General features: G+C 36.3%; 51 protein-coding genes, 1 tRNA gene and 1 pseudogene (2 of these 53 cut by a window edge). 31 read left to right on the plus strand and 22 right to left on the minus strand.

Translation table 11 applies throughout. The features are described 5' to 3' along the window. From APB85_RS04495 to APB85_RS04515, 5 genes are all read left to right on the plus strand, one after another. A protein-coding gene (locus APB85_RS04495; protein ID WP_057482739.1) for a HEPN domain-containing protein crosses the window boundary here: on the plus strand, window positions 1–170 show its final stretch. 868 nt of this gene lie to the left of the window's left edge; only the last 170 of its 1038 coding nucleotides appear in the window; the start codon falls outside the window, past its left edge; the stop codon is at window positions 168–170. A 153-nt stretch (window positions 171–323) separates the two neighbouring features. Further along, window positions 324–1259, plus strand: coding sequence for an endonuclease/exonuclease/phosphatase family protein (locus tag APB85_RS04500; RefSeq protein WP_057482738.1), 936 nt, complete (start codon window positions 324–326; stop codon window positions 1257–1259). A 163-nt stretch (window positions 1260–1422) separates the two neighbouring features. After that, the gene (locus APB85_RS04505) at window positions 1423–2814 is read left to right on the plus strand and encodes an SMEK domain-containing protein (RefSeq protein ID WP_057482737.1); all 1392 of its coding nucleotides are present in this window, start codon (window positions 1423–1425) and stop codon (window positions 2812–2814) included. Beyond that, the gene (locus tag APB85_RS04510) at window positions 2804–4210 is read left to right on the plus strand and encodes an argonaute/piwi family protein (protein ID WP_057482736.1); all 1407 of its coding nucleotides are present in this window, start codon (window positions 2804–2806) and stop codon (window positions 4208–4210) included. Before APB85_RS04505 ends, APB85_RS04510 begins: the two co-directional genes overlap by 11 nt. 327 nt (window positions 4211–4537) lie before the next feature. Next, complete coding sequence (locus tag APB85_RS04515) at window positions 4538–4972, plus strand: hypothetical protein (protein WP_057482735.1); 435 nt, start codon at window positions 4538–4540, stop codon at window positions 4970–4972. Between the two features lie 242 nt (window positions 4973–5214). On the opposite strand, the gene APB85_RS04520 is transcribed toward APB85_RS04515, so the two are convergent. Continuing rightward, complete coding sequence (locus APB85_RS04520) at window positions 5215–6291, minus strand: IS110 family RNA-guided transposase (RefSeq protein WP_057482356.1); 1077 nt, start codon at window positions 6289–6291, stop codon at window positions 5215–5217. Window positions 6292–6567: 276 nt separating this feature from the next. Between APB85_RS04520 and APB85_RS04525 the strand changes: the two genes are divergently transcribed. Next, window positions 6568–7224: a hypothetical protein gene (locus tag APB85_RS04525; RefSeq protein WP_103294416.1), complete on the plus strand. Its 657-nt coding sequence runs from the start codon at window positions 6568–6570 to the stop codon at window positions 7222–7224. 169 nt (window positions 7225–7393) lie between these two features. On the opposite strand, the pseudogene APB85_RS04530 reads toward APB85_RS04525, so the two are convergent. Continuing rightward, window positions 7394–8224 (minus strand): annotated as a pseudogene (locus tag APB85_RS04530) (IS110 family transposase); the annotation flags it as partial. A gap of 27 nt (window positions 8225–8251) precedes the next feature. After that, window positions 8252–8380, minus strand: coding sequence for a hypothetical protein (locus APB85_RS17575; protein WP_262506233.1), 129 nt, complete (start codon window positions 8378–8380; stop codon window positions 8252–8254). 239 nt (window positions 8381–8619) lie between these two features. Between APB85_RS17575 and APB85_RS04535 the strand changes: the two genes are divergently transcribed. The 5 genes from APB85_RS04535 (at window position 8620) to APB85_RS04555 (ending at window position 14785) form a co-directional block, all read left to right on the plus strand. Further along, window positions 8620–9264, plus strand: coding sequence for a class I SAM-dependent DNA methyltransferase (locus tag APB85_RS04535; protein ID WP_057481060.1), 645 nt, complete (start codon window positions 8620–8622; stop codon window positions 9262–9264). Between the two features lie 146 nt (window positions 9265–9410). Further along, window positions 9411–11468, plus strand: a complete 2058-nt coding sequence (locus APB85_RS04540; RefSeq protein ID WP_057481059.1) for an ATP-binding protein — start codon at window positions 9411–9413, stop codon at window positions 11466–11468. Window positions 11469–11679: 211 nt separating this feature from the next. After that, window positions 11680–12315, plus strand: coding sequence for a DUF2306 domain-containing protein (locus tag APB85_RS04545; protein WP_057481058.1), 636 nt, complete (start codon window positions 11680–11682; stop codon window positions 12313–12315). Window positions 12316–12577: 262 nt separating this feature from the next. Beyond that, window positions 12578–13018: a UPF0158 family protein gene (locus APB85_RS04550; RefSeq protein WP_057481057.1), complete on the plus strand. Its 441-nt coding sequence runs from the start codon at window positions 12578–12580 to the stop codon at window positions 13016–13018. A gap of 465 nt (window positions 13019–13483) precedes the next feature. Continuing rightward, complete coding sequence (locus APB85_RS04555; RefSeq protein ID WP_057481056.1) at window positions 13484–14785, plus strand: hypothetical protein; 1302 nt, start codon at window positions 13484–13486, stop codon at window positions 14783–14785. A gap of 129 nt (window positions 14786–14914) precedes the next feature. Here APB85_RS04555 and APB85_RS04560 read toward each other — a convergent pair whose 3' ends face one another. Continuing rightward, window positions 14915–15481 carry a PAS domain-containing protein gene (locus APB85_RS04560; protein WP_057481074.1) on the minus strand — a complete coding sequence of 189 codons (567 nt, stop codon included), beginning with the start codon at window positions 15479–15481 and terminating at the stop codon, window positions 14915–14917. Window positions 15482–15874: 393 nt separating this feature from the next. Here APB85_RS04560 and APB85_RS04565 point away from each other — a divergent pair, with 393 nt between their 5' ends. The 3 genes from APB85_RS04565 to APB85_RS04575 all read left to right on the plus strand — a co-directional run bounded on the left by APB85_RS04565 (window position 15875) and on the right by APB85_RS04575 (window position 18645). Then, window positions 15875–16465, plus strand: coding sequence for a HupE/UreJ family protein (locus tag APB85_RS04565; RefSeq protein ID WP_057481055.1), 591 nt, complete (start codon window positions 15875–15877; stop codon window positions 16463–16465). A 162-nt stretch (window positions 16466–16627) separates the two neighbouring features. Beyond that, complete coding sequence (locus tag APB85_RS04570) at window positions 16628–17059, plus strand: deoxycytidylate deaminase (RefSeq protein ID WP_057481054.1); 432 nt, start codon at window positions 16628–16630, stop codon at window positions 17057–17059. Then, window positions 17056–18645 carry a S41 family peptidase gene (locus APB85_RS04575; RefSeq protein ID WP_057481053.1) on the plus strand — a complete coding sequence of 530 codons (1590 nt, stop codon included), beginning with the start codon at window positions 17056–17058 and terminating at the stop codon, window positions 18643–18645. The genes APB85_RS04570 and APB85_RS04575 overlap by 4 nt, the downstream gene beginning before the upstream one ends. A 306-nt stretch (window positions 18646–18951) precedes the next feature. Here APB85_RS04575 and APB85_RS04585 read toward each other — a convergent pair whose 3' ends face one another. The 3 genes from APB85_RS04585 to APB85_RS04595 are packed head-to-tail and all read right to left on the minus strand — an operon-like array spanning window position 18952 to window position 20334. Continuing rightward, window positions 18952–19557, minus strand: coding sequence for an FAD-dependent oxidoreductase (locus APB85_RS04585; protein WP_057481051.1), 606 nt, complete (start codon window positions 19555–19557; stop codon window positions 18952–18954). Between the two features lies 1 nt (window position 19558). After that, complete coding sequence (locus APB85_RS04590) at window positions 19559–19756, minus strand: hypothetical protein (protein WP_057481050.1); 198 nt, start codon at window positions 19754–19756, stop codon at window positions 19559–19561. After that, a complete protein-coding gene (locus APB85_RS04595; protein ID WP_057481049.1) occupies window positions 19753–20334 on the minus strand; it encodes a MarC family protein in 582 nt (193 codons plus the stop codon). Before APB85_RS04595 ends, APB85_RS04590 begins: the two co-directional genes overlap by 4 nt. Before the next feature lie 134 nt (window positions 20335–20468). Here APB85_RS04595 and APB85_RS04600 point away from each other — a divergent pair, with 134 nt between their 5' ends. The 6 genes from APB85_RS04600 to APB85_RS04625 all read left to right on the plus strand — a co-directional run bounded on the left by APB85_RS04600 (window position 20469) and on the right by APB85_RS04625 (window position 25987). After that, window positions 20469–21032 (plus strand): DUF3109 family protein, encoded by a 564-nt coding sequence (locus APB85_RS04600; protein ID WP_057481048.1) that lies wholly within the window; start codon window positions 20469–20471, stop codon window positions 21030–21032. A gap of 211 nt (window positions 21033–21243) precedes the next feature. Next, complete coding sequence (locus tag APB85_RS04605; protein ID WP_057481047.1) at window positions 21244–22068, plus strand: DUF4412 domain-containing protein; 825 nt, start codon at window positions 21244–21246, stop codon at window positions 22066–22068. Between the two features lie 12 nt (window positions 22069–22080). Beyond that, the gene (locus APB85_RS04610) at window positions 22081–22434 is read left to right on the plus strand and encodes a DUF4870 domain-containing protein (RefSeq protein WP_057481046.1); all 354 of its coding nucleotides are present in this window, start codon (window positions 22081–22083) and stop codon (window positions 22432–22434) included. A 4-nt stretch (window positions 22435–22438) separates the two neighbouring features. Then, entirely contained in the window at window positions 22439–23176 is a 738-nt protein-coding gene (locus APB85_RS04615) for a hypothetical protein (RefSeq protein WP_057481045.1), read from the plus strand. 234 nt (window positions 23177–23410) lie between these two features. After that, complete coding sequence (locus tag APB85_RS04620) at window positions 23411–24337, plus strand: ribonucleotide-diphosphate reductase subunit beta (RefSeq protein WP_057481044.1); 927 nt, start codon at window positions 23411–23413, stop codon at window positions 24335–24337. A gap of 303 nt (window positions 24338–24640) precedes the next feature. Further along, window positions 24641–25987: a deoxyguanosinetriphosphate triphosphohydrolase gene (locus tag APB85_RS04625; RefSeq protein WP_057481073.1), complete on the plus strand. Its 1347-nt coding sequence runs from the start codon at window positions 24641–24643 to the stop codon at window positions 25985–25987. 91 nt (window positions 25988–26078) lie between these two features. Here the strand turns inward: APB85_RS04625 and APB85_RS04630 are convergent, their stop codons facing one another. Together APB85_RS04630 and dxs are read right to left on the minus strand one after the other, a co-directional pair. Further along, a complete protein-coding gene (locus APB85_RS04630) occupies window positions 26079–27101 on the minus strand; it encodes a DUF3078 domain-containing protein (protein ID WP_057481043.1) in 1023 nt (340 codons plus the stop codon). Between the two features lie 31 nt (window positions 27102–27132). After that, window positions 27133–28911 (minus strand): 1-deoxy-D-xylulose-5-phosphate synthase, encoded by a 1779-nt coding sequence (gene dxs / locus APB85_RS04635; RefSeq protein ID WP_057481042.1) that lies wholly within the window; start codon window positions 28909–28911, stop codon window positions 27133–27135. 98 nt (window positions 28912–29009) lie between these two features. Here dxs and APB85_RS04640 point away from each other — a divergent pair, with 98 nt between their 5' ends. From APB85_RS04640 to APB85_RS04650, 3 genes are all read left to right on the plus strand, one after another. Continuing rightward, window positions 29010–29459, plus strand: coding sequence for a nucleoside deaminase (locus APB85_RS04640; protein WP_057481041.1), 450 nt, complete (start codon window positions 29010–29012; stop codon window positions 29457–29459). A gap of 128 nt (window positions 29460–29587) precedes the next feature. Beyond that, window positions 29588–33178 carry a hypothetical protein gene (locus APB85_RS04645; protein ID WP_057481040.1) on the plus strand — a complete coding sequence of 1197 codons (3591 nt, stop codon included), beginning with the start codon at window positions 29588–29590 and terminating at the stop codon, window positions 33176–33178. Between the two features lie 202 nt (window positions 33179–33380). After that, a complete protein-coding gene (locus APB85_RS04650) occupies window positions 33381–34610 on the plus strand; it encodes a hypothetical protein (protein ID WP_229792227.1) in 1230 nt (409 codons plus the stop codon). 37 nt (window positions 34611–34647) lie between these two features. On the opposite strand, the gene APB85_RS04655 is transcribed toward APB85_RS04650, so the two are convergent. From APB85_RS04655 to APB85_RS04670, 4 genes are all read right to left on the minus strand, one after another. After that, on the minus strand, window positions 34648–35118 hold the full coding sequence (locus tag APB85_RS04655; RefSeq protein ID WP_057481039.1) for a hemerythrin domain-containing protein: 471 nt from the start codon (window positions 35116–35118) through the stop codon (window positions 34648–34650). A gap of 27 nt (window positions 35119–35145) precedes the next feature. Beyond that, window positions 35146–35517, minus strand: a complete 372-nt coding sequence (locus APB85_RS04660) for a VOC family protein (protein WP_057481038.1) — start codon at window positions 35515–35517, stop codon at window positions 35146–35148. Between the two features lie 170 nt (window positions 35518–35687). Then, entirely contained in the window at window positions 35688–37829 is a 2142-nt protein-coding gene (locus APB85_RS04665; RefSeq protein ID WP_057481037.1) for a glycoside hydrolase family 97 protein, read from the minus strand. Between the two features lie 82 nt (window positions 37830–37911). Continuing rightward, window positions 37912–38172 (minus strand): hypothetical protein, encoded by a 261-nt coding sequence (locus tag APB85_RS04670; protein WP_057481036.1) that lies wholly within the window; start codon window positions 38170–38172, stop codon window positions 37912–37914. A gap of 521 nt (window positions 38173–38693) precedes the next feature. Here APB85_RS04670 and APB85_RS04675 point away from each other — a divergent pair. Continuing rightward, on the plus strand, window positions 38694–39299 hold the full coding sequence (locus APB85_RS04675) for a DUF998 domain-containing protein (protein WP_057481035.1): 606 nt from the start codon (window positions 38694–38696) through the stop codon (window positions 39297–39299). Window positions 39300–39366: 67 nt separating this feature from the next. On the opposite strand, the gene lpdA is transcribed toward APB85_RS04675, so the two are convergent. The 7 genes from lpdA to APB85_RS04710 form a co-directional block, all read right to left on the minus strand. Next, on the minus strand, window positions 39367–40776 hold the full coding sequence (gene lpdA / locus APB85_RS04680; RefSeq protein WP_057481034.1) for a dihydrolipoyl dehydrogenase: 1410 nt from the start codon (window positions 40774–40776) through the stop codon (window positions 39367–39369). A 17-nt stretch (window positions 40777–40793) separates the two neighbouring features. Continuing rightward, window positions 40794–42179 (minus strand): 2-oxo acid dehydrogenase subunit E2, encoded by a 1386-nt coding sequence (locus APB85_RS04685; protein ID WP_057481033.1) that lies wholly within the window; start codon window positions 42177–42179, stop codon window positions 40794–40796. 11 nt (window positions 42180–42190) lie between these two features. Further along, window positions 42191–44854, minus strand: coding sequence for a pyruvate dehydrogenase (acetyl-transferring), homodimeric type (aceE, locus tag APB85_RS04690; protein ID WP_057481032.1), 2664 nt, complete (start codon window positions 44852–44854; stop codon window positions 42191–42193). Window positions 44855–45111: 257 nt separating this feature from the next. After that, window positions 45112–45786 (minus strand): hypothetical protein, encoded by a 675-nt coding sequence (locus APB85_RS04695; RefSeq protein ID WP_057481031.1) that lies wholly within the window; start codon window positions 45784–45786, stop codon window positions 45112–45114. Between the two features lie 100 nt (window positions 45787–45886). Next, window positions 45887–46900 (minus strand): acyl-CoA dehydrogenase family protein, encoded by a 1014-nt coding sequence (locus tag APB85_RS04700; RefSeq protein WP_057481030.1) that lies wholly within the window; start codon window positions 46898–46900, stop codon window positions 45887–45889. A gap of 51 nt (window positions 46901–46951) precedes the next feature. Further along, complete coding sequence (gene pnuC, locus APB85_RS04705) at window positions 46952–47557, minus strand: nicotinamide riboside transporter PnuC (RefSeq protein WP_057481029.1); 606 nt, start codon at window positions 47555–47557, stop codon at window positions 46952–46954. A gap of 284 nt (window positions 47558–47841) precedes the next feature. Further along, window positions 47842–47913: transfer RNA gene (locus APB85_RS04710), tRNA-Arg, on the minus strand. A gap of 292 nt (window positions 47914–48205) precedes the next feature. Here APB85_RS04710 and APB85_RS04715 point away from each other — a divergent pair. From APB85_RS04715 to APB85_RS04725, 3 genes are all read left to right on the plus strand, one after another. After that, window positions 48206–48508 carry a hypothetical protein gene (locus tag APB85_RS04715; RefSeq protein WP_057481028.1) on the plus strand — a complete coding sequence of 101 codons (303 nt, stop codon included), beginning with the start codon at window positions 48206–48208 and terminating at the stop codon, window positions 48506–48508. Window positions 48509–48600: 92 nt separating this feature from the next. After that, complete coding sequence (locus APB85_RS04720) at window positions 48601–49605, plus strand: DUF1028 domain-containing protein (protein ID WP_057481027.1); 1005 nt, start codon at window positions 48601–48603, stop codon at window positions 49603–49605. A gap of 28 nt (window positions 49606–49633) precedes the next feature. Then, window positions 49634–49987: a hypothetical protein gene (locus APB85_RS04725; RefSeq protein WP_057481026.1), complete on the plus strand. Its 354-nt coding sequence runs from the start codon at window positions 49634–49636 to the stop codon at window positions 49985–49987. 116 nt (window positions 49988–50103) lie between these two features. Here the strand turns inward: APB85_RS04725 and APB85_RS04730 are convergent, their stop codons facing one another. Continuing rightward, window positions 50104–51654, minus strand: a complete 1551-nt coding sequence (locus APB85_RS04730; protein ID WP_057481025.1) for a M20/M25/M40 family metallo-hydrolase — start codon at window positions 51652–51654, stop codon at window positions 50104–50106. A gap of 142 nt (window positions 51655–51796) precedes the next feature. Here APB85_RS04730 and APB85_RS04735 point away from each other — a divergent pair, with 142 nt between their 5' ends. Beyond that, window positions 51797–54190: a S9 family peptidase gene (locus tag APB85_RS04735; protein WP_057481024.1), complete on the plus strand. Its 2394-nt coding sequence runs from the start codon at window positions 51797–51799 to the stop codon at window positions 54188–54190. Beyond that, window positions 54190–55416, plus strand: a complete 1227-nt coding sequence (locus tag APB85_RS04740; RefSeq protein ID WP_057481023.1) for a cysteine desulfurase-like protein — start codon at window positions 54190–54192, stop codon at window positions 55414–55416. The genes APB85_RS04735 and APB85_RS04740 overlap by 1 nt, the downstream gene beginning before the upstream one ends. 100 nt (window positions 55417–55516) lie before the next feature. Here APB85_RS04740 and APB85_RS04745 read toward each other — a convergent pair whose 3' ends face one another. Next, entirely contained in the window at window positions 55517–56659 is a 1143-nt protein-coding gene (locus APB85_RS04745; protein ID WP_057481071.1) for a trans-sulfuration enzyme family protein, read from the minus strand. Between the two features lie 88 nt (window positions 56660–56747). Between APB85_RS04745 and APB85_RS04750 the strand changes: the two genes are divergently transcribed. Both APB85_RS04750 and APB85_RS04755 read left to right on the plus strand, forming a co-directional pair. Continuing rightward, the gene (locus tag APB85_RS04750) at window positions 56748–57539 is read left to right on the plus strand and encodes a DUF3298 and DUF4163 domain-containing protein (protein ID WP_057481022.1); all 792 of its coding nucleotides are present in this window, start codon (window positions 56748–56750) and stop codon (window positions 57537–57539) included. Between the two features lie 11 nt (window positions 57540–57550). Next, window positions 57551–57671, plus strand: the start of a protein-coding gene (locus tag APB85_RS04755) for an arsenate reductase family protein (protein WP_057481021.1). 233 nt of this gene lie beyond the right edge of the window; 121 of the gene's 354 nt are visible here — the first part of the coding sequence; its start codon is at window positions 57551–57553; its stop codon lies beyond the right edge, outside the window.

Here is a 57671-nt window from a genome sequence, read left to right on the forward strand (position 1 = left end):
ATAAGCTAGAGGATTTAATTAACTCACGACATAATATTATTCACAACTTGGAATTTAACTATGAATTGACAAAAAATGACTATCTAACTTATGTGAAAACCGTTGAAAAAATGGTTGAAATGATTGTTGATGAGCTAGAAAACCAAAGAAAATTAAATATCGAAAGGTAACAGTGGCTAACAACGCATAACGCAAATGGCGGGTTTACCAGAAAAGAACTAATTTAGTTTACATAACAAACCAAATCGTTACGCCGACAAATCCGCATCTAAAAATCCGCGCCACTTGTCGTTATACGAGACCGTTGTGCGTAATTTAATTTTATGAAAATATTGTTTTTAAAGAAACTGACATGGATATTAATAGTAGGAGTTTTATTCGCATCTATTCTTCCAAATATTATTTCTAATTATTGGTTTATTGACATATTTTCCAATTTCAAATTGCAATATTTAATAATATCAATCTTCCTATTTCTCATATCTTTATTATTTTTTAATAAGAAAGTTTTAGCCTTAATATTACTAATTTCAACCATATTATGGAACGGCTATTTTATTGCTCCTTACTATTTTAGTGATAATACTGCTCTTAAATCTAAAAAACAGGTCAAAATTTCAAGTATTAATTTGCTCTCAAGTAATTCAGAAATTGATTTAGTTCAAAATTATATATTTGAAGAAGATCCAGATATTTTGATCCTAATGGAATTCACTCCAAATTGGCAATTCAAACTAAATCCAATAATTGACAATTATAAATATAAAAAATTAGTTCCGAGAAATGACAATTTTGGAATTGCTCTATTGAGCAAATATGAAATGAACAGTTCTATTGATTATTTCGAGCTTAATGACAAGCCTTCAATAGTTGCAGATCTAAATATTGGGAGTGATCAATTTTCATTGGTAGCTACACACCCAATTCCTCCTATAAATCAACATACGTTTGAAAATAGAAATAAACAACTTTCTAATATTTTGAACAAAAGATCTAAGTTTTCAGAAAGGTTGATTATTGCAGGAGATTTTAATACTTCATCATTCTCCAATCATTTTAGTAAACTTACAAATGGAGATCTAAAAGATAGTAGAATTGGTTTTGGACTTTTACCAACTTGGCCGGCAAACTATCTAATGTTACAAACAACATTAGACCATTTCCTTATTTCGAAAAATTTAGAGGTGATAGAAAGATCAACCGGTAAGAATATAGGTTCTGACCATTTACCAATTAATATCATAATTGGAGTTAATTAAACTACGCACAACAACGTATAACGCAAATGGCGGGTTTCATAGAAAAGAAGTAAATTAGTTTCCATAAAAAACAAAATCATTAAGCCGACAAATTCGCATGCAAAACTCCGCGCCAATTGTCGTTATACGAGACCGTTGGCGATAATTTTAACAAAGAAAACCTGTGAATAAAAAGAAGACAATAGATAGAATAGCAGAACTAATTGCAAGATTTAGAGCTGAAGTTGAAACTCTGAATAGTCAAAGCTTATATGATATAAATATTCACGCCGAAAATGTAATTATTCCAATTTTAAATTTTGTTTATGGCCTTAATTTAAAAAATGCCAATCTAGAAGAGAAAAATTACTCTGCGGTAGATTTAATTGATAAAGAAAATCGGGTTGCTATACAAGTAACATCTACAGCAAATTCAGAGAAAATAAAACATACTCTAGAACAATATAAAAAACATAAACAAAGAGATGAATTTGATTCATTATTGGTCTACATAATAACAAAAAAACAAAAATCATATAATGATAAGAAGTTTGATGAAATTATCGATAGTGAATTTGAATTCAATTCATCGGAAAACATTCTAGACTTTGAAAATTTACTGTCTGAAATAAATTCTTGGATTTCACTTCACAAGATTCAGGGCGTACTGGAATTATTTGAACAGGAATTTACCGATCAGAAACTTGAATATAGAAAACATATTTTAAAAAATAAGGATAAATTAACTAATGAAACCTTATATCCAAACCTTTTAGAAATTGAATTACCTGACAAAGTATTCGTTGGTAAAATTGGAATTAATAGAGATGAAATAATTACTAAATCTTGGGAGACTAAATATAAATTGAAGAAAAGCGCTCCTGATAGAAGTGTACTTAATAGAGCTTTTGAACATTATAATATTCCATATTCTACAGATTGGCACGTATTTGAAAAAAATATTATTTCATTTAAACAATTAGATAATAATTCTGAGCCCCTAAATAAATTAATAGAAATAGGTACGGTCGAAGAATTTTCAATAGATGAGTTTGCGGAAACAGGATATAAATATGAGCTTGCACTATCTAGATTAATTGATAATACAATTCAGGAGTTAGTCCATAAAAAAGATATTCAATGGGTTCGTAAAGAAAGAATGTTCAGATTTCGACCACCAAAATTAATTAGATCAAGAAAGGTCCAATGGAAAAACAAAAAAACTGCAACTCGAACAGTTGTGAAGGAGGTATGGAATAAGGATAGAACTCAAATTACTCATTTTCAACAATTATCTTTTAAAATTCAATCGTTTTTATCAGAAACAAGGTGGTTCTTAGCTATTACACCCACTTGGAGTTATACTTATAATGGTTACCAAGCTCATAAATTTGAGAGTGACTTAATTACACAAAAAAAGAAACTTGAATCAAATAACGCGGTGTATCAGCACTTTATGTTCATATCTTATTGTTTAAACAATAAACTAAGTGAAGACGAAGAAGACTATAATCTAATAAACTTCAAAGAACCTTTCAAACTTGATCTAACATATAAAAGTCATTATGGAAATTAAATTACTTGAAGAACCATTACTACAATTTCAGAATGGTGAACACGTATGTCCAAGAACAGGAATATTTCAATATGGTGTTGCAGATTTTGAAAAAGTGAGACCTGATAAAATAGTTTTGGGGTTTGTTGGAAACAGCGATAGTATTGGAAGTTTAATCAGTTGGATTAAATCTTGTAAAAGTCATATAGATCCCAAAAAAAGTAAGCAGCCCAATTTGTTTATGAATTTTCCAGGCTTCAATGAGAAAGTTGGCTTTAAAAGTGAGATTTCCTACGACGAAACATATGTTCGAAAAATCAACAATTCGATTTTTGAAAAAGTAAAAAAATCTTCTGAAGATATTAATGATTTAATTATTAAAGGAGTTGATTTGTTTCTTACAGAGATTAAATTTTTGGCAAAAAATAAGAATCCAGACGTAATATTATGCGTTTTAGACGAGAAATTCACTAATATGGTTTATGGTACCAAAACGGTGGAAATCGAAGAAGAAGATGATGATAATAGTCTTTCAATAGAAGTTAATTTTAGACGCTTACTAAAAGCAAAAGCCATGGAATATAATATTCCAATTCAAATTGTTAGAGATAGAATTGTAGAGCCGTCTAAAGACATGCAAGATGAAGCCACAATAGCCTGGAATTTTTTTACGGCACTATATTATAAAGCTTCAGGAACACCATGGGCTCTAAAAAAAGATTCGACAAGTAATACTTGTTTTGCAGGAATAAGCTTTTATAAGAGCAGAGATAAGCAAACTACTCAAACTAGTGTTACTCAAATTTTCAACGAACAAGGTAATGGTGTAATTCTTAGAGGTACACCTGTTAAGGAAAGTAAAAAAGATAAACAACCGCATTTATCGGAAAAGCAGGCATTTGATCTACTCTATAATTCTCTTAAAGAATACTATGAAGCTGTAAAAATTTATCCGCAACGGTTAGTTATACATAAAAGTTCAAATTATTCGGAAGATGAAATTGAAGGTTTTCAACAAGTTGCTGAAAAAATGAATATCAATTCATTAGATCTAGTTACGATAATGCCAACAAATTTTCGTTTATATAGAGAAGGTAATTATCCTCCATTTCGAGGTACGATGCTGAGTCTCGACAAACAAAGACACTTTTTATATACAAGAGGTTTTGTAGATTATTACGGTACTTATCCAGGTAGATATATTCCAAGCCCAATAGAAATAAGACTTTTCTCCTATGATGAATCACCTGAACAAATTTGTAATGAAATTTTATCATTAACAAAGATGAATTGGAACAATACACAGTTTGATAGAAAATTTCCTATTACAATAGATTGCAGTCGGAATGTTGGAGAAGTTTTAAAATATTTGAGTGATGACCAAAAACCTCAGATTAAATATAGTTTCTATATGTAAAACTATCGCCAACATCGGTTCACCGCAAATAACGGGTAATTGTAGAAAAAGTGTAATTTTAGAAACCAGGAAAGAAAATGGTTAAGCCGACAAGTCCGCGTCCCTACTCCCGTAACTTGCGGTAACCGTAACCGTTGGCAACAAGAACGATGATAATTCATTTTAAAAAGAATGTTTTGATTAACAAGAAAATCATTAAGACCTATTTTTTAATAAATTCACAAGCAACCAAACCAATTTTGATGCATCTTATATAAGAGGTGAAAAAAATCTAAAATTAATGAATAGAGAAAATTAGAAATTTATCAAATTTAAAATGGATGAATTATGAGAAATATAGTTTTAATATTTAGCATTCTAATAACCTTAGTTTCATGTAGCAAAAACGAAAAAGATAATCCAACTGACAATTCTATTAATGGGACTTGGCAACTAATTGGAAGAACTGCAAATAACGTTGATGGATCACCAAACGATTGGGAGCAAGTTGAGAATGGCTATAAGATCACTTTTAACGAAGATTTCACTTATGAATCTGAAATAAGTCCAGCAAATTGTAATGAAATTGATAGTAGCATCTATTTAATTGAAAATGAATCTGAATTAAATATCATAGAAACTACTATTACATGCATCAATCCTGAAGTATTCTTTCAAAGTACCCATTCATACAGTTTTGATAAAAATGGTCACTTAAATTTAAAACCTATAGAGCCAGGTTGTCCAGAAGGCTGTACTTTTAAGTTTAGGAAGATTGAATAATTACATTTTTTATAAACCAAACTCAAAAACAAATCTTGTTTGCCTGAAATTCGGTTTAATAAACAAGATTGGGAAAATCGTTCCGGTTGCCAACAACGGTTCACCGCAAATAAGCGGCAGCGTTAAAAATAAATTATTTAACTTAACCAACAAACCAAACCTAAGCCGACAAATCCGCGTCCCTTACTCCGCCAACTGGCGATAGGTACTGTGTTATAAAACAAATATTTTTGATTAAAGTTTTAGGAAGAAGTCAATGCTAAATTGCTTCTATCCTGTGCAGCAAGGACTTCGGTTCTTGCTGTCTTTTTTTGTTCATATTCCGGATCATAATTGATCTCATTCTTCCATAAGCTGTACATCAGTACTAATAACTTGCGCTCTACCGCCACCAAAGCAATCATAGGTTTAGCCTTAGTAGGTTTCACGCGTTCATAGAACTTCTTCAATGTGGGATTACATCGAACAGCGGTCATCGCCGGCATATAAAGTGCCCGACGGATATTTTTATTCCCTTTCTTACTAATTCTGGTCTTGCCTTTATAAGCTCCAGATTCTTTCAGCACTACATCAAACCCTGCGTAACTCGTAAGTTGCTTGGCGTTGGTAAAACCAGTGAAACCTAAGGTTTCACCTACTACCGTAGCTGCAGACACAAAAGAGATTCCCGGAATACTTTCCAAATGCTTTATTCTACCCTTTAAATAAGAGCTGGCATTGATCAATTCCATCATCTCTTTCTCTATTTCCTCCAATTGCCTAGCAATCAATTTTAAGCGTTGTTTATAACGTCTTAATTCTCGTTTGTTGCTGTATACAGAATGTTCACTAGCATGAAGCCTATTCTTTTCTATTTGCTTCTCCTTTAACAAAAATGAACGTTCCCTACTAAGACCTTTTAATTCTCTTAAAATTGGATCAGGTGGTGTCCATAAAGGTAATGCTCGTTCACAGCCAAGCATAGCTAGCATACGGCTATCCAATGCATCAGTTTTGGATCTTTGGTCCAGACTTTGGGCATAACGCTTAACACGACCAGATTGCATCACGCTCACATTAAAACCAGCTTCATAGAGGTAGTACACAAAGGCTTCATGATAGATACCTGTAGATTCCATTACAATCCACAGATTCTCACGAGAGGCTACTTGCTTATCAAGCCATCGTATTAGTTTTTTAAATCCGGGAAGATCATTACTAACTTCAAAAGGATCTTCAAACTCTTTTGTTAGGTTAACCGTTAGGCGGCAAAGACAGACGGCCAGATTATCTTTAGATACATCTACTCCCAAGGCTACTTTTAAAATGTGGTGCTCCATAATTGTTTAATTATAAACCCAATTCTCCATCACTTTTGCTCGTCTTTGATACGATCTCTAAAAAGGATCCAGGTACTGTTCAAGTTCTGAGAGAAAAATGGAAGGGTGGAATTTCTATCGCACGATATCATTAAATAAAATGTATCTACCGAAACCTCATTATCCCTTCCATTGGTTTAATTATTAATTCCTATTTTTAGCTAAATTACCTCGATAAAGCTAACATACGAACCGAGACCGTTGTATGCAATTGTTCACAAAATTCCGCTGACTAAAATGAGTGAATTAATAGAAAGATCTAATAGTATTAAATTTTATCACGATTGTGATTTTAATTTAGAGTCCACCTATTTTGATGCAAAAAAGAAACTTTTCGAATTAACCTTCTCAATTAATCAAGCTAGTTATGATGTTCCAATTGAGCATGAAGAATGGAAAATAAAATGTGAAGAAACAATCGATTTTCGAGGTTTTAATAATAAAATTCTTTTGCCCTATATAAAAATAGAAATTATAGAAAAACATCCTTTACTCTTAGAATACCAAGAAGGCAAAACCGACTTTTTCATAAAAGATGCTCCTTTAAATTTGAATGAATTCTATGGAGAGATTAGTATGATTCTGGAAAAAGAGTTTGGTAATTGGATAAAACTTGATGATTTATTCTGGAATTTAGAAGATTGTTTTACAAAGGATAAAGAGAAATATTTAGCGATATCTGATTCATTGCTTGAAACGGTTAAAACAATATGTGGTAAATATAATATCCACTATAGATCTGGAAAAAGGCAAACTGGGAAAGACCTGGGATTCTATAATAAACCAAACTCTAAATTATTAATTTTTGGAAATACTGATGTTTGTCCCAATCACTATAATTTCAAACAACATTATGTAATTGCAAAAAATTTCGAATTTGAAAGAATAAAATAAATCCAGAACAACAGCATACAACATCGGTTCATCGCCAATAAGCGGCACCGTTAGTAAGAAAATAATTAACTTGACCAACAACAAAATACTAAGCCGACAAATCCGCGTCCCTTACTCCGCCAACTGGCGATAACCGAGATCGTTAAATCCAAGCTTTTTCTACTATTTCTCAGGCAGCAAATTTGTGTAGTTCCACATATGGGGTTCCCCTTTTAACCACCGCAAATACCCTGGATAAAAGCTTATTGCGTACATTGTTTAGTGCAATCATTTTTAATTTACCTTCTTCTCGCTTTTTCTTATAATAATGTCTCAATTCACTATCGTATTGAATGGCTGTACAGGCCGCCATACTAAGCAAGCTCTTCATTTGACGATCTCCCATTGGGTGGCATTTCCGTTTTTTATGAATACTACTTCCCGAACTATGGCCAAAGGGAGCCGTCCCACAATAACTGGAGAATTGTCGCCAACTATCAAAACGTTTAAAATTATTGGTATGGTAGAGCAACTGGGCGCCTACAACCAAACCTATACCCTTTAAGGAAGTGATCAACTTATAATTTTGCGATAATGCTTCAGAAGTCTTGATAAGTGTTTTTAACTGCTTCTCTACTTTATTTATTTGAGATGTTAGATGAGTAATAGAACTAACAAGTGTCTTGCAACAGGTATCGGTAGAACTACTGCTTAGTAATTTCTTTAACTCTGACAGTGTGCTTTTCAATCCCGTACGATTACGTACCAACTGATCACGCAAAGCAAGCAATCTGCCCACCTCTAATAGTTCATTATCTTTCAGCTCACTTGGAGAAAGTTCCTCTCGGTGAAGCCAACCATACCGAGCGATCATTATCGCGTCTATCACATCATTCTTCTCTCTGATCACTCCGGAAGAACGTTTGATTACCACGGGAATTTCCTGCACATATACTTGTTTCTTTGAGGCTAAGTACATCGCTAACTTCAAGGAATAATGGCCGGTATTCTCAAAGCAGAAAAATACTCTTTGTCCCTTAACCTTAGCCTATTTAAGCAAAGCTTTATAACCCGCTACGTCATTACTAAACTCACGGTGGGAACCACCATTGTGACTATAGGCATCTAACTTGTTTTTTGAAACATCAATTCCGATTACTTCTTGGTAATTTTTCATATTTTTAAAAAATTATTGTTTGAAGGGCGCATTAACTAACTCCTTTAACGGGTCCATAAAAGACCTGGTATTCCAAATGGTTCTTGCTACCCGTATGAAGAATGGAGGACTCTTACGGATATTGGACCTGAAATCTAGAGACCGTTTTAGTTCTCCTCCTTCTTCATTTCAAAGGTATATTTATTAATAAGCGAAGTAAAGGAGACCGTTGCCCACAATACACAAAATTCGAATAAAGAATGAAAGTAGAAAATGCATATAATATCTGGGCTGACCAATACGATACGAACTCAAATAAAACCAGAGATTTAGATACTAAATCTACAATTGAAACATTGAGTAAACTTGAGTTCTCAAGCGTTATCGAGCTAGGTTGCGGAACAGGAAAGAATACAATTTTCCTAATAAAAAAAGCTGAGAAGATAATTGGTTTAGATTTTTCTCAAGAAATGTTGAATAAAGCGAAACTGAAAATTAATGATAAACGAGTTAAATTTCGGAAAGCAGATTTGACAACTGAATGGAAAATTGATAATGACTCTGCAGATTTAATAACCTGTAATTTAGTTCTTGAACATATTGAAGATTTGGATTTTATTTTTTACCAGGCGAATAAAAAACTTAAAAACGGAGGAGCTTTTTTTATAAGTGAACTTCATCCTTTTAAACAATATTCTGGCAGTAAAGCAAAATTTGAAACCGAAAACGGAACACAAGAATTAGAAACTTATGTTCATCATATTTCTGAATATTTAAACGTAGCGAGCGAAAACGGATTTGAATTGGTGGAATTGAAAGAATGGTTTGACGAAGAAAATCAAATTGGAATTCCACGACTAATTGGAATAGTATTTAGAAAAAGTACTGTGGGCAACAACGTATAACGCAAATGGCGGGTTTCGTAAAAAAACTAAATTAGTTTCCATAATAAACAAAAACGTTGGGCCGACAAATCCGCTTCCATAATTCCGCGCCACTTGTCGTTATACGAGACCGTGGCCAATACTTAAGAAAAATTAAAATATAAAACATGATTCCACATAGTTCCACCAACCTTCGAAATAGAGTGAATAAATTGTATTTGCCAAAAACAAAAGCTCTCTATCCACTATTCGAAGTTATTAGTAATTCTATTCATGCAATTCAGGAAAGGAAGAATGAAATTGGGGATGATTTTAATGGTGAAATAATCATTAAATCAATTAGAAATGGGGATGAAGAAACTTTAAAACAAATTAGTGACATAGAAGAATATCCTATAAACTCTTTTGAAATTACAGATAATGGAATTGGACTAAATGATGCAAATTTGAAATCATTTGCGGAATTTGATTCTGAGAAAAAAGCAGAAATTGGAGGAAAAGGTGTTGGAAGGCTAATTTGCTTAAAGGCCTTTAGTAAACTTGTTATCGAAAGCACTTATAAGCAAAATGGTCATTATAAAACAAGAACTTTCAATTATAAGAAGTCAAAGAATGGATTTGATGATTACAAGGATGAATTAGCTGAACATAGCAATTTAGGAACTCAAGCTTTGCTTTCTAGTTACGATAGGAAATACGAAAAGTTTGTTCCAAAAAGTTTAATGGAGATTGCCCGCCAGATTGTAACACATTTTCAACTTTATTTTATTCAAGGTTTCGAGCCAACTATTATTATTAAAAACCAGGACGAAACGGAAATCAATCTGACTAAGCTTTTTAATAGAGAATTTGAAAAAGAAATTCTCCAAGACTCATTCGAAATCTCAAATCAAACTTTCAAGATATTTATATCAAAATCTCATAAGGCTCAAAGTCATAAAATACATTATTGTGCTCATGAGAGAAATGTTAAAGATGAAGGATTGTCTAAACATTTGGAAGATTTAAAATATCGGATTCGAAATGAAGAATATGAAGAAGGGTTTTATTTTCAAGTTTTCGTAGTAGGTGATTATTTAAATAAAAATGTAAATGAGGCAAGAACAAGTTTCAATTTTTCCACCGATGAAGATGACGAAGAATTGGACTTTGAAGAAATAACTCTTTCCAAAATTAGAAAGTCTACCATCCAAAGTATAGAAAATTTACTAAGTGAATTTTTACAAAAAGTAAGAAAAGATAAACTTGATGGCTATTTCCCAATAATAAAAGAAGAGTTTCCTAACTATTCCAGCGTTATAAATTATAACATGGAGAAAGTAAAGAAATTACCTTTAGGGTTAAGTAAACATGAATTAGACTTAAAACTTTACGAAATTGAGAGCGAATGGAAAATGGAGGTGAAAAAAGAGGGAATAGATTTAATAAGCAAAGAAAAAGATATTACCCAATTAGATGATTATAAAAAGTTATATGATAAATTTCTAACTGAATTCAATGAAATTGGACAATCTGATCTTGCAAGATATATTGTACATAGAAGATCGGTAATAGATTTACTTGAAAGATTAATTGAACTAAACCATGAAGATAAATTTGCTAATGAGGATATTGTTCATAGTTTGTTTTTCCCAATTAAAGAAACAAGTGACACTGTAAGTGCAGAAAAACAAAATCTCTGGTTACTTGATGAAAGGCTAACTTTTAATTCTCTACTCGCTTCTGACAAATTATTCAAACAAGTAGAAGACCTAAATTCTGATTCTGCCAAAAGAATGGATTTAATAGTAAAACAAGGGGAAGTTTTTGAAAATGCTACTCTTTTTTCTGAAAACAAATATCCATTTGAGTCATTTACTATTGTAGAATTCAAAAGACCAGAAAGAGATGATTATAAACAAGGAGATCGCAAAAAAGATCCTGTAAAACAAGTTAGAACCTACATTCAAGAAATCGTTTCTGGTAAGGAGAAGATCAAAGGAAAAAGAGTTGAAGCTAATAGAAATACTCCGTTCTATTGCTATATTGTCGCTGATAAAACTCCTTCCTTAGAAGAAATTATGGAATATGAAAGTTTTATTCCTACTCCAGATGGTTTAGGATACTTTAGATTCTATCAAACAACCAACTCCACTGCCTATATTGAAGTTTTACCTTTCCAAAAGATTCTTAAAGATGCTAGAAAACGAAATAAGATTCTATTTGACAGTTTAAAGCTTAGTTAAAGTACTGGCCACAACAACGGTTCATCGCCAATAAGCGGCAGCGTTAGTAAGAAAATAATTAACTTGACCAACAAACCAATACCAAGCCGACAAATTCGTGTCCCTAACTCCGCCAACTGGCGATAGCGAAACCATTATAAACAATGGCTCCCCAAAATTTCTTAATATTTGGCAAAAAAATATTAACTTCAAAAAGAAATTAAATTGAAAATTGAATAAATTAATCTATAAATCAAAATGGTTTTTATTCAGTGCACTGAGTATAATAGTTGGGCTTTATCCCATTATATACTTTATTATTGATAGACATTTCGGTTTACTATCTTCTAAAGATCAAGAATTGCTAAATGATATCACTTGGAATTATGCTTTTTACGGTCATATAATTTTAGGAGGATTAGCTTTATTAATTGGTTGGACTCAATTTAGTTCTAGAATTCGTCGAAATAAGGTATCACTTCATAGAAACATTGGAAAGTTATATATAATAGCTGTTTTAATAAGCGGACTATGTGGATTTTATATAGCACAATTTGCTACTGGTGGAGTATCAAATGTGATAGGATTTTCCTTAAGCGCAATTATCTGGTTAACAACAACTTTTTTAGCATATCGTTCAATTAAAAATCGTAAAATTCAATTACACAAAGAATTTATGATTTACAGTTACGCAGTTTGTTTTTCCGCTGTTACATTAAGAATTTGGCTTCCAATTTTAATATTAATAACTGGAGAATTCATTTCTGCTTATCTTATCGTAGGTTGGTTAAGTTGGGTTCCTAATTTATTTGCAGCTTACTTTATCATTCTACGAGAAAGAAAAAAACTTAATATTCAAAATGTCTAAGAACATATGAGTTTATATTCGCCACATTTTTTAACAACGGTTTACCGCCAATATCCGGTACCGTTAGTAAGAAAATAATTAACTTGACCAACAAATCAATACTAAACTGATACTCCGCGTCCCTTACTCTGCTAACTGGCGATAATCATTAAATGCAAGCGTTTTAGAAAAATATGGGCTACTATAAAGGAGATATACAAGGTTGATTCTTTGAAAATAAAAGCGAAATTGCAATTCATTCAACATAAATTTGAATGATTTTATGATTAAACCTGGTCTAAATATTATAAAAGAAATAGCACAAGAACTCGATTGTGGAAATGAGTGCTATTTTAATCAAAAAACTAACGAATTAATCTGTCTTCCTAATGCAGACTTAATGGCGACAGCTGGTGAAGATTATTATAAAGAAATGTTTAGGGAAGATTTTAAAAAAATAGAATCACAGAAAAAAGATTTGATAAAATTTGAAGTTCTAGAAAGTTTTGAATCATTTAAAATAATGGAGGATTTCAAAAATCAGGTCGAGGATGATAAATTCGAGAGAGATTTAGAGCGAGCTTTGAATAGGAGGAAACCTTTTCAAAATTTCAAAAATTTAATTGACAATTCGGATTATCGAGAAAAATGGTTCCAGTTTAAACAAAAGGAGATTGAAAAAATAGTTATAAAAAATATAGAACGTAATAACACCGGCATATAAATAGGATTTAACTAACATTTCAATAAATAGTTTGCTTCTCTCTAAACTCAAACCTTTTAATGCTTTCAACTCTTCAAAGAGGTTTTTTCATAGTTTAAGAATAAGATCATTTGTTAATATTAAGTTAAAGGTGTCAAATTAGGAGACACTCTAAAACAATCTATTCTAAACCCATTATAATTCCAGGCTACAAGAGATTCTAAGCACTCCCGCCTCGAGCACTTAAATCCCTGGAAATCAAAAGATTTTCAGGGATTTTTTTATTAAAAAGTTTCCCGAAAAATGAAACTTTTTACCTCCCTCACGCTCCCCTTTGCTGAATGTAATTTTCTAAATTAAAAATCATCAATGGCCTGGACCATCAGATCCGTAAATTTGAAGCAATTGAAAAAATTACTGTAACAAATACAAAAAAATCATACCAACAGATAATATTTATTTTTATCAATCTAAAATAGCAATCTGATGCCCAATAAAATCATCCTGTCGCTAATTTTTGTAGCCACAGTTTTACTGTCTTCCTGCCAAAAAGAAGACAATGTTCCACAAACCGATTATTCCATAGAGTCCAATGATTATTTCCAAGTTATCAGCAATTATCCCAATGGCTGGATCAAAGAGGCAAAACATGAGGACTTCCAAGGATATCCTGATGAGGAGTTCGAATATTATGAGAACGGAAACTTAAAATCGGCCAAAATATATTCCAGTACATATAAGCATTATTTATATATGGAAGTGAGCCGGAGTGAGGACAATAAGCCGCTCTGGTCCAAGTATTACACCCGGGAAGGAGATCTTTGGTTTGAGACCGAATATGAGAATGGTTTGGCCTCACAGAAAAAAGTTTACAGCGAGAAAGGCACTTCAGTTTATAGTTATGAAAATGGCGACCTGATTTCCGTAGATTTTACCAGGGCCGATAATAGCGGGACAAGCTCTACTGTTTTCGATAAAACTGCAGGAACCAGGACCGTTACGATTAAAAAAGATGGCGAGACCATTCTGGAAGAAGTGTATCCTTACACCGAAAGTACAGGCGCTACAATCCTAACAAACAACCAGGTTCCGTTAGCTACTCCCTTTTCTAATACCGAAGGGAACTATCGTCAGTTAAATGAATCATTCTCTACCAGCCCTATCTGGAAGCACGATGCAGATCCCATCGAAGAGGTAAATCCTTTTCGTTACTTTTTCGACCCTTTTCACGATCATTCAATCTTTGCTACTAAATTCGCAGTCAATACAGAACTGTACCAATCCATTATTGAACAGTATCCTGTTACCGAAGACGAAGTACTTGTTTTAAATCACAAATATAAAGAGGGTAAAAGTAGCTTCCTTCCTCCTTCTGAAGAGAGACGATCCCTTACTGAAGAAATGGAACAGGATCCTTCCCTTTTCGAATTGAAATACGGAAATGAATATGCAGAAGAAGTATATTACGGAAAAATTATCTTTATGATAGGAGCATTACGTAATATGCCCACAGATGATAAAGCAACTAAGGAAATAAAAAAATTAGCCCATAAGAAAATGGATTTCATCCTGGATGGAAAAGATCAGTTAACTGCCGAAGAACAGGAAATATTAGATAAAGTATGGTTTGAAGTAAAGTTTTTCTCTACCCTGAAATCTCATCGTAATGGAATTGTTTTAAATAACAATAACGACTTTAATGCGGTTATCCAGGAATATCAGGATTCAGAGTCTTCGATCATTCAACTGGAGTATGCAGCATTTGAACATATGTATTCTGAAAATTAAAAATACATAGTTACAAGTAGAAAAAGTCACCTCTTAAAAAAGGTGACTTTTTTGTTTTAGCACAGACTTTAAAGGTTTGTAAAAACTATAACTATTGCGAATATTCGGTAAAGGTTTTCTCACAACCTCTTATCCAGCCTGTCGCTCCAGCGCTAAATAATGAGTAGTATTTTCAGTGATTAATGGAATCACACTAATCTCACATTTGTAAGGGGTCTGGTCCTTTTTGTAGTTAACCAAAACTTCTGTAAAAGGCTCTTCACGGGAGAGTTTTTGTCTTATTCGCTCTAAAACTGCTTTATCGGTTTCTTTTCCCTGTAAAAAATGCGGAGTTTTATTTACAGCGAACCTACTACTGTATCCAGTCATTTCGCTGAAACCTTCACTCACCCATTCTATCTTCGCTTCTTTATTAGTGAGTACTAAGGCATCAAAGGTTTTATCCTTAAATACAGCATCAATATCGTTTTTCCATTTAAACTTCTTCGCCAATTCCTTGAAGGAATTAATAGTATTCTGCTGCCGTAGAAAAGCCAATTGCCTTGCATAATAATCGTTATAAATATCCCAGCTACGAAGAGGCATCAGTTTGATTTCAGAAACCCTTATATCATCTTCAATTTCTCGATACTCTTCCATACTTAAAGAGGAAAGATAAATATCCAGAGATTGCATGTTCATTAAATTCTTCTTCATAATTTTTTCTTTTAGCAATAAACCGGTTACAATTCCGGATGGCTTAATTTTATTAAAAACAAAATCAGCCCCAGAAAGGCATTAAAAATTAACCTAACAGGCAAAACTAACTAAAATCACGTTCAACATCGATTAAACCAACGTTAATGTTTGATTTTTTACAAAAAAAGTTAGACGTTGCATAAAGAAAATTGGGTTTTTATGGATGATTGCGAATCAAAATGTATCTACTCATATTTAAAATTCAGCCTGAACATAAGCAGGAGAGTCCTTAATTTATTCTTGAAATTTCCTTGAAAAATATCTCTTTAGCAGGGCAAAAGGGAGCGCTCTAAAAGCCTTTGCAATTTTCTGAATAAGTTGTACTTTCGGGTTTTTCTAATAATTTTTTATATGTCTCAATTCTGGCTGTACTTTAGATTAGGTCTCGAACACGTTCTGGACTGGCAGGCTTACGACCATATTTTGTTTCTAATCGTTCTGGTTACCGCCTACACTTTTAGCAGCTGGAAACGAATTCTTTGGTTGGTGACTTTATTTACTATTGGCCATACCCTGGCTTTATTCCTTTCTGTTTATGGAATTGTTAAAGTAGATTCGGCCTGGGTAGAATTGCTAATTCCTGTTACAATAATTCTTACAGCTTTGTATAATATTATAACCGCCAGCAAGAAAGAACGTAACAAAAACCATAATCCGCTGTATTTTACTACGGTATTTTTCGGTTTAATACACGGTCTTGGGTTTTCTACCTATTTTAAGATGGTTGCAGCAAATACCGAAAGTAAATTTTTACCGCTTCTGGAATTTGCTTTGGGAATAGAAACCGCACAGGTTATTGTAGTAATTGCTGTAATTATTCTTGGTTTTATTGCTCAAAACATCTTTTCGGTTTCTAAAAGAGACTGGATATTAGTAAGTTCAGCAATAGTTATTGGTATTATTTTACCAATTCTTCAGGAAAATTTTCAGGCTATTTTTTAAATTAGGGAATTAATTTAAAAACTTCTGAGCAAGCTCACGAAGCATTGTTATTGGAAAATAAAATATCATCTGATTTCGAGGCATCCCGATGCTTCGAGATGGAGTATTTAATCTTGATTATCAAGTAAAAAATCACATCTGCAAAGCCGGAAAATAGCGCTCATGGATAAGAAAAAACAATTAAAATACGATAAAGCTTATTTGAGAATTGCTCGTGAATGGAGTAAATTATCACAATGTAAAAGGAAGCAGGTTGGCGCAGTTATTGTGAAAGATAGAATGATAATTTCTGATGGTTTTAACGGCACCCCTACAGGTTTTGAAAATTATTGTGAAGATGACGAAGGCTACACTAAATGGTATGTGCTACACGCTGAAGCCAATGCTATTTTAAAAGTTGCAGGCTCTACCCAATCCTGTAATGGCGCCACGCTATATATCACAATGTCTCCCTGTAAGGAATGCAGTAAATTAATTCACCAGGCAGGAATAACCAGGCTTGTTTATCATATTGATTACAAAGATAATTCGGGACTCGAATTTCTTGAAAAGGCCGGAGTAGAACTTGAAATGATAAAGGATTTAGAAGATTGAATACCAGGCAAAAAATATTAATTCCAATTCTTCTCGCAACAGCTTGCGCCGCCGGCGTATTGCTTGGCGGAAAATTAGATTTTTCCTCTTCTGACACCCTATTTTCTTCCAACCCAAAAAAACAAAAACTCAACCGACTTATAGACTACATAGATTATGAATATGTAGACGATGTGAATACCGATAGTATAGTAGATCTCACAGTAAACAGAATCCTCGAAAATCTCGATCCGCATTCGGTATACATTCCTAAGGAAGAATACGCAGGAGTAGTAGAGAATATGCAGGGTGATTTTGTAGGAATTGGGGTTAGCTTTTATAATGTAAATGATACTGTTGTGGTGATCCAGGCCCTGGAAGGTGGCCCAAGCGAAGAAATAGGAATTCGCGGCGGCGACCGGATCCTTTATGCCGATGGCACACCTCTTTTCAACAATAATATTAGTAATGATTCTTTAACCAAACACCTTAAAGGAGAAGAAGATTCGCGGGTAACACTTAAGGTAAAAAGAAAGGGCATTAAAGACCTGCTAACTTTTAAGGTAAGAAGAGGTAGAGTTCCTCTAAAAAGTGTAGATGCCGCGTATATGTTATCGCCAGATGTTGGCTATATTAAGGTGAACAGATTTTCTGAAACTACATATAAAGAATTTGAGAAAGCATTGAAGGATCTTAAGGCAAAAGGCGCTAACCAAATTGCTTTAGACCTTAGGGACAATCCGGGCGGCTACCTTTCTGAAGCTATTAAAATTGTAGATGAATTCCTGGAGGATGAAAAACTAATTCTATATACCAAAAATAAAAGTGGCGCAGTAGAAGAAACATTTTCAAAACGAAAAGGACTTTTAGAAAATGGCCATCTCTATGTGCTGATTAACGAAAATTCAGCTTCTGCCAGTGAAGTTGTGGCAGGTGCATTACAGGATAACGATCGCGGTACTATTGTAGGCCGAAGATCTTATGGTAAGGGCCTTGTGCAACGTGAAATGGAATTAGGCGATGGCAGTGCAGTTAGGTTAACCATTGCCCGTTATTATACCCCTACAGGCCGTTCTATCCAAAAGCCTTACGATAACGGAAACGAAAGCTATTTTAAAGATTATATGCGCCGTTACAAAAATGGCGAACTCAACAGTGCCGACAGTATAAATGTAGATGATTCCCTTAGGTACGAAACTCCCGAAGGCAAAGTAGTTTATGGCGGCGGCGGAATTATTCCCGATATCTTTATTCCACTTGATAGCGATAATGAAAGGAACAATATTAAACTCCTCTTACACGGCGGTTATATGAGTAGGTTTATCTTTAATGTGCTGGAAGAAAATCGTAGTTTTTACAACAATGTTAAGCGCGAGAATTTTGAGAGTGAAGTGGTTATTTCAGATGAGATGGTGCGGGATTTTGTTCGTTTTGTGGCAAGTGCGAATATTAGGCTGAATCTAAATAGTCAAAAAACACTTTTAAAACAATATTTAAAAGCAGTAATCGCCCAGCAGTTATACGGCACTACAGCTTTTGAGAAATTGATAAATGAAAATGACCCGGCTATTGAGAAAGTGCTTGAATTATCGAAAAAAATTGAATAAATTGCATCCGTGAGTGCGTTTCATGAAAATTTAATAATTTTTCTTACTGTTTCCCCGCTATTTTTCTTCATTGTAGCGGTGAGCTTTAGATTATTGGATAATAGTGCACTACTTTTTTTACAGAAAGAAATCCTTGTTACTTCCTCTAATGTTTCAGTGAATTGTATTAAAAGTCAGATTAAGATTACTGAGGATAAAGATTTTAGGAATAAATTAAAACTAGCCCTTCTTTACCGAAGATTACATCGCACCTGCCTAATTTTAATGGTTTTCTCTGTGCCCTTAATGGTAACGGGTTACTATATGCTATAGTAATTTATCATGTACTTTAGTGTGTTCCCCGGTCCATAAACTCAAGATATCTGTAGCCACACTAGCGCCACTTCCGCAGGCAATAGCGAATTGGCTTCTCCAACCGGCAAGACTACCGGCAACATAAATACCCGGCTTCACCAAATGATCTTTGTTTTTCAGCTGAATACGCTCTTTAGAAACTTTCGCTTTTTGATGCGGAATCACTTCGTTTTCTAAGCCTTCTATTCTAAAAGGACTGTTATAACCGGTGGCTATTACTACAATTTCAGTTTCGTAGCTATTTTTATTGGTAACTACTCTGAAACCTTCGTCTAACTGAATAATCTCCTTAACTTTCTCTTTACCTATTTGCTCGATCTCAGGATATTGTTCTTCTAAATGCAACACACCTTCTTCCAAAATCTGCTTACCCGTAGTGCCCGGCACCACACCCAACGCATTATTAAGAAGCGCCGAGCTTAGGTGGGAAGCTTTTTGATGCATAATAATCCCTACCTTCTTATTAGAAACTACGTTTTTCTGAATAGCAGAACCCAAAATAAGCGCGCAAGACATTCCGGCAGCACCACCTCCTATAATGAGAACGTTGAATTTCATTTTAAGAATTATGCTTTTCGGCTATACTTCTTGAGGTTAATAAAATTCCCATAAGTATTATAAGACAAAGACCTCCAACTATTACAATCACAGCAGTACCGCTATCGCCTTTTAAAAGCGCATCAAAATTCAAAACGGTTGTACTGTAGCCAATAATAACTAAGGCTAAAAAAATTACGGTATAAATAAATAACTTCATGTAAATAAACTCTGAATATTAGTAGCAAATAATTTCACGGCAATAGCAAGCAAAATTACACCAAATACTTTCCTAATAACGCTAATGCCCTGGCTTCCTAAAACCTTCTCAATTTTATTGGAAGATTTTAATACCATATACACAAAGATAATATTGATTAGTATAGCTACAATAATATTTATTGCTTCATATTCTGCCTGTAGCGATACTAGCGTAGTAAGTGTACCAGCACCGGCAATTAATGGGAACGCAAGCGGAACAATAGAAGCAGTTTCGGGCTCATCGTCTTTGTATAATGTAATTCCTAAAATCATTTCTAAAGCCAGGAAAAACAAGATAAATGCACCGGCTACCGCGAACGAATTTACATCTATCCCAATAAGATTTAAGATCTCCTTTCCTACAAATAGAAAAACAATCATAATAATCCCGGCGACTACCGAAGCCTTTTCACTTTGAATATGCCCAACCTTTTTACGCAGGTCTATAATAATTGGGATATTTCCAATAATATCAATTACCGCGAAAAGAATCATTCCGGCAGTAAAAATCTGTTTTGCGTTAAGTAATTCCCACATAGCTCCACTTTTAAAAAATTTTGCGCAAAAGTAATTTTTAAAAACAGAGTGTCAAGCAATTAGCAAGTAAAATTTTTATTAAAATTGAGCCAATTTTTTTTCAGTAAAAATGCTGATAAAACTATATTTGCCACATGTTTCAAATAGGAAAAACCATAGTTTCAGAAGAGATCTTAACCAAAGATTTTGTGTGTAACCTTTCAGCCTGTAAAGGTGCGTGCTGTGTAGACGGTGATGCCGGCGCCCCGGTAACGCCAGAAGAAAGGCAAATTCTAGACGATATCTATCCAAAAGTAAAACCTTATTTACGCCAAAAAGGAATAGATGCTATAGAGCAACAAGGTACCTATATCACTACCGATCTTGATGAGATCGAAACTCCACTTATAGATGGAGCAGATTGCGCTTACGTAACTTTTGATGAAAAAGGTACCGCGCTTTGCGCAATTGAAGAAGCTTACAACCAGGGAGAAATCGATTTTAAAAAACCCATCTCCTGTCACTTATACCCAGTTCGCATTCAGGAATATTCAGAATTTGCTGCAGTAAATTATCACAAATGGCAAATTTGTGACGATGCTTGTAGCCTGGGCGCAGAGCTTCAGGTGCCGGTTTATAAATTCACCAAAGATGCACTTATCAGGAAATTTGGCGAAGATTGGTATAATCAATTAGAAGAAGCCGCTAAGGAACTGTAAGTCTGCCAGACAATTTTTATATTATTGATTTTCAGAATAGTATTTTTAATATTCTGAAATATTTTGTACCTTAAAATTTCAATTTATTGCTCCAAAAAGCCGGAAAATCCTCAAGCCGGTAGCTAAAACGCCCCCTACATTTTTTAATTAATTCTGCCCCAACCTGTAATCTTAGGGTTTACAGTTTATTTATAATCTAAAATTCGAAATTATGAAAAAGCTAATCTTGTTGGGATTCTCGCTTCTATTCTGTATTACCACTATGGAAGCACAATTTCTCAAAAAATTAAAAGAAAAAGTAGAGAAAAAGGTTGAACACGCGGTAACCGAAAATATTTCAAACAAAGCTGCTCGTGAAGCTGATAAATCCCTCAATAAAATGTGGGATACCAAGCTAAAAAACAGCCCGATTCCTATGGGTGCTAATAGAGTAGATATTAGCGAAGTCCCACAGTCTTATGATTTTAATTGGGAATACCAGTTAAATATGGAAACCAAAGACGGGAATATAGATATGACATACCTTCTAAAAGAAGACGCTCCTTATTTCGGGATGCGAATGCCTCAAGCCGAAGGTATGTTTATGGTTCTCGATATGAATAATAAGCTTAGTATAATGTATTTCTCTTCTGGAGAAAATAACTTTATAACTGCCAGTAAGATAGATGATCTTATGAGTAGCGAAGAGGAAACCAATCCTTATAAGGACACAGAATTAAAGAAGATTGGCACCAAAACTATTCTGGGTTATGAATGCCAGGGTTACGAAGCCGAAACCGAAGAACATAAGTTCACTTTCTATCTTACCCAGGAGGCACCAATTAGTTTTGCTAATATGTATAGTGCCGAAAAAAGTAACATTCCAAAAGGCTGGAATGCCAACTGGCTGGAAGAAGGAGATGCCCTGATGATGGAAATGCAAATGGTAGACAAAAAGAATGCTAACCGCAATGCGAATATGCGCTGTACCAGCCTGGAGAAAAAATCTTTCTCAATAAATAAAGATAACTATGCTTCTTTGGGTGCATCTAAGTAATAAGTAAAGATCATGGAAGATTCAAACACACATAGCAACGAGGCTAAAAGCACGTTCGATCCTAAAACTATAGCCATTATTGCTTACTTAACCGTAATTGGCCTGGTAGTGGCTTTTGTATTAAACAATGAGAAAAAAGATGAATTTGCAGCCTTTCACATAAAACAATCTCTTGGATTAGTAATAATTAGCCTGGGTCTTTTTATTATAGGCATGATTCCTATTTTAGGTTGGATCTTAAGCTTCCTTGGATCAATCTTCCTATTGTATTTATGGATTATGGGATTAATTAATGCCATCAACCATAAAACGAAATCGGTTCCAATCCTTGGGCATCAGTTTGAAAAATGGTTCGCAAATATTTAAAGCAATGAAACCAACTAAGATAATCTTAATCGTTTGTTTGCTTTTCGGTTTTAATGTCCAATCTCAAGATCTAATCGAAGCCCGTTTAGATAATTGGGAACACGGAACAGTAGATTTGGGAATTATTGATTTTATTACAGGAGAAGCCCAAAAATTTGGTAGTATTGATGAAGATGGTATCATAGAAATTAAACTTGAGACTAATTTTCTTCAAAAAATGAAAGATCAAATGGAGAAGGAACAGGAAAAGGCACCAAAAGGCTGGAAGGCTTCACTTAAGAACGTTTCAGGCACCTTTAACTGTTTTTCAGATGATCTTACTTACACAAATGAAGAAGCCAATTTAAGCAGTCTGCCAAAACTGCTTGTTGTGTATAGGGATAAGAAAGAAGTTTTAGGAGAGCTCATGGCTGCCTTTAACCAGCAGGTGGCCAATTACTTCTTTTCTTATGGCGATTTAAATTGCGAAACCGGCAAGTATTTAGAATGGACTTATTTAGACGAACCCGCTAAGGTAGAAGGCACTTGCAGCACCACAAACTTTACCCAAATCCAGGATGAAAGTTTTGAGGCTACCAGGGATTATTCATTAGATTTGAAAGAAGGATGGAATCTTATAGAATATCAAATTACCGAGGTTTTTGAAGGAGCGGATGGGAAAGTACAACCAAAGACAACAAAAATTCAAAGTATAGAAAATATCCCTTCAGATATAAACTGGTATTTCTTACAAGAGCAATAATATTTCCCTTACTGGTGCTATTTTGAAATGCGTCTAAAGACTTAGTTTGATATTTTCAACATCCGCAATTCCAGAATATCGATGAACGGCAAAAAAATAGGTTCAATGCACTAGTTTCAAGTATTTTATGTTGAAAACTTTGTTGAAATTTATTCCTATGATATTAAATAAACAATAATATTTTTTGATATTTGTTAGGGATTTTTTACTTAAATATCAATAATATCGTTTTTTATGAATAGACAGGAACCCAGGCTTCGGGATAACAAGGATAGATTTGTAATATTTCCTGTTAAACACAACGATATTTGGGATGCTTATAAAGCCATTGAAGCTAATTTTTGGACTTCCGCAGACGTAAATATCAATAAAGATCTAGAGAATTGGAAGGACCTAAATGAAGAAAAACGATTGTTCCTACACAAGGTAATTGGGTTAATTTTACATTCAGAACATAATTTGAATGGAAAAAGCACCAGGCAACTTGGCAAAAACATCAAGCTTCCTGAGGCGAAGTCTTTTTTCGACTTACAATCGGTTATGGAAAATACCCATACAGAAACTTATGGTATTTTTTTAAACTCCTTTTTAAATTCCACAGAACAAGAACAAATATTTAAGGAAATCGAAGCTTTCCCTGCCACTGCAGCAAGAGAAGAATGGATTAAAAAATGGACCAATAGCGCCTCTTTCGCCAAAAAATTAGTTGCTGTTGCAACTGCAAAAAGTATTTTTTCTTATTCTAGTTTTGCAACTATTTTCTGGGTTAAAAACTGCGGGTTACTGCCCGGATTAAGCTATACCTACGAAATGATTTATCGCGATAAAGCGCTACACCGCGATTTTGTCACGCATTTATTTAGAGATCACTTATTAGAAGATATTTCAGATAAAAAAGTTCAGCAAATTATTGGTGAAGCCGTGGCTATTGAAAAAGAGGTTATTTTTAATTTCCTGCCTTTAGAATTAATTGGCTTAACTGCGAAAGCTTTAAACGAATACCTGGATTATGAAAGTAACAGGCTGTTCACAGATCTAATGATGAATCGAAGCATAGAAGAAGAAAGCTTGAATAAGGAAACACTCCTGGAGCAAAGAGCACAAAAACTTTCTAAAAATACAAACAATACCTCTAATAAGATCAGTAAGAAAACTGATTAGTAAACTACTTATGAGCAAGTTCAGGATGCATTCTTAGAAATAATATTTTTCACCTGGGACTTCCCGATGCTTCTAAACAGAGTAATGAATCTCGATTATCGAGTAAAACTGAAACGAGCGCTATATTCCCCAATGTAGCGCAGTTTCAGTTTTTATTAGCAATCAGCTTAAATACCTTTTTTCTATTCCTTCTTTAGAAAAGTTTACTTTCAGCAAAAAAGCATCATTTAGCTTATATTCTTAAGGCTTTTTCTATTTTTGAAGTGCTAATTATACTTCGGCACTAAATTGGATAAAATTATGATGAATTGGGAGCAGCTCCTTTCTTTAAAACGTTTTGGAGACACAAATAAAAGGCTGAGAAAAGAACAAAACGAAACCCGTTTGGGTTTTGAAGTAGATTACGATCGTATTATTTTCTCTTCAGCTTTTAGAAGTTTACAGGACAAAACACAGGTGATCCCACTTTCAAAAACCGATTTTGTACATACCCGGTTAACACATAGCCTGGAAGTTTCTGTAGTAGGCAGATCTTTAGGCAGGCTTGCAGGGCAGAAAATCCTGGAAAAGCATCCACAACTGGAAAAAACCCACGCTTATAAAATGAATGATTTTGGTGCTATTGTAGCTGCTGCTGCACTTGCACACGATATTGGGAATCCTCCTTTTGGGCATTCGGGAGAAAAGGCGATTGGAGAATATTTTAGCCATGGAAACGGAAAACGTTTTAAAGACGAACTTTCGGCAAAAGAGTACCAGGATCTTGTGAAATTTGAAGGGAATGCCAATGGTTTTAAAATTCTAACCCAGAATAAACCCGGAATTTCTGGTGGACTTCGGCTTTCTTACGCTACCCTGGGTGCTTTTATTAAGTATCCAAAGGAATCACTTCCGCATAAACCCACAACTAATATCGCCGATAAAAAATTCGGGTTTTTCCAAACCGAAAAGGAAATCTTTGAAGAGGTAGCTACAGAACTTGGCCTTCTAAAAACCGGTAAAAATGGAGATATAAGTTATTACCGACACCCGTTAGCATTTTTAGTAGAAGCTGCAGATGATATTTGTTATACTATAATTGACTTTGAGGACGGAATAAACCTTGGGCTAATAGATGAAGATTATGCGCTGGAGTATCTTATAAAATTGGTTAAAGACAATATAAACACCAGTAAATATAATAGCCTTACCAATACGGCCGATAGATTGAGCTACCTAAGAGCTTTAGCAATAAACACTTTAATCACCGAGGCGGTAGAGACCTTCCTGGAAAACGAAGATTCAATTCTGGCAGGTAATTTTCACCACGGCTTATTAGATAAAAGCAAGTATGAAGCCCAAATAGACGATATTATTAAAATTAGTATTGAGAAGATCTACCAGAGCGAGGAAGTGATTAGCAAAGAAATTGCAGGTTATAAGATGCTTTCACACCTATTAGATACTTATACTGAAGCTTTACTTCCAGAAGAGGATCAGTACGACTCTAATTTTAATCAATTAGTATTAAAATCGGTTCCAAACCTGGCGGGGCTTCAGGAAAAGTCTGGTGTTTATAAGCGTTTATTGGAAATCTGTTCCCATACCGCTTCATTAACCGATGGTTTTACCGTAGCTTCTTTTGAAAAATATAAAGGGATTAAATTATAAGAAACTTTCCCTTGAAAAGAATGTCTTTGAGGCACTTCACATAAATTTTAATATCTTGATAAGAGAATGCCGGCTTAGGCAGCCGGCATCTTTAAAATTCGTAGACGAGGCCCACGCCAAGCATTTGTTTAAACTGAACCCTGGGCCCGGTTGTTTCCAATTCCCCGTCCCCATTAGTATCTTCTTTAAACTTTACATCGTCGTCGTATCGCAAGTGAGAACCAACATTGGCTTTTATAAAGTCGTTTACTTTTAAGTTCACATTTAGCTGCCATTCCACATCGATATTTCCAAATTTGTTCAGGTAATCTGAATACAGACTCAACTGGTTATCCAGCTCAACATTTTCAAAAACTTCTTTTGAGAAATCGCTGGTGACCAGGAATCCAAATTCTGTTCTCACTTTTTCTCCTTCTTCCACAATATTGCCAAGCGTATCCCGAACTGCACCGGTAACACCAAACATTCCTTCATTGGCCAACCTTTGGTCTAAAACAAAAGTTGATTTTTGGGTAACAGGAGAAATATATACTTTAAGATCTTCTACAGGATCTGAATATTCACTACCAATACCCAGAAATAGATAGCCGGGAGCCATAAATTTAGAGATGGGACTATCGGCATCAGGATATTTGTACCCGTTAGTAAATTGGGTGTTAAAGTTAAATTTTGCGGAGTAAAACCAATTGGAGATCGAATCTTTTCTATACCCGAAAGAAGAATTGAAACGCAATTCATCTTCAGTTTTTCTAAGTTCCTGGCCTTCCTGGGAGTTAATCCCGTAACGCACTATTGCTTTATTCCGCCAATTGAGATCGTCCTTTTTATAATTTCTTTCCAGGTTACCATAAACTAATGCCGAAATTGAATTATTTCCCCCGGCATTCCAGTTAACAAAAGCTACCTCACTAAGGTTCACTCCAACTTCGTTTTTCTCTGTCCAAAAAGTAACCACAACAGAGTCTACCTGGGTTTCAGGCGGTACTACTTTAAGAGAATCTGAAGGTTTTATTGTATCGCTATAATTGTCAGGATAGTAATCTGAAATTGAATTTTTTGCGGTTAAATTTAAGTGAATTAAGCAAGCTAAAAGACATAAGGCTTTGATTTTCATTAGTTAATTAAGATTTTTCGGAATTGCAAAACTAAAGATTTTGAACAAGAGAGACTATCTCTTCCTCAATATATTGAACGTTAATTTTTGCAATTTCTTGTAACTCATCTATATTTCCCTGCTCGATGAATTCATCTGGCAAACCTAAATTTCTAATTTTCGCCTTATAATCGTATTTTGCGGCAAATTCTAAAACCGCAGAACCAAAACCTCCGGTCACTACGCCGTCTTCTAAAGTAATAATCGCTTTATATTTTTTGAATACAGAATGCAAAACCTCTTCATCTAGAGGTTTTACAAAACGCATATCATAATGGCCTATCATTTCGTTTTTTACCTTTTTTATAGCTTTGGTGGCGTTTTGCAACATATTGCCAATACTTAATACAGCAATTCTATCTCCTTGCTGTAAGCAGCGGGCTTTTCCTATTTCTATTTCTTCAAAAGGGGTTTCCCACTCTTCTTGAACTCCTCTTCCTCTTGGATATCTTATTGCCATAGGAAGCTTTAAATCAAGCTGCGCGGTATATAACAAATTTCTTAGTTCAGTTTCATTACTTGGAGCTGCAATAATAATATTTGGAATACACCTTAAATAGGCGATATCAAAAACACCGTGGTGTGTGGCGCCATCTTCTCCCACGAGTCCTGCCCTATCCAGACAAAAGACAACAGGAAGTTTTTGCAATGCGACATCGTGAATTACCTGATCGTAGGCGCGCTGGAGGAAAGTAGAATAAATAGCACAAAAAACCACAAACCCCTGGGTAGCCATCCCTGCTGAAAGCGTAACTGCATGTTGTTCGGCTATCCCCACATCAAATGCTCTTTCAGGAAATGCCTGCATCATAAACTTCAAGGAGCTTCCTGTAGGCATTGCGGGAGTAATTCCTATAATTTTTTCGTTCTTCTTTGCTAATTCTACCAGGCTTAATCCAAAAACATCCTGGTATTTTAAAGGAAGGCCGGCGGTATCATAAGTTAAAAGTTCACCGGTATCGGGTTTAAATTTCCCGGGGGCGTGATACTTTACCTGGTCTTCTTCAGCTTTTTTTAATCCTTTCCCCTTAGTAGTAATTACGTGCAGAAATTTTGGACCTTCAATTTGCTTCATTTGCTCAAAAACTTCCAGCAACCCGGTAATATCGTGCCCATCTACCGGACCAAAATATTTAAAATTCAAGGCTTCAATAATATTGCTTTGTTTTGGCTTATAACCTACTCTTGCTTTGGTTAGGTATTGTTTTAAAGCTCCAACGCTGGGGTCTATCCCAATAGCATTGTCATTAAGAACTACTAACAAGTTAGCTTTGGTCACTCCCGCGTGATTTAATCCTTCAAAGGCCATTCCACTGGCAATAGAAGCATCTCCCACCACAGCGATATGCTGTTTACTGAATTCTCCCTGTAAATTTGAAGCAATTGCCATTCCAAGCGCTGCTGAAATTGCGGTTGAAGAATGCCCTACCCCAAAAGTATCGTACTCACTTTCTTCCCGCTTTGGAAATCCGCTAATTCCGTTTAATCTTCTATTGGTATGAAAATTTTCGCGCCTACCCGTTAGAATCTTATGGCCGTAGGCCTGGTGACCTACATCCCAAACCAGGAGATCTTTAGGAGTGTTGAACGCATAATGCAAGGCAATAGTTAATTCTACCACCCCCAGGCTGGCACCAAGATGCCCTTCTTTGGTGGCTACTATGTCTATAATAAACTTACGCAGCGCGGTTGAAACTTCCTGTAATCTTTCTGGCGGAAGTTTTCGCAAATCTTCAGGTGAATGTATATCTTCTAAAATATTGAGATCCATAGTAAGCAAAGTTAAGCTTTGAAAAGATATTTCTTACAAGGATTTCTTCAGAAGCTAATTTTATAATTTTTATCTTTCCGCAGAAATATTAATCTTCAATGCTACAGCCTTACAACGACGAATATTTTATGCGAAAAGCCCTGGAAGAAGCCGAAAAAGCTTTTGAAAGAGGTGAGATTCCTGTAGGTGTTGTTGTAGTGATCAATAATCAAATTATTGCGCGCGGTCATAATCTCACCGAAACCCTTAACGATATTACCGCTCACGCTGAAATGCAGGCCATAACTGCTGCGGCCAGTTTTCTTGGCGGGAAATATCTAAAGGATTGCAGCATGTACGTTAGCCTGGAACCCTGCCAAATGTGTGCCGGCGCTTTATACTGGAGCCAGATCTCGAAACTTATTTTTGCTGCAGAAGACGAGCAACGCGGTTATCGTAAAACCGGGGTTAAACTTCATCCTAAAACCGAAGTAAAATCCGGTATTCTGGCAGAAGAAGCTTCCTCTCTATTGAAGCGTTTCTTTATTGAAAGAAGAAACCTGAACTAAGTAAACCTTCCGTTAACGTTAAAGACTTGCTAACACCAAGTGTTATAATGCGTTAAAAGCTATTGCTAAACGACATTTTTTTTCAAAAATTTGACATTCTATAAAAATAATTTTCGTTTTACGCTTATATGGGAAATATTCACAAATTTTTAAAACTTACACTTCTTTTCTTATTTACAGGAATAACGGCAACTGCGCAGGTTACTCCCGGCAAAGAAGAACCTAAATCCCTGGAACATACTTTTTATGTTGCAGGAAATATTGGAAACGATCTTACCGGTGAAGGTCAAAAAATCCTAAAAGCTATTGTAGAAGCTTCTAAAAAAGATAAGGAAGCAACGCTTTTAGTGCCAGGGAATTTTCTTCCGCCTAAAGGCTTTGCTAAGAACGAAAACGAGCGTGAGACCCAGAAACAATTTCTGCAAAAAAATTTACTAAATGCCGTTCAGGAATTTAATGGAACCGTAGTTTTTACTCCCGGGCAAAACGAATGGACAAAACAGGGACAGAACGCAATAGATGATCTGGAATCTTTTCTTCAGGATAACCAGTCTAACACAGAAGTTTGGCCAGATGATGGTTGCCCTATAGAAAGTGAAGAAATCTCCCCAGAGGTAATTCTGGTAACTGTAGACACCCAATGGTATTTAGAAAACTGGGACGAACACCCAAATATGAACGCTAAATGTGATATAAAAACCAGGGAACGCTTTTTTGCAGAGTTTAAAGATGATATTAAAGATGCACACGGAAAAACTATCATTGTATCTATGCAACACCCGGTAATGAGCAATTCAAAAAGATCTTTTACCGAAAAGATTGGAGGTTTTTCTCCACAGGATTATCAAAATAAAGAGCATAGGTATTTGCGAGGTAGGTTAGAAACTCTGGCCAGCCAGTTTGATAATGTGGTGTTTGTTTCAGGAAAAGATCAAAATCTTCAATTTTTAGAAGACGACGGTATTCCACAAATTATAAGCGGAAGTGCCGGAAAGCCCGAAAAACTTAGCATTAGGAAAGAAAATGAACACTTTGGGACTACTAAAAGTGGTTATGCTAAATTAAAACTCTATAAAAATAACCAAACGCTGGTTGAATTCTTCACTATAGAAAATAACGAAAATCCCATTTTCAGCAAAACGATTAAAAGCGACGAACCTAACTGGGATGAAATTGATTTTAAAACAAAAGAGGAAATTGGGGATACCATTAGTGCTTCTATTTACACCGAAGAAGAAACTGATAAATCGGGCTTATATAAATCGCTTTTTGGAGATTTTTACAGGGACGTTTATAGTACAAAAATAAAAGCTCCTGTACTATTTCTTGATACGTTAGACGGTAACCTTGAACCGCTAAAAGAAGGTGGTGGTATGCAATCGCGTTCCCTGCGATTTATTGCAGACGACAAAAACGAATTCACCATACGCGCACTAAAGAAAAGCGCTACCCGTTTCCTCCAATCTGCAGCTATAAAAGATCATTATATAAAGGATTATATAGAAAATACAGTAGCACAACGCTATGCTTTAGATCTCTTTACCACGGCGCATCCTTATGCTCGATACTCTTTAAAACACATTAACGACTTACTTGAAATAAATGCCGGTAAACCACAAATATTCTATATCCCAAAGCAAAAAGCGCTCGGACTGAATAATGATGAATATGGAAATGAACTTTATATGCTTGAAGCTCATGTAGGTGATGAAAATAAAGAATTTGAAAAATTTGGTTCCCCTGAAGATATCATTAGTACTCGAGATCTTTTAGCAGAATTAAGAGAGTCTAAAAATATAAAGGCAGATGAAGAAAAATTTATAAAAAATCGATTGGTAGATATGCTAATTGGTGATTGGGATAGGCATTATGACCAATGGAGATGGGCCTTGCATACTCAAAGCGATGGCACCAAATTTTACAAACCAATCCCAAGGGATAGGGACTTTGCATTCCCAAATTACGACGGTTTTATTCCAGACTTAGTGAAACTGGGCTTGCCAATTGTGAGAAAAATGGAAACCTACGACGATAACGTAGATAACGTAAAATGGTTTAACCTTTCTGGTTATCCTTTAGACCAGCGATTGTTGAAAACTTCTGATTGGGAAGATTGGCAGGAGCAGGTAGAATTTATTCAATCTCAACTTACCAACGAAGAAATAGAAACTGCTTTTGAAGCTTTGCCCGAAGCAGTTCAGGATGAAACCATAGAAGATATTAAAGCACACCTTAAGGCCAGGAGAGATAATTTAGGCGACATTGCTCAGCGGTATTACAACTACCTCCAGGAATTCCAGGTATTCTCCGGAACCGAGGAAGATGATGTTTTTAATATTGTAAGAAAAGAAAACGGTATTACTGCTATAGAGATGATTAATGAGGATGGAAAAAAAGTCTTCAGTAAATCTTATAATTCTGAAGCTACCGATGAGATTTGGGTCTACGGGCTTGATGGTGATGATACTTTTAAAGTTACCGCGGATGGAGAAAATCTTATTAGAATAAATGTTATTGGCGGGGAAGAAAATGACATTTACGATTTTGAAAATACTCGACAAATTAAGTTGTACGATCATAAAAGCAAGGAAAACACCATTACAAATCCAAAGTCTAAAAAATGGTTGGTAGATGATTACGAGATCAACACCTACGACCCAGATAAGCGCAAGCAAAGTGAGAATAAAATTATGCCTCATGTAGACTATAATGGTGACGAAGGACTTTCCCTTGGGCTAAAAGACACCTACACAACTTACGGGTTAACTAATAATCCGTTTAACACACAACATAGTTTTGATGCTTCTTACTATTTTGCCACAAATGGCTTCGAGGTAGGCTACAGGGGTGAGTTCGCACATATTTTTTATAACTGGAACCTTGGAATAGATGCTCGTTATACTAGCCCTAATTTTGCTTTAAACTACTTTGGTAAAGGCATAGAATCAGAAAATTTACGAGACAGTTTTGGGCGTGATTATAACCGTGTAAGGATCGAGCAATGGGAGTTTGCACCATCACTTATTTGGCGGGGAAAATCTGGCGGAAGCTTTTACGTAAAGCCAATGATACAATCTAAGGAAGTATCTTATGACGAAGAACGTTTTATAGCCGATGCTTTTTCTGAAGAGAACGACCTTTTTAATCAGCAGCTTTATGCCGGTGGGGAATTAAACTATCATTATGAGAACAGGGATAACCCGGCATATCCTGCTCGCGGATTTGAAGCAGATATTACCACGGGTTACAAAACTAATATTGACGAATACAATAATGAATTCGCCTATATAAGTCCGTCTCTAGCCATAGATTATCCATTACACGAAAGCGGAATCGCTGTTCTGGCCACCAAAATAGGTGGAAAAGTTATTTTTGGTGATAATTACGAATATTACGATGGAGCCATTCTTGGGGGAAATTCAGATTTAAGAGCCTACCGATGGGAACGTTTTAATGGGAAACAATCTTTCTACCATTCTACCGATCTTAGAGTTGGGCTAAGCCGATTTAAAACGAATTTCATTCCGTTGCAAATTGGGGTAAGCGCAGGCTTCGATTACGGTCGTGTGTGGGCTGAAGGTTCCACTTCAGAACAATGGCGAAATAATTATGGTGGATCTATCTGGATTAATGGCTTTAGCGCTTTTACCGCAAACACAGGATATTATTATGGTGACGATGGGGGAAGATTAACCTTCACTTTCGGGTTCAAATTCTAAAAAAATACTACTTTTTTCCACACACCTGTGGAAACACTATTGTGGAAAACAAATAGTTTTAAACTTAAAGAAATTATTAATTCAAGTAATATTTAGCGTAAAACACTAAAATTCAGTTAATTATTAACGCTAAACCCTAAGCTATTATAATTTAAGATTTTAGGTAAGGAAATTGGATTTAAGGAGATAAATAGATATAAAAATGTCTCCAGATATAAACCTTATTCATAACCTGTTGCAAGCGATAATGCTTATTCCGTTTTTGCACCTGTTGAATCAATATATTTTTAAAAAGATTAGTGAAAAGCACGATTTTTTCTCAGCCAACCTGATGAATAAATTGTTCTATTACCACCTAATCTTTGCCGGAATTTATTATACCTATGCGTTCTTTAACCCATCCGATTCTAAAAGGTATTTTAGAGTACCGGGGAAAGAAGGTAAAACCTGGGACGGCTTTTTAGAAACCGGTACTTCCTTTATAGATTTTATCTCCTATCCGTTTATTAATTTCTTCGGATTCAGTTACGAAATGATGATGCTGCTTTTTAGCTGGATTGGCTTTATGGGCTTTGTTTACGCCTATTTATTTTTCAAAGAAAACATTGCGATAAATATCAAAATATTCAAAAAAATAGATTTTTTAGTACTGATTCTTTTCCTACCCAATATGCACTTCTGGACGGCTTCTTTAGGCAAAGGCGCACCTATTTTTCTGGGATTAATGTTATTTGCTTATGCACTTAGAAAACCCAAAAACAGGATTATTAGCTTAAGCCTGGGATCACTCCTGGTATTCGCCATTAGACCACATATGTTCTTATTACTGGCCGGTGCAGGGATGTTGAGTATATTTATAAATAAGAACCAGATAAGCTTAAAGCAAAAAGCCATTTTCGTGGGGGCCATTACAGGCGTTTTATTGCTTTTTCACAAGCAAATTCTTGAAGTAGTAAACCTTGGAAATTCTCAAAACTTAATCGCCGATTTTCTTTCTTTTACCGAAAACAGGGCGAAAGATTTGGATAATGCGACTTCAGGAGTACCAATGACTGACTACTCAATTATTGAAAAGTTCTTTACGTTTTGGTTTAGACCTTTATTTTTTGATGCGCCGGGAATTCTTGGAGTGATCGTATCTATAGAGAATTTTATCTATTTACTGTTGTTCGGAAAGTTGTTTAAAAAGAGCTTCTTTGGATTTCTAAAAACAGCACCGGGACACGTAAAACTAAGCCTGATCTTATTTTTCACCACCTCTTTCGCAATGACTTTTGTAATGTCTAACCTGGGAATAATTTTAAGACAGAAATCTATGATCATGTATTTCTTGTTTTTTGTGATTTATTATTTCCTGGCTTACGAAAAAGACACCGTTTTCAGATTAAAACAAGAGGTGACTGGAAGAAAACCATTGGCAAGAGCTGCCTAATTGTTCATTAATGTCATGCGGACTTTAATGCTGAAAGTTATTCCCAGAATTCATCTTCCCAAAGGCCACAGGAAATTTCTTTCTCGTGGTGTTCCTGAATATGCTGAAGTTCTTCGGTTGAAGCTACTTCCTGGATTTTATTAAAAAGCACCCGCTCTTCAAACCTGATATGGCCTTCCAGATCATTCTGAATCTTTTCCAATGTAAGCGCTATTTCATTCTTCTGAAGAAATAATGAGGCAAGATGCTCGTGCTCTTCCAGCGCCTGTTTTACCAAATCATTTTCAGCACCCAAAACTGGAAAAACATATTTTTCTTCAATTTTAAAATGCTCTTCTAACTGGTTTTCCCAAAACCAATCGGTATAATTTTTAATTCGCTGCGGTTCGATTCCTTTTTCAATACCTTTTCTAATATTCCAGCATAACAAAAGGCTTTGGTGGTGCTCCCTGCTTAGCGGCTGAATGGCTTTATGCCTTTTTATAGGTTTGCCTTTTGGTGGTATCATAATATGAAAAGTTGAAATAACAAAGATTTATACGTGCTGATCTACCAAAATTGCATTGCCATCAGGATCTAAAACCACGAAACTTCCGGGACCCGAAGTATTTTCATCGGCTTCGCTTTCAAAACTCACTCCTTCCTCTTTTAAATTTTTCTGAATTTCCCTAACATCATCAAATTCATCTAACTTATTGGCACTGGCATCCCAGCCCGGATTAAAAGTGAGAATATTATTTTCGAACATCCCCTGAAACAAACCAATTAAGGAATCTCCATTCTTCATAATAAAATAATTCTTTTCAAAATCTCCGGCAAAAACCCGGAACCCCAGCTTTTCATAAAACGCCTTTGAAGCCTTAAGATCTTTCACGCTAAGACTTACTGAAAATGCACCTAATTTCATAATTCTTGTTTTTAAATTATTCTGATAACTAAAGCTAAGCTTCCTTGATAAAGCTATAAATTATTTCTTGATTTATAATAAAATAAAACCCCCGCCAAATTGACGAGGGTTTCATATTATTGAAGCTTTTGCAGTATACAATCTACATTATACAGTAATACATTTTTTAATTACAGCTTTTCAAGATCTTTTACTTCATCTTTGCTGGCTTCCATAATGCTTATCGCATAACCTCCACCGGGAGCAGATTTTTGTGAGAGTTCAGACTTGCTGTTCACCCTATATTTCTTGATCTCATAGGCCTGCGGATTATCTTTATAATGCGCATCTTCAGCATCGGCATATACAGTAGCGATATAAGTTTTCCCTTTTTCAAGGAAATCAAATTCAATTTCAGAAGTTCTTGGGGTAAGTCCGTTTACATTACCTACAAACCAGTTATTTCCATTCTTTTCTTTTCGGGCAATCGTAATATAATCTCCCGGCTCGGCTTCCAGGTAAACACTTTTTTCCCAATCTATAGCTACATCTTTTATAAACTGAAATGCATCCAGAAACTGCTCATAATGCTTAGGCAAATCGGCCACCATTTGTAAAGGCGAATACATTGTTACATACAAAGCCAATTGATTTGCCAGCGTGCTATTTACGTGAGAATTATTTTCTGGATTCAGTTTACTGATATCCATTTCAAAAATTCCTGGAGTGTAATCCATTGGCCCGCCAATTAAACGTGTAAAAGGTAAAACGGTAACGTGATTTGGTTTATTTCCGCCGAAGGCCTGGTATTCAGTTCCACGAGCCGATTCATTGGCGATAAGGTTTGGCCAGGTTCTGGCAATTCCGGTTGGTCTAACAGCTTCGTGCGCGTTGATCATAATCTCATATTCCGCAGCTTTTTCGAGGGCATATTGATAGTGATTAACAATCCACTGGCTATAATGATTTTCCCCTCTCGGAAGAATATCGCCTACATAACCGGTTTTAACCGCATTATAATTATTGGCTTTCATGAATTGGTAAGCCGTATCTAAATGCCTTTCGTAATTTCTAACCGAAGCCGAAGTTTCGTGGTGCATAATCATTTCCACGTCTTTACTTTTGGCGTATTTTCTAATTTCATCTACATCAAAATCTGGATAAGGCGTAACAAAATCGAACACATAATCTTTAGAATTTCCAAACCAATCTTCCCAGCCTACATTCCAGCCTTCAACCAGTAAGCCGTCAAAACCGTGTTCTGATGCAAAATCTATATATCTTTTTACGTTCTCGGTATTTGCGGCGTGGGTCCCATTAGGTTCAGCAGCTTCAAAATCGGTTTCACCAAGTTTTACTGCAGCAAATTCATCGGTATAATCCCAGGAGCTCATTCCTGTGATCATTTCCCACCAAACGCCCATATATTTCATGGGCTTAATCCAGGAAGTATCTTCAATCTTACTGGGTTCATTTAGGTTATAAGTGATTCTTGAGGAAAGAATATCTTTTGCCTCATCACTTACAATTATTGTTCTCCATGGCGTTTTTCCGGGAGCGATCATATAGGCTTTATCCCCATTTACATCAGGTGTCAACCAGGATTCAAAAACCATAGTTTCATCGTCCAGGTTTAAGTGCATTGCGGGATAATCCAGTAAAGCGGCTTCGTGTAAATTAATATACAGGCCGTCTTCGGTTTTAAGCATCAAAGAAGTTTGCACTCCTGTGGGTGAGAATGATTTTTGAGAAACATTGGCGGTTACCGCCTCTGCCATCAAGCCTCTTATTTCTGAAAGTTTACTTTCGGTATAATCGTATTCCTGGGTATCATAATCGCCGGCAATCCAAAAAGCAGTGTGATCTCCGGTCATGGCGAATTCGGTCTTTTCATCTGAAATTACGAAATGCCCGAGCTTGGAGTCCTGCGGAAATTCATACCTAAACCCGAGTCCGTCGTTAAATAGACGAAAGCGTAAAACCAATTTACGCTCTGACTCTTCCTGATCTAAATGAACTACAAGTTCATTATAATGATTTTCAATCTCACTTTCTTCACCCCAAACCGGTGTCCAGGTTTCGTTAAAAGTAGATTTTTCGGTGTTTTCTATGCTGAAATTAGCGGTAAGAGGTTTCCCTTCTTTTAACTCTAAGCCAAGCTTACTGTTTTCAATAATAGTTTGTCCTTCAAACTCCAGGTTATAAACCGGAGTACCATCTTCCTGAAGAGAGAAATTCATCTCCAGGTCTCCATTTGGAGATTCCAGGCTTTGTGCATGGATACTTCCAAAAACAGCCAGGCATAGCAGGCTTAATATTAATCTACTTTTCATAAAATCTACTTTTGTTTATGTGAGAATTCACAAAAGTAAGGTTTTATGTTTTTCGAGGAAATTAAAGGTTCTGAAACTATTCTTAAGAAGCTAACATTTTGAAAAGCTCTTCGTCAATCTTAGCATTTTCATTTCGGTGATACTTGTTCAGCAAATTTGCTATTAATTCGCCTATCGCATCCTGGCGATCTTCAGATTTATTCATAAACTGGATTTTTCCCCACCCACGAATATCGCAAACCATTAAACCTTTGGCGTCCCAAATTGTTTGTTGCTTCGCATCGTAATGCACAGGAAACTTTAAGGTATCCAAAGCTAAATTGTTCTTTTCACTTAAATTCATAATCAATTTTTTACAATTATTTTTATGCAAAATTAGACGGAACCATCGTGAGATATGTTATTTAAAAATTAAGGCTTAGCCCTTGGTTTTTAAGCAAATGTTAAGTTGAATTCTAATGCTTTCTCATAATAAAAACTTAGTATTTACTTGACCTTCGTTTAACTTAAATAGAACTGAACTGATCTATTTTTGCTATATATATTTGGGTTACAAAGGGGGCAATTCTGAAATGAAAGTCAATCCCCCTTTTTTTATGGCATATTTTTTAAGGTTCTAAATCGCTTAAAACAATCCTAACTGCAACTTATCAGCTTATAAACTCCCATTAAGCAAATATTCTGTTCCAGGGAATTTATTAACTTTACTCCATAATCGAGATTAAATGAGCTGTACCAAAACATCGGGATGCCTCGAAATCAAATTATATTTTTAAATAATAATGCTTCGCGAGCTTGCTCTGAGGTAGTTTACTTTATAGCCTATTCAAAGGCTTTCCAATTTCCGAATTAAAAAAATCATCTTTGAGTAAGAAATTCATTTACAAAACCTGTGGAGTTATTGGTATTTTAGGCTGTGTAGCTGTATTGGCAACCGATCTTATTGGAATTGCACTCCATGAAGCACATAATCCCATTAAAAACACGATTAGCATGTTGGCCATAGGTAAATATGGATGGATCCAGGATTTGGGATTAGATATTTTGGCTATTGGTTTTCTTGCGCTTGCCATTGGATTTTATAGCTGGAAAAGCTCCGGCACAAAATGGATTATAGGCCTCATTATACTTGTTCTAATAAGCGTAGACCTCATCTTAATCGCTGAACATAACCAGTATGCCGGAAGACCGGGTGATAAAATACATCGCAAGCTAGTTTATGCCCTGGCCCTTCTATTCCCCGCACTTGTTCTTCTAATAAGTTTTGATCTAAAATCATTAAAACCTTATCTTAAAAAATTCTCTTTTTGGATTGCAGGTTTATGGCTGGTTCTTGCGCCACTTTTACCTCTAGTGCCAGATTCTATAAATGGTGCCTACGAACGCTTGGTGTGCGCCCTGATCGTAATTTGGCTGGGTACAGTCTCTTATAATTTGATCTATGCTTATAGGAAGACTGAAAAAAGTTAATCCCGATAAATTCAACCTTAATTAATTAAGGAATATTTACTTTGAATTTTTCAAAAAATTCGAAACGTTACGACTTTTTATAATGCGTAGCACCTCCGTAAAATAACTCGGCGCTTTCCATTATAGTTTCTGAAAGAGTAGGATGCGGATGAATAGTTAGCGATAAATCACTGGCTGTACTTCCCATCTCAATTGCCAAAGCGATCTCCGGAATTAAACTTCCGGCATTTTTCCCGGCTACGGCGCCACCTAAAATCACTTCTGTTTCCTTATCTATTAAAAGCTTAGTCAAGCCTGTATTTTCCCCAATAGCAACAGCCCTTCCCGAAGCAGACCAGGGGAATTTTACAACTTTCACATTTTTATTTTTTTCTTTTACCTCTTCTTCAGTGAGACCACACCAGACGAGTTCGGGATTGGTAAATACAATTGCCGGAATTACCTTAGGATCGTAGGCAGCTCCTTTTTTCCCTGCTATCACTTCTGCAGCAATTCTGCCTTCGTGACTTGCTTTATGCGCCAACATAGGTTCTCCGGTAATATCTCCAATTGCAAAAATGTGCTCCAATTTTGTTCGGCGTTTATCATCTACTTCCAGGAATCCTTTTTTATTGGCCGAAATTCCCAGTGCTTTCAAACCCAGATTTTGTGTATTTGGCTTTCTACCAACAGCTACCAATACACAATCAAATTTTTTGCTCTGCTCTTCTTTCTTTCCTTTCAAAGAAACCTTCACTCCTTTTTTGGTGATCTTCACTTTCTCTACTTTAGTTTCAAAAAAGACATTTTTAAAAGCTTCACTTTTTTCAAAAACCTTAACCAGGTCTCGATCTGCCCCGGGTAAAAATCCCGGTGTCATTTCGGCTATAGAAACCTTTGTACCCAAAGCAGCATAAACGCTACCAAGTTCAAGGCCTATATAACCACCACCAACGACTAACATTTTTTTGGGTAATTCCTTAAGTTCCAATGCATCGGTAGCATCCCAAATTTTTTCATGGTCTATCTCCAGTTCTGGTAAGCCTACCGCAGAAGAACCAGTGGCAATAATCACTTTTTCAAAACTCAAACCTGAAGTTTTCCCTTTATTATCGGTCACTTCCAGCTCATTCTTGCCGGTAAATTTGGCCTTTCCCTGGATGTATTCAATATTCCTGGCTTTGCTTAATTGTCCTAAGCCTTCTGTAAGTTTTTTAACCACCTTCTCTTTCCAGCTTGCAACTTTTTTAATGTCAATTTTTGGCTCTTCAAATTTCATCCCCCATTTTGAAGCCTGCATAGCCTCTTCTTTGGTTTTTGCCAGGTGTAAAAGTGCCTTGGAAGGAATACAACCTCGATAAAGACAAACTCCACCGGGATTCACTTCAGGATCAATAAGCGTAACTTTTATTCCGAGATCTGCTGCGTGAAAAGCCGCAGCGTATCCTCCAGGACCGGCGCCAATAATCACGAGTTCTTTTTTATCTTTTTTTGCCATTATTTTTAAGATTTAGATTAGCCCAAAAGCGCTTCGTATGGGTCTTCCAGTGCTTTTACCAGCCAATTCATAAAACCAGCTCCATCTGCACCATCTATTAGACGATGATCGTAAGATAAACTAAGCGGAAGTATACTACGAGGTTCAAACTTACCATCTATATAAACCGGTTTGGTAGTTGCCCGGGAAATACCGAGAATCGCAACCTGCGGATGGTAGACGATGGGTGTAAAATTAGTACCTCCAATACCGCCAAGGTTCGAGATAGAAAAATTGCCTCCTTCCATATCTTCTTTAGATAGTTTTTGTTCCCGAGCTTTTTCTGCTATTTCTGAAATTTCTACCGAGAGATCCTTGATGCTTTTTTGATCTGCATTTTTAATTACCGGCACTAAAAGTCCCTCTTCTGTAGCCACTGCAATATTGATATTTACATATTTTTTAAGGATCATTTCTTCCTTATCCATATCTATACTCGCATTGAATGTTGGAAACTTATGCAAAGCTGTAGCCACAATCTTGGTAAGTATGGCTGTTAGTGTGAGTTTACCTCCGGCTTTTTCAACTTTCTCATTATGATCTTCTATATAGGTTTCTACTCCAGAAATATCAGCTTCTCCAAACTGAAACACATGCGGAATAGATTGCCAGGAAGCCAATACATTTTTGGCTGTGGTTTTTTTAATACTATTTAGTGGTTTAGTTTCTACCGCTCCCCACTTACTAAAATCGGGTAATTTAGCTTGGCCGGAACTGCTCTTTGTACTACCGCCTTCTTTGTACTTTTTAACATCTTTATCTGTAATTCTTCCACTTTCGCCGCTACCATTTATTTCTTTTAAATTCACGCCAAGTTCCCGAGCTAATCGCCTTACTCCAGGAGAAGCATAGACTTCGTTTGAAGATGCTTCATCGGTATCCTTATCTTTTTTAGACTTAGTGTCTTTATTTTTTTTCTTCTCATCTCCGTCCTTTTCATCCTCATTCTCATCATCTTCTTCCTGCTCGTCATCTTTTTCCTCAGACTTGGATTCGTCTTTTTTATTTTCTTCAGAATCGGAATCATCTTCGTTTCTTTCAGATTCTTCCTTTTTCTTTTTTGAAGTATCCTTTTCTTTATCTGTAGTTTCCTTTTCCTCTTTTTCTTCTGAATCCTCATCATCATCGTCATCTTTCAGGATAATGATAACATCGCCCACGTTCACTTCATCACCTTCGCTAACCTTTATTTCTTTAATTGTACCTCCTGAAGTAGCAGGAACTTCAGCCGTAGCTTTATCTGTTTCTACTGAAATCACCGACTGATCTTCTTCAATTTTATCTCCCTTAGAAACCAGGATTTCTGAAATAACAGCGGTCTCTACACCTTCAGATATTTGCGGAACTTTTATCTCTTTTGCCATAATTCAATTTTTTAAGCCGTTCTTGGATTGGTCTTTTGTGGATCTATATTTAATTTTTTAGCTGCTTTTTTCAATTCTTCCATGCTAATTTGATTTTGTTTAGCAAGGCCATATAAGGCTGCATAAGCAATATGTGAAGCATCGATCTCGAAGAAAGCACGCAGAGCTTCCCTATTATCACTCCTGCCGAACCCATCGGCACCCAAGCTAATAAGCTCATCGGGAAAATAGGAAGCAAGGCTTTCGGGAAGCGCCTTTACAAAATCTGAAGCGGCTACAAAAGTTCCCTGTTCACCTTGAAGTTGTTGTTCTATATAATTTTCTTCCTTATTCACCTGCCCTTTTAGACGGTTGCTACGTTCGGTATCAATAGCATTATCGTACAGATTTTTATAACTCGTAATACTCCAGATATCTGCACCCACATCAAATTTATCTTCCAAAATTTCAGCGGCTTCCAATACCTCTTTCATAATTGCACCGCTACCAAATAAATGCGCCTTCTTTTTCTTTTTACGTGTTTTAGATTTTCTGAATTTGTAAAGTCCGTTAATAATGGCTTCCCGATTCACATCATCCGGCATTTCGGGCATAGGATAGGTATCGTTACCTATGGTGATATAATAGAACAGGTCTTTGTTTTCTATATACATGGCCTTAATCCCTTCTTCTACAATAACAGCCAGTTCGTAAGCAAAAGCGGGATCATAAGCTTTTAAATTAGGAAACGCCAACGCGTATAAATGACTTTGACCATCCTGATGTTGTAAACCTTCTCCCGGAATACTGGTTCTCCCTGAAATACCGCCCATAAGAAAACCTTTTGCACCTGCATCTGCCGCAGCCCACATTAGATCGCCGGTTCTTTGAAAACCAAACATGGAATAGAAAAAATAAAACGGAATGGTATTGATACCATGGGTTAAGTAAGTAGTTCCTGCCGCAATAAATTCGGCCATACAACCAGATTCGGTAATCCCTTCTTCCATTATTGCGCCATTTTTGGCTTCCTTATAATAGAGCAAACTTTCTTCATCTACCGGATCATATTTTTGCCCATGCGGGGCGTATATTCCGGCTTGTCTAAAAAGAGATTCCATTCCAAAAGTTCGGGATTCATCGGGAATAATTGGTACGATCAATTTTCCTAAATTTTTATCCTTCATCAATTTGCTTAAGATCTGCACCATGGCCATAGTAGTAGCCACTTCATCTTCGCCCGATCCTTCTAAAAAACTTTCAAAGATTTTCACATCAGGAGCCTTTAATTTTGAGCTTCTGTCTTTTCGCTGCGGAATAAAACCACCAAGGTCTTTTCGTTTTTTCTCAATGTATTTTAACTCTTCACTATCTTCTTTTGGTTTTATAAATGGAATTTTTTCCAGGTCTTTATCTGAAACCGGCACCTTAAAAAAGTCTCTAAATTCTCCCAGCTGCTCTTTGTTGAATTTTTTGGTTTTATGCGAAACATTACTGGCCTCACCGGCACTGCCCTGGCCATAACCTTTAACGGTTTGAGCTAAAATAATACTGGGTTTTTCCTTTGTTTCTAATGCTACTTTATAGGCATTGTATATTTTTTCTGAATCGTGGCCACCACGCTTAAAATTCCCCAATTCTTCATCAGAATAATTTTCAACTAACTTCTTTAGGTCTTTATCACTTTCAAACAAATCTTTCCGCAAAAATTCTCCGTCGCTATAAGCGTATTTTTGAAGTTGTCCATCGGTAAGTTTGCCCAGTTTCTTGAGGAGTTTTCCGGTTTTATCCTTTTCAATAAGTTTATCCCATTGCTTTCCCCAAAGCAGTTTAATTACATTCCAGCCGGCACCTTTAAACAGACCTTCTAATTCCTGAATAAGCTTGGCATTACCACGCACAGGGCCATCTAAGCGTTGTAAATTACAATCTACCACAAAAATGAGATTATCCAGCTTATCTCTGGATGCGATATTAATAGCTCCCCGGGCTTCTACCTCGTCCATCTCACCATCGCCAATAAATGCCCAAACTTTACTATTGTCTTCGTCAATAAGTCCGCGATTGTGGAGGTATTTATTAAATCTAGCACGATAAATAGCCTGGATGGGACCCAGGCCCATTGAAACCGTTGGATTGCTCCAAAAATTGGGCATTAAATGTGGGTGCGGATAAGAAGTAAGGCCTTTTTCAGATTGTACTTCGTGGCGAAAATTTTCCAGATTCTTTTTTGTTAAGCGCCCCTCCATATAAGCTCTTGCATAAATCCCGGGAGAAGCGTGACCCTGGAAATAGATCTGGTCCTGTACATCATTTTCAATCTTAAAAAAATGATGAAAGCCCACTTCCCAAAGTTGGGCAATTGAGGCATATGTAGAAATATGCCCACCAATTCCTTCATCAGCTTTATTGGCTTTTACCACCATGGCCATAGCGTTCCACCTAATATAAGCCAGGATCTTTTCTTCCAGTTCTAAATCGCCGGGATAATCCTCCTCTTTGTTATGTGAAATAGTATTATGATAGGGTGTGGTTAGCGTCTCGGGAAGCATTACATCATGTTTTTTGGCTTCTTCCTGTAAGATCTTTAGTAGTTCCTCTGCTCTTTTTGTAGATTTATTTTCAATGATCCAGGTTAGCGAATCTATCCATTCCTGATTTTCCTGCTGGGTACTGTCTTTCTTACTATTGGCCATAAGTTATTTATTGATTTCAAAAGAGATGGTTGAAGTCTTGATGAACTATTAAAAAGGAAATAAACTCAAGCAAAATTTATTACTGAAGAGTTAATTCCAAATTCAATTTAAAAAATAACAGGTTTAACTTCAATTGATTAACATAAGATTATCTCCAGATGTTAAAAATTCGAAAGTAGGGCAGTCGTAAATCACCAGGTAAAAAAAAATGCCACCCGTTATCAGGCAGCATTTAGTATTCTAAATTTTTAATTCAGTTATTTATCTGAATCCTCTTCGTCCTCTATTTCCTTCTCCCATTCTGAAGCTATCACCTCTTCTTTTTTAATAAGGTTTCCGGAAGTTGTTATTTTGAAATGATCATTTTCTGAAACTTCTAAATTCCAGATAATATTTTCAGCCTCGGGAAATTCCGCATCTCCGTTCATTTGTTCTTCAAACAATCTTTTCACGATATTCCTGTCTGACAAGCCATCATTCAACAACCTCAACACCGATTTTTTGCTCAGTTTAGAATCAGCAGCCTCATTTACCGAAGTAATGGAACAATGAATAATTGTAGCGCTGGAACTCGGAAACTTGCCATTAAAAGCTTTAAAAAGTAATTGATTTACGTGGAATAAAGGAGCTTGCAATTCCATTTCAGGATATTCTTCACAAACTGTATCTATCAACATATCGTTGGAGATCTGCTCAATTTGTCCTTCAGAGAGTTGCTCTCCAAGCTTATATTCCAACACTAATTTTGCCGCTTCAGAAGGTTCAAAATCTGATATAGCCATAAATAATAGCTCTCTCAAATTTTCAGGATCAGAATCTTCAGCGTCTGGAAAATCGAATTTTTTGAGTAATTGAATATAATCTTCCTTCGTCCAATATTCCCTAACCTCATCTACATTACTTACTTTCTCTATGCTTATTTTATATTTCATCTTGATTTTTTATTCGGTTGTAAAACAGTATTATACCGTCTTTAGCATGATAATCATTTTCTACAACTTAATAGATGAAATTCCAGACTTTTAATCAATTTTATTTCGTGAATATATGATGCTGTGTTGCCGTAAAATAATCGCAGAAAATTTGGTTTAGTGGCTCATCATTTCTGCTTGCTTTTATTCCGAGATGAGGGAATATTTCAATCATATTCTTTGAAATGCTTTTTACTGAATTTGAAGCCACAGCATGGACTTCTGCAATATATTCTGAATTAATGTCCACGTTTGAATTGATCTTGCTTTCAATTTCTTTAGCGTACTCCACAACTTTTAGATTGGAAATGGAAAGATCATCATCTAAAGAATTCAGATTTTTATCGGGCTTAAGTTCGCGAGCACCGGCCAGGTAATGTTCTGCCATACCAATATAATTCACCCAAAGCGTAAGATCGGCAAATACCGAAAACGGAATTTTAAAGATATCTTGAAGCTGGTAAAATTCATTGTAGATAAAACTGAAGCGCTGAGGAACTAAAACATTTTCCACTTTAAAAGAATGGGTAGTCGAAGCTTTTAATCCCATACTATTCCAATCTTCGATGATTTCCACCTCTTCCCGGGGAAGCACAAACGAAAGTATTTTGGGCGACCCATCTTTGTTTTTTAATGGTTTACCATCTTCCTGTATTTCAGCATTCAATGTAAAATGCGTTAAATAATTTGCGCCTGTGGCATAACGCCAGGTTCCGGAAATTTTATAATCATCACCAATTTTTTCAGCTGTCCCAAAAACGCCACCGCTTCCGCCTAAAATAGTGGTTTTTGAATCTTGAAAGATCTCCTTCGCAGCTGCTGGTTCCAGGTTTCCTATAAAGTAATTGGCGCCACTACATAAAGTTACCGTCCAGCCCAGGCTACCATCAATTCTGGCCAGTTCCTGAAGTTTAGAAAGCCCTTCAGATAACGAGAATTCGAGTCCCCCATAATTTTTAGGCACCCATATATTCCAAAGGTTTTCTCGCTGGATCCAGCTTAAAACTTTTTCAGGAAAAAGGTTTTTCCCAAAACATAGTTTTTTCAGTTCTTGTTGCATCTGCTCTTCTATCATTACATAAAATTTAGATATTGAATGATCTGTTTTAATACTCCCAGATAAAATTTATTGGGCTGGAGCAAATTCCCCGTTATGATTTTTAATAATTTTTCGCCACTTAAAATATCCCGAAGTGCCTACTATAAACAGGAAGATCGTCAAACCGGCATATATGTATAATTCTTTGTAAATAAGTAAAGGAATGGAAATAGCATTGCTGATATTTAAAAAGATCCAGTTCTCCATTTTTCTTTTGGCCATAAGCCACATCCCGGCCCAGGCGAAAGCGCTCACCCCGGCATCCCAAAGAGGAACATCAGAATTAGTATGGAATCTAAGCCAGTAACTCATTCCTGTGAAACAAACCAAAACAATTCCGAGGGCCTTTAAATGCTCTAATTTACTGGAATATGAAATTGGGGTTTCTTCTTTCTCCTTCCCAAATTTCCAAAAAAACCATCCGTAAATACTCATCACCAGGTAATACAGGTTTAAAATGATATCGGCATAAAGTTTAGACTGGTAAAGTACCCAGAGGCTTATAAGAATAGAAACAATCCCAAATAAATAATTATCGATATTGTTTTTTCTTGCCAGTAAAACCTGAACCACTCCAAAAGTAGTTCCTATAGCTTGTAACCAGGTAAGTTGTGTAAAGAAGTCCTCTATCATTGCGTTCAAATTTTACAATGAAATGAGGTGATGAAGTAGCTAAAAGTTGCAGAAATACAACCTCAACTTAGAAAATCCCTACGCCGGCATTATCCGGATCAGGTTCAGAGTAAATTACATCGATGCAAAAAAACATTTTTAGAAAATGAATCTTAATTCGAGTAAAAACTCCCGGGTATCATCTCAGCCTGCCGTATAGCAAGCACCCCATTTCTAGCACAAAGCTATGATTTATTTGTGAGGATCTTAAAATTTCTTGAGGGTTTTAATAAATGCATAAAAAGTAGCCTCGCCAGGAATCGAACCTGGATCTAAAGTTTAGGAAACTTCTATTCTATCCGTTGAACTACGAGGCCAAAATGTAAAAACCTTTTATTATTATAGATCCAAAATTAGGACCCCGACACTGCGGGGCTATTCTATCCCTCAAAAAAGGTCAATATTTAAAAGCTTACTTTGAGAACCCACATCTTAGGTTTAGGATCCCGAAGCTTCGGGACTATTCTATCCGTTGAACTACGAGGCCTTGTAAGCGCAACAAAAATAATAATGTTTTCAGAAATTCATCATATTATAACTTAAAACTTCAGGCAGTTTCCCGGCTTTTATTAACTTTAATTCGATTGTATATTTTCAAAATAAAATTTTATGAAAGTCTTTTTTCTAAGCCTGTTTACCGGTCTCATTTTTTTTGCTGCTACCTGTGACAGGGAAAAAACACAAGAACAAATGCAAATTACCGGAACTATAGAAAGCCAGGGGATTACTTCTTATCAATATGGCACCCACGTTTTGAATTCAGAAGATGATTTCTATGCTTTAAAAAGTGAAAAATTGAATCTGGACCAATTTATAGGTAAAGAAGTCAAAGTTTCCGGATCAAAAATAGAAGGTTACCCAGTAGATGGTGGCCCCGATTATATTCTGGTTACAGAAGTGAAAGAGCAGTAGACTACTTTGTCTTCCCAGATGATGTAAACTATTGTAGAAAATTAATTCAGTAGAGTTTCGCTATCTTTAACTTTTAATTTGAAACCTGCGTTATGAAGCAATTTTTACTCTTTACTGTTTTACTATTTATCTCAATTTTAAATAGTAAAGCCCAAAATCCTGAAATTAGCGGAGACGCTTTTGCACATACCTATTCTATTGTAGCCCGCGATGCTAAAACCGGTGAAATGGCAGTGGGCGTTCAAAGTCATTGGTTTTCGGTTGGGCCTCTGGTAGCCTGGGGAAAATCTGGAGTTGGCGTGGTTGCCACGCAGTCTTTTGTAAATCCTGCTTTTGGTCCCGAAGGCCTTAAACTTTTACACGAAGGCTACACCCCGGAAGAAGCTATAGAAACACTTATTAATAACGATGAAGGTCGCGCTTTTCGGCAATTAGCCATTCTTGGAAAATCTGGGAAAAATGCAGCTTATACCGGCGAAAATTGTGTAGCTGAAGCCCTGCATATTACCGGAGATAATTTTTCGGTTCAAGCCAATATGATGCTTAATGATCAGGTAGTTCCTGAAATGGCAAAAGCCTTTACCGAAAATGTAAATCTGCCTTTAGCCGAAAGAGTCGTAGCCGTTTTGAAAGCTGCTCAAAAAGCAGGTGGAGATATCCGCGGAAAACAATCGGCAGCTTTAATCGTGGTTGGTCCCGATAAAGTTGAAGAAGTTTGGAAAGATAAGAAAATAGACCTGAGAGTAGATGACCACGAAAATCCTATAGAAGAACTGGACAGACTGCTAAAAACTGCAAGAGCTTACGAATTTATGAACCGTGGCGATCTGGCTATGGAAGAAGGAAATGTAGAAAAAGCTTTGGAGCAATACGGCACTGCTGAAAGTATGTTCCCGGAAAACCTGGAAATGCGTTTCTGGAAAGCGGTGGCTCTTGCTAATAGCGATCGTTTACAAGAAGCGAAACAAATTTTTGATAGAATTTTTGATGAAGACGAAAACTGGAGAACAATGCTGAAGCGTTTGCCAAAAGCCGGACTTATAGATGTGAGCGAAGAGGAACTGGAAATGCTCACCAGGCAATCTTCTAAGAATTAGTACCTTTAAAACTTAAAATATTACTGTTATGAAAATCACTATAAATAAAATTTTTCTTGGAATTGCAGTTTTAGGACTTACTGCTTTTACATCCTGTAAAGAAGAAGAAAAAACACCCGAAACTACACCAAATACTCAAATGACAGGAAACACAGCAGGTAGCGAAGAAACTCCAGATGTGAATCCTCCACATGGGCAACCCGGTCACCGTTGCGATATGCCGGTTGGCGCTTCTTTAACTGATGCTAACAGCACTGATACCCAACAGGAAATGACCTCTTCCCCTATAAGGATAAGACAGGATAAGCCTACTAAAAATCCTCCACACGGTGAGCCTTATCACGATTGCAGCATTCCTGTAGGAGGAGATTTGAAAGGTTAAATCTCTAAGATTTCTATAAATTAAAACGTCATTACGAACGGAGTGAAGTAATCTGCCATTAATTTCCAGATTGCTTCGGCCCTCGCAATGACGTTTACTTTTACTTTAGAAAGCCCTTAATCTAATCCGCCTTTTCGCTCAGCATCTCTTGGTTCAGGCCAGGTCATTTGTTCGCCTGTTCTTCTGTTAATTGGTAAAACAGCTCTTTCTCTTGAGGTAGTTTCAGGATCCTCGCTCGCCATATAGGTCATAATTGCGGTTAAGATCACATTACTGCGTACATCATCAAAAACAATCTTATCATAGGTATCTAAATTGGTATGCCAGGTATAGTCCCAGTAAGACCAGTTTAAAGATCTTAACATAAATGCAGGCGCTCCGGCGGCCACAAAAGAAGCATGATCAGTTCCGCCGCTGGAAGGAGTTCCAGGGAAAGAAGTTTCAATCTCACTTTTTATTTCCTGTGGAACAGGTTCTAACCAACTTCCAATATAATCATAGGCGTGCAAAAATCCCTGCCCGCTAATATTTTTCACTCTTCCGGTTCCGTTATCCTGGTTAAATAGGGCCTGAACATTGGCTACAATTTCCGGGTTGTCCTTTACAAAAGCACGAGAACCATTAAGTCCCTGCTCTTCACTACCCCAATGCCCAGCAATAATAGTTCGTTTAGGGTTTGGATACAGTTTTTTAAGGATTCGCATCGTTTCCATCATCACCATAGTTCCGGTGGCATTATCGGTTGCGCCGGTTCCACCATCCCAGGAATCAAAATGCGCTGAAAGAATAACATATTCTTCAGGCTTTTCGCTACCTTCAATTCTGGCTATGGTATTAAAGGTTGGCACTTCACCCAGATCTTTAGATTGGGCAACTACTTTTATTTTCGGAGCGTTATTATTTTCGGCTAAACGATAAAGCAAACCATAATCTTCAAGAGCTAGATCTATAGTGGGAATATCATCGGTATAAGCACCAAAAACCTTATTCGCACCAAACCCGTGAGACCAGTTAGAAGTCACAATACCTGCTGCACCGGCTTCTTCCAAAGCTTTTGGCAATTCACGATAACCATAACCAGTGTTTTGGATTCGATTTCTCCAAAGAGAATCGGTTTCCTTGATACTTTCCTGCATCTTTTTCCAGGATTTTTCGGTAGCCCATTCTTCCCAGTTATATGGAGGCCTCCCTGTAGGTTCGTTTACCGATATCATCACGAATTTTCCTTTAACCGAAGAAAGCATTTCGGCAAACGCAGTAGAGTCTGCAGCTTCAGGTAAAATAACTACCTCGGCAGTCACTCCCTTTTTTCCTGTAGAAGGGCTCCAGGCCAATTGTCGCCCACTTAAGGTTCTCACTCTTGGTTCTACAAGGTCTATATGGGTAATTCCGCGTTCCCAACCTCGCCAGGTTCCATACTCCTGATTTTCGGCTGAAATCCCCCAGCTATCATATTTTTTTACCGCCCAGTCGTGTGCGTTTTTCATTTGTGGGGTTCCCACCAATCGTGGTCCAACCACATCTACCATTTCGTGGGCAAGTTCTTCTAATTTCGAATTTTCATTGGCTTCCTTTACAATTTCGTCTACCATTTCTTCTTGCGCCTGCACCTGTAATGCACCGGCCACAAGGAATAAACTAAAAAGTGAACGTAAGTTTTTCTTCATTCTATTTTGATTAATATGTTAAGAATTGAGCCTAAAGATATCATTTATATTTTTTCAACTTCAGGTGAATGCTTTACTGTTTTTAGCATTTTAACTATATTGGCTGTGCTTTTAAAAATTAAAACGACAATTCCTTAAATCGATGAAAAAACATCTACCCAACCCCCTCAAATTTAAATTTCACTTTCTCTTTTTAACATTAATAGGTTTCAGTTTTATCGGTATCTCGCAAACAAGCGAGCTTTCCGTAGAAAAAATTATGCAAGATCCTAATTGGATGGGTACCTTCCCTTCTAACGTAAAGTGGAGTGCAGATAGTGAAACCATCTATTTTGACTATAATCCCGAGAAAAATACTAAAGATTCGCTTTATAAAATTGACTTGAGCAATACTTCAAAAATAAGCAAGGTAAGCCTTGAAGAAGAACGAAAGCTAATCTCCAGGTATGGCGATTTTAATAAAGATAGAAGTAAAAAAATATTCAGCAAAAAGGGAAACCTGGTTATTTATGATGTGAAATCTGGTGAAACTACCCAGCTATTAGATCTTTCTGAAAGTATCTCGAATGCCGAATTCATGGCAGATGAGAATAAAATTAGCTTTACCCTGGGCGACAATGCCTTTATTTACAATAGAAAAGTGGGTAGCATTAAACAGATTACTAATATTAAAAGCGGTAAAGCAAAAGAAGAGAAAGAAGAGAAAATTTCAGATAAAGATGCCTGGGTAAGGGATGAAAATCTTGAACTCCTGGAAGTTGTGAATCAGCGAAAAACCGAAGAGAAAAATGAAGAAGCTTATCGTGAAGCTACGGCAGAAGAAGAGACCTTTACATTTTATCTGGAAGATCGCAATCTTAGCAGTTTACAGGTTTCGCCAAACGCAAAATTCGCAACTTTTAAACTCATTACCCGCGAAAGTGGAGAAAACACCAATGTCCCAAATTATGTAGATGAATCGGGTTATACTGTAAATCTCCCTGCCCGCAGTAAAGTTGGGGAAAATCAAACTAAAGTTGAACTTGCTATTTACAACTTTGAAAAAGACACGGTTTATAACATAAAGACAGATGAATTACCCGGAATTACTGATCTTCCAGATTACGTAAAAGATTATCCAGATAAAGAATGGGAAGAAACCGATAGAGAAGTAGTTCCCACTACCGTTTATTTTTCAGAAAATGGAGAACACGCCGTGGTTAACATTCGTTCTAAAGACAATAAAGATCGCTGGATCGCTAAAATTAACCTGGAAACCGGCGAGTTAAATACTTTAGACCGCCAGCGTGATGAGGCCTGGATTGCCGGGCCGGGAATTGGCTATACTTTTTATGGTGGTGAAGACATGGGCTGGTTACCAGATAATAAACATATTTACTTTCAAAGTGAAGAAACAGGATATTCCCATCTTTACCTGTTAGATGTTACTTCTGGCAATAAAAAAGCGCTAACCGAGGGCGATTTTGAAGTTTTTGACCCGGAACTTTCCAACAATAAAAAACATTGGTTTTTAACGACTTCAGAAGTTGGACCCGGCGAACGTCATTTTTATAAAATGCCGGTTATGGGCGGTAAGATGGAAAAACTCACTCAAATGGAGGGTAATAATAATGTTTACCTTTCTCCCGATGAAAAAAACATGGCCATTTTACATTCCTATAGCAATAAACCCTGGGAATTATATTTAAAGAAAACGAAAGCAAATGCGGAAGCCAAACAATTAACCGAAGGACAATCTGAAGCATTTAGCAACTACGAATGGAGAGAACCCGAATTAATAGAATTTGAAGCCGAAGATGGCGCTATGGTTCCCGCCAGGTTATATAAACCGGAAGCAGATGTAAAAAACAATGCTGCAGTAGTTTTTGTACACGGTGCAGGATACCTGCAAAACGCGCACAAATGGTGGAGCAGTTATTTTAGAGAATATATGTTCCATAATTTATTAACCGATCTTGGCTACACCGTTATAGATATCGACTACCGCGGAAGTGCAGGTTATGGTCGCGATTGGAGAACAGGAATTTACCGCCATATGGGTGGAAAAGACCTTTCTGACCAGGTTGACGGCGTGGAATATTTAATAGAAAATCATGGAATAAGCCCTGAAAAAGTGGGGATCTATGGAGGAAGTTATGGCGGTTTTATCACCTTAATGGGAATGTTTACCGAACCTGAAACTTTTAAAGCCGGTGCTGCACTAAGATCGGTAACCGATTGGGCGCATTATAATCACGGCTACACTTCTAACATTTTAAACGAACCGGCAGCCGATCCTATTGCTTACAGAAGATCTTCTCCCATTTATTTTGCTGAAGGCCTTGAAGGTGATTTATTGATTGCCCACGGAATGGTAGATGTAAATGTTCATTTTCAGGATGTAGTAAGACTTTCACAACGTCTAATCGAACTAGGCAAAGAAGACTGGGAAATGGCAATTTACCCCGTAGAAGATCACGGCTTTGTAGAACCCAGCAGTTGGACCGATGAATATAGAAGAATTCTTGAATTATTCAACGAAAGCCTTTTAGACTAATGGATATTGAATTTGTAAGAAACCAATTTCCGGCGCTGGAAAGGGAATTCACTTTTATGGATAACGCAGGCGGTTCACAAACTTTAAAAAAAGTAGCAGAACGCATCAGCGGGTATTTATTACATCATAATGTTCAGTTGGGTGCTTCGTATAAAGTTTCCCGTGAAGCCGGGGAAAAACTTACCTACGCCACCAAACAGGTAAGTAAATACATAAATGCGGGCAGGCCAGAAGAAGTGGTGATTGGACCTTCTTCTTCTATGCTTTTACGAATTTTAAGTATTTGCATAAGCAAACAATGGCAGGAAGGTGACGAGGTAATTGTTACTAATACAGATCATGAGGCAAATGTCTCTCCCTGGACATATTTAAAGGAAAAAGGAATAAAAGTAAAAATCTGGAAGGCAAATCCTGAAAGCCTGGAGCTGGAAATAAGCGACCTCAACAAATTGCTGACCAAGCGCACTAAGTTGGTAGCCGTAACCCACTCTTCTAATATTTTAGGAAGTATAAATCCTATTAAAGAAATTGCAAAAACCGTTCATAAAGCTGGCGCACTTATTTGTGTTGATGGTGTGGCTTATGCACCTCATAGACGGGTAGATGTTAGAAAACTGGATGTAGATTTTTATGTATTTAGCTGGTACAAGACCTATGGCCCGCATTTAGCAGTAATGTACGGAAAGTACAATCAGTTGTACAAAATGGATGGCATAAACCATTATTTTTTCACCAAAAAAGATGTTCCCTATAAATTCCAGCCCGGAAATCTCAACTTTGAACTCACTTATAGCTTACTGGGAATTACAGAATATTTTGAACAGCTATTTAAGCACGAATTTCCCAGGGAGAAAAAAATCGATTTTCAGCAAAAAATGGATAAGATCTTTGAACATATTGGGCGCCACGAAGAGCGAATTAGCAAACCCCTAATTAATTATTTAGCCGAACATCCAGACATTAAAATTATTGGTAAGGATACTGCCGATAGGGAACAAAGAGTGCCCACCATTTCTTTCGTACACCATAAAATGAAAAGCGATGAAATTGTTGAAAAAGTAGATGATTATCGTATCGGGATTCGGTTTGGAGATTTTTACGCTAAAAAATTAATTGAAGATGCAGGTTTAAAAGAAAAGAACGGCGTAGTAAGAGTTAGCCTGGTGCACTACAACTCGCTTGATGAAGTAAAAAGATTGATTTGGGTTTTAAAGAAAGTGATTTAGTACGTTTTTAAGGTTTCTTCATTGCGATTCAAACAGGGATCGCAATGAAGAACCTCTTAACTTTTAAACCACTAATTAAGTATTTCTGAGAAAAGTCAAATTACCCCAAAGCTTGCTTCAGGTCGTTTATTAGATCTTCTTCATCTTCAATTCCTACGCTTAACCTAATTAGGGAATCTACTACCCCGGTTTTTTCTCTTTCTTCTTTCGGGATAGAAGCATGCGTCATACTTGCAGGATGTCCGGCTAGAGATTCTACGCCGCCAAGTGATTCTGCCAAAGTGAACACTTTTAAGTTTTCTACAATCTTTGTAGCACTTTCCAGGGTGTTTTCTTTAGTGGTAAAAGAAATCATTCCTCCAAAACCTTTCATCTGTTTTTTCGCAATATCGTGGTTGGGATGATCTTCAAATCCGGGCCAGTAGACCTTTCCTATTTTTAGGTGTGATCTTAAAAATTTCGCTACTGTCTCTCCATTTTCACAGTGACGTTGAATTCTAAGATGCAACGTTTTTATTCCGCGTAAAACCAAAAAGCTATCCTGCGGCCCACAAATAGCTCCGCTCGCTTTTTGAATAAAATAAAGTTTGTCAGCTAAGTCTTCATCTCTCACTACCAAACTACCCATTACTACATCGCTATGCCCGCCTAAATATTTTGTAGCGCTGTGCATTACAATATCGGCTCCCAGGTCTAGAGGTTGTTGTAAGTATGGAGTGGCGAAAGTGTTATCTACCGCCAGCAACAAATTGTTTGCTTTCGCGATTTTAGAAACTGCTTCAATATCAATAATATTCATCATCGGGTTAGTCGGCGTTTCTACCCAAAGCAGTTTAGTGTTTTCGTTGATGTAATTTTCAATATTGCTAGCTTCCCCCATCCCAATAAAGTGGAATTTAATCCCCATCTTTTCAAAAATGGAAGTAAACAAACGATAAGATCCGCCGTATAGATCGTTCGTGGTAATAATTTCATCCCCAGGTTTAAAAAGCTTTAAAACAGCATCTATAGCCGCAAGACCAGAACCAAATGCAATACCAAATTTACCATTCTCAATACTCGCCATAGACTTCTCGAGGGCGGTTCTTGTAGGATTTGCACTTCGTGAATATTCAAATCCTTTGTGGCCACCGGGTGTACTTTGCGAATAGGTAGTGGTCTGATATATTGGCGGCATTATAGAACCGTATGCCGGATCTATATTTTCCTGGCCTCCATGTATTGTTTTGGTATTAAATTTCATAAGTCTTCGGTTTATAGCAAATGTAGCAGACTCATTGTGTTTAAGCAAAATAGGTTTATCTTTATTCAAGTATTTAACAGCCTCCTATATGTATCAAAAATTAGTTCCCATTATAGCGATTTTTCTCTTATTCACCTCCTGTCGCGAAGAAAAAACTGATTCCCGGGTAAAACAGGTTAAAGGTGATACCGAAGCCTTAAGCTTTTACGACGAAGGTCTCTTGCCTAAAGATTTTGAGGCCTGTAAAAGCGGAAATTGCCCTAAAATTAGAGTGAATTATTTAAAGTTTAGGGAAGATCGTGAAGCTGCACGGGCTATGAATCAATATAACGAAAAAATCCTTACTAAAATATTCAATAATACCGAAGAAGACACCAATGCCGAGAATATAAAAGCAGCGATAGAAGAATTTATTACTGATTACCAGAATTTTAAAAATGATTTCCCAAGTTCCGAAGCCGGCTACGAAATTGAAATTTCACAATCGGTTTTAAGTCAGACAAAAGATTTACTGGTATTGGAGACCGATTTCTATATTTTTACCGGCGGCGCTCACGGCTATGGTGCTAAACGCTTTGCTAATTTTGATGTTACTTCAGGCGAATTGCTGGAAAAAGACGATTTATTTTCAGACCTCGAGGCTTTTAAAGATTTTGCAGAAAAAGAATTCAGAAAAAAATATAAAATTCCGGAAGGAGAAAACATCAATGCCAAAGGATTTTTCTTTGAAAATGATAAATTTGCGCTTCCGGAAAATATAGCCGTTACCAAAAATCGGGTGATTCTGGTCTATAATCGTTATGAAGCCGCCAGTTATGCAGAAGGGGAATTGAAATTATCTATTCCGAAGAACAAAGTAGCACAATGGCTTATTTACTAAACTAAACCACCATGAAAAAAGTTTATCACCTCTCTAGCTGCAACACCTGCCAAAAGATTTTAAAGGAACTGAATTTGCCTGATTCTTTTGAGATTCAGGATATCAAAGAGGAAGAAATCACCAAAGAGCAAC

The sequence above is a fragment of the Salegentibacter mishustinae genome (assembly GCF_002900095.1).
Classification (GTDB): domain Bacteria; phylum Bacteroidota; class Bacteroidia; order Flavobacteriales; family Flavobacteriaceae; genus Salegentibacter; species Salegentibacter mishustinae.

Excerpts from the sequence above, each read along its gene's own strand:
- APB85_RS04500 (WP_057482738.1), top strand. The coding sequence starts at position 324 with ATGAAAATATTGTTTTTAAAGAAACTGACATGGATATTAATAGTAGGA.
- APB85_RS04510 (WP_057482736.1), top strand. The coding sequence starts at position 2,804 with ATGGAAATTAAATTACTTGAAGAACCATTACTACAATTTCAGAATGGT.
- APB85_RS04515 (WP_057482735.1), top strand. The coding sequence starts at position 4,538 with ATGAGAAATATAGTTTTAATATTTAGCATTCTAATAACCTTAGTTTCA.
- APB85_RS04520 (WP_057482356.1), bottom strand. The coding sequence starts at position 6,291 with ATGGAGCACCACATTTTAAAAGTAGCCTTGGGAGTAGATGTATCTAAA.
- APB85_RS04525 (WP_103294416.1), top strand. The coding sequence starts at position 6,568 with ATGAGTGAATTAATAGAAAGATCTAATAGTATTAAATTTTATCACGAT.
- APB85_RS17575 (WP_262506233.1), bottom strand. The coding sequence starts at position 8,380 with ATGAAAAATTACCAAGAAGTAATCGGAATTGATGTTTCAAAAAACAAG.
- APB85_RS04535 (WP_057481060.1), top strand. The coding sequence starts at position 8,620 with ATGAAAGTAGAAAATGCATATAATATCTGGGCTGACCAATACGATACG.
- APB85_RS04540 (WP_057481059.1), top strand. The coding sequence starts at position 9,411 with ATGATTCCACATAGTTCCACCAACCTTCGAAATAGAGTGAATAAATTG.
- APB85_RS04550 (WP_057481057.1), top strand. The coding sequence starts at position 12,578 with ATGATTAAACCTGGTCTAAATATTATAAAAGAAATAGCACAAGAACTC.
- APB85_RS04555 (WP_057481056.1), top strand. The coding sequence starts at position 13,484 with ATGCCCAATAAAATCATCCTGTCGCTAATTTTTGTAGCCACAGTTTTA.
- APB85_RS04560 (WP_057481074.1), bottom strand. The coding sequence starts at position 15,481 with ATGAAGAAGAATTTAATGAACATGCAATCTCTGGATATTTATCTTTCC.
- APB85_RS04565 (WP_057481055.1), top strand. The coding sequence starts at position 15,875 with ATGTCTCAATTCTGGCTGTACTTTAGATTAGGTCTCGAACACGTTCTG.
- APB85_RS04570 (WP_057481054.1), top strand. The coding sequence starts at position 16,628 with ATGGATAAGAAAAAACAATTAAAATACGATAAAGCTTATTTGAGAATT.
- APB85_RS04585 (WP_057481051.1), bottom strand. The coding sequence starts at position 19,557 with ATGAAATTCAACGTTCTCATTATAGGAGGTGGTGCTGCCGGAATGTCT.
- APB85_RS04590 (WP_057481050.1), bottom strand. The coding sequence starts at position 19,756 with ATGAAGTTATTTATTTATACCGTAATTTTTTTAGCCTTAGTTATTATT.
- APB85_RS04595 (WP_057481049.1), bottom strand. The coding sequence starts at position 20,334 with ATGTGGGAATTACTTAACGCAAAACAGATTTTTACTGCCGGAATGATT.
- APB85_RS04600 (WP_057481048.1), top strand. The coding sequence starts at position 20,469 with ATGTTTCAAATAGGAAAAACCATAGTTTCAGAAGAGATCTTAACCAAA.
- APB85_RS04605 (WP_057481047.1), top strand. The coding sequence starts at position 21,244 with ATGAAAAAGCTAATCTTGTTGGGATTCTCGCTTCTATTCTGTATTACC.
- APB85_RS04610 (WP_057481046.1), top strand. The coding sequence starts at position 22,081 with ATGGAAGATTCAAACACACATAGCAACGAGGCTAAAAGCACGTTCGAT.
- APB85_RS04615 (WP_057481045.1), top strand. The coding sequence starts at position 22,439 with ATGAAACCAACTAAGATAATCTTAATCGTTTGTTTGCTTTTCGGTTTT.
- APB85_RS04620 (WP_057481044.1), top strand. The coding sequence starts at position 23,411 with ATGAATAGACAGGAACCCAGGCTTCGGGATAACAAGGATAGATTTGTA.
- APB85_RS04625 (WP_057481073.1), top strand. The coding sequence starts at position 24,641 with ATGAATTGGGAGCAGCTCCTTTCTTTAAAACGTTTTGGAGACACAAAT.
- APB85_RS04630 (WP_057481043.1), bottom strand. The coding sequence starts at position 27,101 with ATGAAAATCAAAGCCTTATGTCTTTTAGCTTGCTTAATTCACTTAAAT.
- dxs (WP_057481042.1), bottom strand. The coding sequence starts at position 28,911 with ATGGATCTCAATATTTTAGAAGATATACATTCACCTGAAGATTTGCGA.
- APB85_RS04640 (WP_057481041.1), top strand. The coding sequence starts at position 29,010 with ATGCTACAGCCTTACAACGACGAATATTTTATGCGAAAAGCCCTGGAA.
- APB85_RS04645 (WP_057481040.1), top strand. The coding sequence starts at position 29,588 with ATGGGAAATATTCACAAATTTTTAAAACTTACACTTCTTTTCTTATTT.
- APB85_RS04650 (WP_229792227.1), top strand. The coding sequence starts at position 33,381 with ATGTCTCCAGATATAAACCTTATTCATAACCTGTTGCAAGCGATAATG.
- APB85_RS04655 (WP_057481039.1), bottom strand. The coding sequence starts at position 35,118 with ATGATACCACCAAAAGGCAAACCTATAAAAAGGCATAAAGCCATTCAG.
- APB85_RS04660 (WP_057481038.1), bottom strand. The coding sequence starts at position 35,517 with ATGAAATTAGGTGCATTTTCAGTAAGTCTTAGCGTGAAAGATCTTAAG.
- APB85_RS04665 (WP_057481037.1), bottom strand. The coding sequence starts at position 37,829 with ATGAAAAGTAGATTAATATTAAGCCTGCTATGCCTGGCTGTTTTTGGA.
- APB85_RS04670 (WP_057481036.1), bottom strand. The coding sequence starts at position 38,172 with ATGAATTTAAGTGAAAAGAACAATTTAGCTTTGGATACCTTAAAGTTT.
- lpdA (WP_057481034.1), bottom strand. The coding sequence starts at position 40,776 with ATGGCAAAAAAAGATAAAAAAGAACTCGTGATTATTGGCGCCGGTCCT.
- APB85_RS04685 (WP_057481033.1), bottom strand. The coding sequence starts at position 42,179 with ATGGCAAAAGAGATAAAAGTTCCGCAAATATCTGAAGGTGTAGAGACC.
- aceE (WP_057481032.1), bottom strand. The coding sequence starts at position 44,854 with ATGGCCAATAGTAAGAAAGACAGTACCCAGCAGGAAAATCAGGAATGG.
- APB85_RS04695 (WP_057481031.1), bottom strand. The coding sequence starts at position 45,786 with ATGAAATATAAAATAAGCATAGAGAAAGTAAGTAATGTAGATGAGGTT.
- APB85_RS04700 (WP_057481030.1), bottom strand. The coding sequence starts at position 46,900 with ATGATAGAAGAGCAGATGCAACAAGAACTGAAAAAACTATGTTTTGGG.
- pnuC (WP_057481029.1), bottom strand. The coding sequence starts at position 47,557 with ATGATAGAGGACTTCTTTACACAACTTACCTGGTTACAAGCTATAGGA.
- APB85_RS04715 (WP_057481028.1), top strand. The coding sequence starts at position 48,206 with ATGAAAGTCTTTTTTCTAAGCCTGTTTACCGGTCTCATTTTTTTTGCT.
- APB85_RS04720 (WP_057481027.1), top strand. The coding sequence starts at position 48,601 with ATGAAGCAATTTTTACTCTTTACTGTTTTACTATTTATCTCAATTTTA.
- APB85_RS04725 (WP_057481026.1), top strand. The coding sequence starts at position 49,634 with ATGAAAATCACTATAAATAAAATTTTTCTTGGAATTGCAGTTTTAGGA.
- APB85_RS04730 (WP_057481025.1), bottom strand. The coding sequence starts at position 51,654 with ATGAAGAAAAACTTACGTTCACTTTTTAGTTTATTCCTTGTGGCCGGT.
- APB85_RS04735 (WP_057481024.1), top strand. The coding sequence starts at position 51,797 with ATGAAAAAACATCTACCCAACCCCCTCAAATTTAAATTTCACTTTCTC.
- APB85_RS04740 (WP_057481023.1), top strand. The coding sequence starts at position 54,190 with ATGGATATTGAATTTGTAAGAAACCAATTTCCGGCGCTGGAAAGGGAA.
- APB85_RS04745 (WP_057481071.1), bottom strand. The coding sequence starts at position 56,659 with ATGAAATTTAATACCAAAACAATACATGGAGGCCAGGAAAATATAGAT.
- APB85_RS04750 (WP_057481022.1), top strand. The coding sequence starts at position 56,748 with ATGTATCAAAAATTAGTTCCCATTATAGCGATTTTTCTCTTATTCACC.